The following is a 50,542-nucleotide window of genomic DNA, read 5'->3' on the forward strand; positions in this document are numbered from 1 at the left end:
CTCCGTGCGGTGCAGTCCTAGACAGCTCCACCACACCGGAGGTCTTCGCCATGATCAAGCACCGGCACATGTCAACAACGCTCGTGATCAATACATCTAGGTCGCTGTCATGGCGCGTCGTGGCGGGGGCCGACGCAGCAGGACCCGTCCGGTGGCGTGGCTCACCGGACGGGTCCTGTTTTTGTGGATCTTCGATTGTGGACGGTGCCGCGCGGTCAGGCAGCTGCTGGTGCCCAGGGTCGTTTGTGTTCTGCCCGCCGACGGAGGTGGGTGCGCCTGCGGGGCCGTTCTCCGTTGAGGGCGAGTGTCTCGACCCAGTTCGTGATCTTCCGGCGATTGGCGTGGGCGATCTGGAAGACCAGAAGGACTGTCTGGGCGGCGATGCCGCGGATGCGGCGGGTGCCGGAGGCCTCGATGGCTTCGGCGAGGGGGCTCTTGGCGAAGCCGTTGTAGCCCTCGACGCTGTTACGGAGTCGGAAGTAGATCTTCTGCCATTTCTCTGTGCCGTAGTCCTCTGCCTGCCATTGCTTGGCGCCTGCTTCCGGGCTGACGGTGATGCTGCCCTGGCGGCAGACCAGGACCGGGCCCGTGGGGTTGGGTTTGGGGTCGAGGAGGGGTAGGTGGATGCCGCGGCCGAGGGTGTGCGGCTTGATGCGGCACTGGACCTTGCGTGCCTCGGCGGGGCACATCATGCGCCGGGTGCCGTCGGGGGCTTCGTTCTCTTTGGCCATGAGACGGAAGGGGCGACGGGCGGCGATGCGCTGCCTCCACGTGTCGCGGTCGATGCGTCCGGCGTAGAGGTCTGCGGTGGCGTCGATGAGGGGCTCCGGCATCGACGGGCAGTACCAGGTGCCTTCGACGAGGATCGCGCCTTGGGTGTGGGCTTGGATGCCGAGCTGGTCGCTGCGGTAGTCGTAGACGGGTTTGTAGCCAGGGCGAGGACGGGCAGTTGCCACTCAGCGGGGGTGGAGTTGTTGTAGGCGGTGTCGCCGGCGAGGTAGCCGGGCGGGTAGCCGCGGTCGCGTAGGCGTTTGATGGCTTTGAGCCCGTTGTAGCCGGGGCGGCAGCCGGGCTTGTCCAGACTCAGGCCGAGAACGAGGGCAGGCAGGACGTTCGGATCGGGGGTGTTGTCGCCCAGGAGGGTGTCGTCGTGGCGGGAGTCGCGGGTGACGGCGAGGGCCGCGTCATAGCCGAACAGGTACTTCGCGGCCTTCTTCTTGAGTGAGGTCTTCTTCCCCTTTGCTTGCTTCCCGCCCTTCTTTTGCTTCGCAGAGGATGTAGCTCTCCTGGACGGCCGGGCTTCTTCGGCAGGACGCATAGCGTCGGCCACGGGGGCGGCGGCGGGGTCGCGGTGGTCTCCCTCGCGGACGTACCAGCCGGCGTCGGGGTCGGTGGCGAGTTCGGGTCCTCCGGTGCGGCGGCCGCGGGAGTAGGTGCGGATGGGGGTGGCGTCCACAGCGATGGAGCAGTCGGACAGTTCGGGGAGGAGGTCCTTGACCTGGCGCACGGAGGCGTCCAGGACGAACTCGGTGAAGAAGGCAAGCCGTTCTTCGCGCACGGCGAGCTCGCTGGGGTCTGCCGCGGCGACCAGTTGTTCGGCTTCGGCGCGAGTCAGGTGTTTGTTCGGCGGGAGCGGTGAGGGATTCATAGCTTCCACCATGGCTTTGAACAGGCGGCGTACGACCGCGTAGCCGGCCTCGAAGCCCTGGTCGTGGTCGGGATAGTCCGGGATGCTGAGACGCTGCCGCAGGGTCTCGCCGATGCGGAAGTACAGGATGTCGGTGAGCTGCTCCAGCACAATCCGGCCGTTGTGCATCTGGCTGCACAGGTGGGCGCCGACGAGGAAGGCGCGCAGGTGCAGTGTGCGGCGGCGGCCGCGGTTGAGGTGCACGAACTCCTCAAGGAGAGCGACGAGTCCGCTGCTGTCCACCTCCTCGATCGCGGCTTCGACGTCGGCGTCTCCTAGAGTTCGGCGCTCGGCGCGCATGGCCAGCAGGCGCTGATGCCGCTCGTTGGGCAGCGAGAGGGCGCTGTTCATCCCTCACCTCGCAGATATGCGGCAGCCTGGTCGGCCGACACCCCCTTGAGGAAGGGCAGGACACGGGACAGGCCGTGCAGGGTGGTCACTCCGGCGGCGGCAACGATCACCGTGATCGGGACGCCTGAGTCGAACAGGTCGACCAGCCAGGTGGAGCGCAGGCGTGCCATGGCCAGGCGTCCACGATGTACCCGGCCACTTCCGCTGGTGCGTACCTTCGGCGGAGAATCCGGTCCGCGACGTGGGCTGCGGCCGCCACCCGCAGAGGATCGGCCCACAACCCGCGCTCTTGGCGCAGCCCTGAACCGCGACCTGTACGCAAGCCGCACGTAAGGGCTGGGTCCCCTCCCTTGCCACGCAGTATCGTCGGCGTTACGAGCATCACCAAAGGGGCTGTGACCGCTACGAGTTGCCTATCCGCTGGCGTAGGGTATCCGTCGAGCCAGGTGTTGATCCGCTCCTGTAGGGCGAGCAGCGATTCATCGCTGACTGGGATCGGCTGGTCCATGACGGTGGGGTAGTCGCAGGAATCGCGGTGTCCGTAGGGGGCGGCTCGCTCTGCTGCGGTCTGCGCTCCGCATGCACGGGGCATGTTGTAGTCGTGGTCGAAGTACACGGGTGAGAGGCAGCGGATGCATTTCGTGGACAGGAAAACACCATGTAGCAGGCACGCGAACGTCCACGGCAGCATCCAGCGCAACGGCCAGCGCCGCTGACTGCCTCGCAGGCCCTGCGCGCACCATCTGGCCTGGTGACGTGACAACCAGGCCGACGCTAGCCACTCATCCACAGCTTGTCCGTCGGTCCATGGTGCGAGTGGAAGGTGGTGGCAGGGCATTGCCCGCGTACCGAGCGAGCGTCATCCGATGGAGGACGGCTGTGTCGACCCCCTGTCTTCCTCTGCAGGATGCGGGCCACAGAGTCCGATATCCGGGTTTGGGCAATGCCGACCGCGCCGTCCGGGCCAACGCGGAGGCCACGCAGGAGCGCCGCGGTATCTGTTCCTCGGGAGCGGGCCACCGCTGCAAGCCAACTGGCGAGCGACTCGCCCTCGAGCGGCTGGGGTACGGCCTCGGGTGCACGCGGTTGGGGTGCATCGGTTCTCAGCGTCCGGGAGTTCGTGGCGGCCATGAGTGAATCCTGCGCCGGTGCGGCGTTGTCCACGCGCCGCTCGAGGGGAGACCACCGATGTGAGTGATCTGGAGGCGGGAGTTAACTGATCAGCCCCGGATTCATCCAGAACCCCATGGCCGCCGGCTGACGGCCGAACCCTCTCGCCAGGCAGCGGTCCAGCGGTGCCGATCGCGGCGTGGATGAGGGCTACCAAAAGCGGGGTTAACGCTTTTTCAGAGCCCCAATGCTCAAGCGCTGAAGAGAATATCGACTCATTAATTCCTTCAGTGGCATCTCTTCGCTGAGAGCTTCCGGATGAGTCTCGATCATCAACCTGATCTCATTCCGAAGCTGCACAAGCGCACGGTCTCCCATCGCACTTCTCAGCTCGAGGGGTTCGGCGTCACCTTCGATCCGGGCATTGCGCAGCACCCGCAATTGCTCGTCGCTGAACTGCCGGGCCTTCAGGGCCGCGACCAGACGCTCTCGTGCCTCGGCGCTACTCATATCGACTCGAGGTTCTTCGGCCGAGGACTCGACCGCGGCGTCTGCCGCAACGACTGTGGAGAGGCTGCCGTCCCTGCGGACCCTGGCGACCCTGCCCCATGTCGACTTCATGACCGGGAGCGCCTGCTGGTTCCACCACACCCTGGCATGGGGCGCGACCCGCTCCACCCACTTGGCGATGGTGTAGACGAGCTCCAGGAGCTCGATGATCTCCTCAAGCTCCAGCCGCTCATCGTCTCGAGAATCCGACGCGCGCTCATCGGTGACGTAGACGAAGACCGGCGGCGGATCTTGGATCGAGCCAGCTTCATCCTCGTCGTCGATGGGAAACAGCGTGGCATGCGTTTCGAGGTCATTCGTTTCGACATCGCGCGCAAGCGAGCTGTATCCACCGGCGGTTCGCGACTTCGAGAGGCGAGTTCGGGTTGGATACTCGACCCACATCTTGACTCGGGTCTTCTCCGGAGAGGACGCGAGTGGTTCTTCCAAAGTCATGTCTCAACGGTACTTGCGAACACTGACGTTTTCACCCGAATCCATCGGACGTAGTCGTGGGCACAACGCTCGGCCCTGCCCGGCACTATCGGGCCACCGGCTGACCGGTCAAGGGCCCGGGTTTGCGACATCCGCTCCAGTTTCCACGCCGTGACCGGCGGCTCGCTCAACACTCACTGATCTGGCTGTGGCCGAGACCCACTTCGCGAAGGAGGGATGCTTCTCCAACCACCGTAGACAGGCCGGGTCGGCCGCGTGGGGCGCGCCTTCCACGTGGTTGCCGTCGGAGCGGGCGGTGCCAACTAGGGTCTGTCGTTTGGATCTCCGTGGGGAAGGAGCGGTGTCCGGCACGCACATCTGCCGCGTTCTCGTCGGTCGAAGACGCTCCGCGTCGTCTCCCTCCTCCGCCTTGCAGCTGCACGCACCGGACACCGCTCCTTCCCCACGGAGATCCAAACGACAGACCCTAGTCCATGTTCATGAGCACCGTTCTGGCTGCGTGCCCACCAGTCATGAACCAAGACCTGAGGCCCCGGCGGGGCGCGTTCCCTGAGCAGACGCTGAAGGTGATCCAGCCGGATCCGGTACCGCGCCCGTTGGTAGCCCTGATTGGGATAAGTGCAAAGCTGAGATCCCCGGAGCGCACCTTTGCAGTACGTCCCGAACGCGAAGGTTCCCTCGCCTCGATCTCTTTTTTCCCCTCAGCCCGATCAGAGTCTCCGGACACGGACCAGGTCCGGATCGTTCAGACCGTAGATGCCTTCGGCGGCAGCGAGGTTCTCGTGCAGGAGTTGGCGGGCCTCTTCGTGCTGGTCAGCTGCCGCGAGGCGTTCAGCGAGGAGAATGCGGGCTTTCGTCGTGAGGGGGTGCTCGGGACCCAGGAGGCGTTCGCGGCCTGCTACGGCTTCGCGCATCATGGCGACAGCTTCGTCATGCTGCCCGCCCAGCATCAGGGCCCAGCTCAGGACCAGTTTGGCAGAGTAAACCAGGGGGTGGTCCACGCCGTGGAGGCGGATGCGGGCCTCCACGGCACGTCGCGCTGCGGTTTCGGCCTCTTCGGGAGCGGCGGTGTGGAGCAGGCCGAGAGCGTAATTGCTGTAGGCGATGACGGTTACGGGGTGTTCGGGGCCAAGGGCGCGCTCGCAGGTGGCGACGGTGTCCGGGCCCTCGCGTACGAACGCGTCGGTGTGGCCGATCTCGGCGAGGAACTCCAGGCTCAGGGCACGACTCTTGAGGGTGTCGACGTGGTCCTCGCCCAGGACTCGGCGCTGGCCGGCAATGGCGCCACCGAGGCAGGTCAAGCTTTCGTCATGCCGACCGAGGAGGTAGAGCGGCAGGCTCAACAATGCCGCGGTGCGCAGCGTGTCAGGGTGCTCATCGCCGAGGACTTCCGTGCGCTTTTCGTGGACGCGCCGCAGAAGCTGCTCGGCTTCGGCAAGCCTGCCCACCCGGCGTAGCGAATCGCCTTGCTGGTGCCGTGCGGTGAGAGTGTCGGGGTGCGTCGCTCCCTGGAGGCGCTGTGAGGTGTCGCCGGAGAGAGCGGTGAGGGCGATTGCAGCGGCGTAGTCGCCCGTTTCGTGGATGCCTTGGGCCACTTGCACGGCCAGTTCAACGGCCGGAGAGACAGTGGACTCATCGACGTGGTGGAGTAGCGCGGTGACGTGCGGCGTGATGAGCCTGAGCTGCTCGGCATCGACTGACGTGGTGTCCTGAGCTGGGGCAGCTGCTCGCAGCAGGTTCGTGGCGACGCTTACGTAGCCGGGGCGGTGTTCCACCGGGATGCCCCTGTGTACGCCCTCCAGAAGGAGACCGTGCACTTGGACGCAGCGGGTTCCGTCCGAGCGTTGGTGCATGGTGGCCAGCGAGTGGTCCAGCAAGCCCCGGAGCGCTGGCTCTAACTGTCTTGCATGGAGTGGTGGTTCGAGTGATTCAAGGTCGACCGTGTTGATTGCGTTGGATGCGAAGACCGTCAAGGGAAGGGGATCCGAGGCCCAGCAGGACAGAAGTCGCAGCAGCGTGGCGGCTTCGGGCAGGCCTTGAGTCGACAGGTTCTCCAGGCTGATCTGCCAGGTTCGGGAAATCAGGTGGCGGGAGTCCTGTACCTGTGCGCCCTGGTCGATCAGGTCAGCGGCGTCTTCTTCTTGTAGTCGATCGTGGTAGTCGCTCATCGTCCACGACTCCAGGAGTTGGTGGGCCAGATACGTTCCGGCGAGGTTCAGCGCCAACGGAAGGCAGCCCAGCCGGCGGGCGACGGTCTTCGCATCCTGGAGGCTTCCCGCATCTGGGGCGAGATCACACAGGACTTGCGCGGCATCATCCAAAGGCAGGACATCGAGTTGGTGCAGGCTGGCGCCCCGCCACAGCGTGGCGCTGGAGCGGCGGGAGGTGACCAGGACGGTTCCGGCCGCACTCGCGCGTAGCCAACCACCTTCATCCAAGACCGCTGGCTCGTCCGCGTTGTCGATGACCAGCAGCCAGGGCTGGAGCGAGCGGTCTAGGTAGTGCCACACCAAGTCAGCGGCTGCGCGCTGGCCGAGCTGGGCGGCAGCCACCTCTCCGGGATCAGCGCCGCGGTCGGCGGCAACAGCAAGCATCCCTGCCCGCAGCGTCACCCGATCCGATGCACTTACCCACAGTGCTATACGGCCCTGTTCCAAGGCCTCGTGAAAGGCCCAGAACGCGAGCGAGGTCTTCCCACAACCGCCCATGCCATGGACGACGTGGATGCCGTGGCCCTCGCCGATCGCCGCAGTGAGCGCGGCTCGCAGGCTTGATCGATTGCGGAGGATCTTCGGGGCTCGTTCGGCCAGTGCGACACGTACGGAGTCTGGTCCTGGCCATGGGTTGTCGGAGGAGGGCTGCGAATAGTGGTGGTGATGCTCGGTAATCAGCTGATCGCGGGCGGCTTGGTAGACGCGGCCCTGCCCGGAGGCTTGGCCTTCGATCGAAGCGCTGGAAGCCGGGTAGTCACCCGAGCCTGCCGGGTTCACGCCTCGGTGATGTGCTGGTCGCGGCCCGCCTGATACACCCGGCCGTGTCCGGTCGCGGTTGCCCTCATCCGAACCTCCGAGGCAGCGACCGGATCCTGCGGGGTGACTTCTTCCAGCAAGCGCAGTAGCTGATCGGCAACGGCGGGGTCGGCGGCTAGCAGTCTGCGGAGCCGTCCCTGCCATTCAACGCGCAGCTCATCTTCGGATTGGTCGTCATGGGCGGCGCGGGCCGCGAGCAGGTCCGCACGCGTTGCCTCCAACTCGGCGTCGACGACATCCGCGCGGTCGGGATGGACCCGCCGCCACATGGCGACGAGTCCCTCGCGAGTACGCTGCCAGGCATCGGTAGCCATAAGTGTGACTACCGTGGTTCCCGCCGTACCCGCCAGCGCAGCAATCTCCGGATCCATCCAACCCTCCACTGCGACGTGACTCCGCTGCACTCAGTCCATCAGTTCGCGATGCCTTGGGCTGGGCTCCTCGCGATGTTGGCTCACAATCGCCCTATCGATCACCTTGCGCGTGGCACCGCCGGTCGGGTTGTGTGGCAACGCTCACCATCATCCCAAGGCGGAGGTACTTGTGGCTGACGTGAACTTCGATACTGCGCTCTGGCGCAAGAGCAACAACAGTGGCGACACAGGGTGCGTGGAAGTCGCGCTGAACACCCCTTCAATCGGGGTCCGAGACACCAAACAACACGGCACTGGACCCGTACTCGCCTTCAGTCGCCATGCATGGACGTCCTTCATAGGTGGCGTGCGAGCGGGCGATTTCGAATACGAGGAGAGCGCGACCTGAGTGCGAGCCAGGAGAACCACGCGGCACAGACAGCGGACCCACCCGTAAGCACGGTCGGCCCGGTCGGTCCGCTCCTGACCTCCACCGGGATCTCCGTCACCGGCGACGGCGCATTCATGGCCGCAGCCCCTCTGCTGGCGGCGTCCCTCACACGCAACCCGCTGGCCATTTCTACGGTCACCGCGGCCTTCTACCTCCCCTGGCTGCTTGTCGGTCTGCCCGCCGGGGCGCTCGCCGACCGCTGGCCGCGCAGGACCGTCATGATCACAGCCGACCTTCTGCGCGCCGTGGTCCTGGGCGCCCTCGCTGCGGTCGTAGTGAGCGGCCATGCCACGCTGCCGCTGCTCGCTGCGACGATCCTGATCGTTGGTGTCGCTCAGTGCTTCTTCGACGCCTCCTCACAAGCTGTTATCCCGCTCCTGGTGGGCCGGGGCAAAGAAGCACTCACGAAGGTGAACGGGCGGTATTGGGCCATCGACACCATCGGACGTTCACTGGCCGGACCGCCACTCGGCTCGGGCGCCTTCGCGCTCAGCCCCACGCTGCCCTTCGCCGCCGACGCCGCTTCCTTTATTTGTTCCGCCGCTTTCATCAGCCGCCTGCCAGAGATGGTCCCGAGCACGCCGCACACCGGGTCGCTCGCTACGGCGATACGCGCCGGACTCCGACACTTGCGCACGACCCCTGACTTGCGCATGCTCGCGGCGAGCATGGCCGCGTACAACTTCGCCTACAACCTCTCCATGGCGACCTTCGTGCTGTACGCGACCAGCAAGTTGCATGTCGCGACGGCTGGTTACGGCGTCCTGCTCGCAGTCGCTGCCCTTGGCGGAGTCGCTGCGGGCTGGCGCGCGGCCCCATTGACCCGCCCGCTCAGTTACCGACAGATGATGGCCATCGCCAGCGTGTTGCAAGCCCTCGCCTGGAGCGGCATCGCCGCAGTCCCCAACGCCTTCGCCGCGGGAGCCTTCCTCGCGATACTGGGTGCCGCTTCCACCCTCACCAGCGTCGCGGCGGGCTCCGCTCGGCAGGCGCTCACACCCGATGACCTCCTCGGACGTGTGGTCTCCGCCTTCCGCCTCTTCGGCGTCGGAGCCGCAGGGCTGGGTGCCCTGACAGGCGGCCTCGTCGCCGGCGAACAAGGCCTGCGTGCACCGATGTGGGGCGCGGCCGTGCTGCTGCTGGCATCTGCGGTTGGGCTGCGGCCATGGCGACGGCCCAGCTGACGGTACGTGAACGCATCGGCTGGTGATGGGCGGGCGGGAAGGGCAGCAGTGAGCGATTGGAAGCAGGACGGTCGGTACGCTGCTGGCTCCGGAGGAGTCAGCTCGGCGACGAGTTGATCCAGGTCATCGGCTCGCGCAGCGCCGCAAGCGCCCCGTCCGCGTCGGCAATGCGCTCCGCCGGCGTCGCCGCGACCAAGTCGGGCGGTAGCACCTCGTTGAACTTCAATCCATCGAGGGCCTTGATGTCGATCACGGGCGGCCGTAGGAGGACGCGCGGCCCGTCAGGGTCCAGCGATTCGCTGACGAGTCGATCGCGGGTGGTGGAAGGAAGGTCTTGGCGCAGCCGGAGCCAGTAGTCGCCGACCTGCTGCTCCGGATCTGCGTACTGGGGCAGCGAGGCTGCGAGGACGACGTAGCCCGGCGGCCGGCCCAGGTCCACCAGCGTGCAGTGCCGTCGGCGCCGCGGACTGCGACGGTGCTGCCAGCCCGGGCGGCGAGTTCCTGATCCTCGCGGATGGTAGTCAGGTACTTCTTTCCCTCGGGCGGTCAGCCGCACTGGTGGGTCGGCACCGAGGATCACATCACGTCGAGCTCGGCACATAGCGAAGCTGGGCACCGCGCCACGTCCTGTCCACCGGGCGCGGCCGCCCGAACCGTCATACGCTTCCGCGAAGCAGCGTTGTCGCCGCCAGTCAATATGGGTGACCCGACAGGTGCGTCCTGTCAGCAGGATCAACCGGGGCCCGGGAACCTCCTCGACCAACATTCCCACCTCGACGAGCCCGATGTCGGCGCGCCCGGAGATGACGCGGAACTGGGGCGGAGCGCAGAAGACCGCAGTTATGCCCATGAAATGATGCCGCCCGAACTGCTTCTCCGCTTCCGGGCCGATGAACAGCATTTCGCTGTCCCACTCCAGAAAGCCTTCGTCGAGCAGGTGCTGGACGAAGCGGGATGTCGACTCGTCGAAGAGCGGCAGATCCCCCACCACTCGCGCCACGTGCGTTCGCCGACCTGGTGCTCCTGCAGACATAGAGCCAGCAACTGATGGGCGACGATGTGCCGGGGGGCGGACGGCGGCACGATCGGTTCGACATACCCGCGTGACCAGAGCAGGAACAGACCCGCAGCGTCGAGCAGCCCGGGCTCGGAGAGCGCGAGGAAGAGGCAGTTGCGGGTTGATCCCGTGCGCCGTCCCGTGCGGCCGAGGCGTCACATGAAGGCTGCGACGGTGGCGGGTGCGTCCAGCTGGAAGACTCGGTCCAGATCTCCGACGTCGATGCCGAGTTCAAGCGTTGAGGTTGCGACGATCACGCAGTCGCGGTCGTCGGCGAATGCTTGCTCCGCGCGACGGCGCTCGTCCTTGGAGAGCGAGGCATGCGACAGGTAGGTGCTGACACCGAGGGCCCGCAGCGCCTCGCCGAGCTCCTCCACGCGCCGCTTGGAATCGCAGAACACCAGGCGCTTCTCGCCCCGGTGGAGAGCGGCGATGACGGTCGCCGTGTTGGCGATCGAGCCAACAAAATCCAGTTCCACGTCGACGCCATCCGTGGGCCCGACCGCTGTTCCAGCCGGTACAGCCGAGGGTTGCGGGGCGACCACCTCGCCCGGCCGCGTCCCCACGCCAGATCCCTGGAGCCAAGTCAGCATCTGGTCGGGGTTGCCAACAGTCGCCGAGAGCCCTACCCGCTGGATTAGCCGACCTGCCACCTTTGTCAGCCGTTCCAGCACGGCAAGCAAGTGCCAGCCGCGGTCGTCCCCGGCGAAGGCGTGCACCTCGTCCACGACGATGGTCCGCACGTATCGGAAGAGTTCGTGATGGTCGACCAGGGCGGAGACCAGCACCGACTCCAGTGACTCCGGTGTGGTGAGCAGGACATCGGGAGGCTCGGCGAGCATCCGCCGCCGCCCCGAGTCGCCGATGTCCCCGTGCCAGACGCTGACCGTGCGGCCCAGCCACGCCGCGTAGGCGGTCAGGCGCAGCTCCAAATTGTTGGAGGGGTGCAGTGCGTCGAGCGGACTGTCCGTCACAGGTCCAACCCCACGTCGTCCGCGCTGGAGGCTGTCGACGCACGGGCCAGGCGCCCGCGGCGGCGCTGCGCTTTACATGGGTCAACTCGGTGGCCGAAAGAGTGAGCCGATAGTCGCGGCGGGGGTCGAAGTCCTCGAACTCGTCCACGCGGTCGAGCACGTCGGCGATGAGCTTGCGCAGAAAGACGCGGGGCGCGACGCCGACCTTCCCGCCGAGGTCCCCGGTGACGGGGCGCGCCAGCTCGCCGAGGTAGCGGTCGTCCACACGCACCGCGATCCGCTCCTGGTGGCGGGCATCCACTGCATACAGGTTGCGGACTGGGCGTCCCAGCTCCTCCAGGCCGGCCAGGTCGAAACCGGCTAGCCGGATCTGCACCGCCCGGGGATTGTCGAACCGCGCGTCAGTGATGAAGTCCGTGCTGAGGCGCTGTGCCAGCGGGGCCAGGCGCTGCACGCCCTGAGTGCCGTCGTAGAAGGCGGGCGTACCTGTGATGACCAGGTACAGGCCGGGGAAGCGTCCGGAGTCCACGTCGTCAATGAGCTGGCGCAGCGAGTTGAGTCCCTTCTCCCGCACGTCGGAGCGGACACGCTGAAGGGTTTCCGTCTCGTCGAGGACGACAAGCAGCCCCGGGTGCCCGCAGTCGCGCAGCACTGTGAGCAGGCCCTGCAAGAACCCGAGCGCTGCGAAATGGTCGAGATCTCAACGGACACCCGCGGCCCGCCGCGCCGAGGCGGCGACATTGGGCTGCCCTCCGAGCCAGGTCACGAGTGCCTCGGCGTGGGCATGATCGAGGCCGCGCGAACGCGCACGTCATACGAGCTCGGTGGCCGGACGGTGCCGTGTTCGCGGATGCGCTCCGCGCTGTGGACGCTCGGCCAGGACCACGCCAGTCGGGACGAGTGGGACCGGTACGCGTACTGCATCGACCTGGTCGGAGACTTCTTCGACGGAGGGGGGCCGTCAGCAGGTCTCCCCTCCTGGCTCACTGCCGAGCTGCATGAAATCCTGACTGGCATTGAGGCGCCGAGGAACACCGGGCGGAGTAGCAAGGCCCCAACAGGAAGGTTGCAACGCGCTGACCATCGGCTCCCGTCCCCGCGCCACAGCAAGGGAACATCCGCCAGAGTCGCCGCTCGAACCGACCGCCTGGGGAGTGGTCGTCCACCATCTGAGTCGATCCGGCCGTACAGCCGCGTCGTACGGCCACGCGATGTGCGCGACGTGACGTATGCGCCACTGTGCGAACTACCCGCCGATGTGGTGGGCGCCTCCGGGGACGCCGTTCCTACAGCCCTAATGGAAACCGTTTCGGATTGGAGTACTGGACTGGAGGTGACGGCCTGGCGCGGGCTGGCTGCAGAGCATCGCAGCCACCTCTACGAGAGCCACCAGAGTGACCGATTGACGCCAAATGTGCTCAGACTACTCGCTCGGCTCGGTGGGACGGCGATCGACGTGATCCTGCTGGACGCCTACGCGCGATGGGCCACTCCCCGGACGGCGGGTGTGCAGTCCACCGAGCATGCCCGCCGGCGCAGCGCTGCCGATCGCGCGTTGGGCCACTGGGCCGTCCAACACAGCTTGGCGCGCATGGGTGCCAGGGAGGCTCAACGACCCGCGGACTCCGTGTTCGAGACGGTCGCACGGCAGATCTTGGGAGCACTAAGACGTCATCTCGTTTGGAGGGTCTACGGTAGCAGGTCAGGGTGCAGGCGATGCTGGTGAAGGCGGGGATGTGCTCGGCTTTGCGTTCGTATCGGCGGTGCGGGCGGCGGCAGCCGGCGAGCCAGGCCATGGTGCGTTCGACGGTCCAGCGGTGCTGGCCGGGTCGTTGGGAGGACTCGATGCGTTTGCGGGCGATGCGATGCGTGATCCCGCGTAAGGCGCGCCATCGGCGCAGGTGGTTGTCGTCGTAGCGCTTGTCCGCCTGGAGGGTGGCGGGACGCCAGCGACGCGGACCGCAGCGGGAGCGGATCGGTGGGATGCCGCGCACGAGCGGGATCATGGCCTGGTTGTCGTGGAGGTTCGCTCCCGAGATCCCGACGGATGTGGGCAGGCCGGACCGCCCGGTGATCAAGTGGATCTTCGAGCCGTACTTGCCCCGATCCACAGGATTCGGACCTGTCAGGTCCCCCTTTTCATGGCCCTCATATTCACCGGGTCGATCGCGCAGCGGCTCCAGTCCAGCCCGCCGCGCGCGCCGAGTCCGTCCAGGACCAGGCGGTGGAGCTTCGCCCGCACCCGGCCGTTGCTCCCTTCAACGAACCGGCGGTGGGCCGTGGGTCCCGAAGGACCGAAGGAAGGCGGCAGCCGGCGCCGGGTACAGCCGGAGGTCGCGACGAACACGATGGCCGCCAGCACCTCACGGTCTCCGTACCGACGCCGGCCGCCACCCTGCGGCCGCGACGGCGCAGGCAAAACGACTTTCTGGAACAGCTCCCACCGTTCATCCGGCACCAAGGCGCTCCACGATCCCCACGGCCGCAGACTACCGAACTGCCAAATGAGACGACTTCTAAGCCTCTGCGATGAGCACGAGGTCGTCAGTCGGCTCGTTGCCGCCGTCTGGCCCTACTTGGGCCGGCCCTACGGAAGTCGGCGCCATCGCACGCACTCGAACTGGCCGCACGGCCGATGGCACCGGCCCATCGAAAAGAGCCGCACGAGCAACTGCGGCCCAAGCCCTCCTGGGGTCTGGTTGGCGCACGAACGTCGTACGACTGAGCCCCCGGGTCCGGGCGCGAGCGCGGGATCAATAGCTGAGTGCTGGGCCCACCTGGGCTGTGGGAAACGATCTTCAGCGGCTCTGCATGGCCCCTGACCGGGGCTTTTCGTCGGTGCCCCACAAAGAGGTACCGACGACACGGGCCTCCGGAAGTGACGAAAGTCGCGGCCGGGGGTCCGTTTCTCATTCCCCGGCGGGCCGCCTCCGGCCGGCAGGTCGCCTTCCCCCGCCGATCCCCGCGGAGCGGTCACGGTGGACGGCCCCGCGCGGCGCATCCCGGTGACGTACTGAAGGCCCGGGGGATCGAACGGCGGCGAACGGTGGCATCGGGGCGGGAACCGGTGCAGGGTGGTGTGCGTTGGAGTCATTGGGCAAAGGAATCGTCAAGTGGCGCGGCCCGCGCCGGATTGAGCAGGGAGATACACCATGGGTGTCAGCCTCTCCAAGGGCGGCAATGTCTCACTGACCAAGGAGGCCCCCGGACTCACGGCGGTCACTGTCGGCCTGGGCTGGGACGTGCGCACGACCACCGGTTCGGACTTCGACCTGGACGCGAGCGCGCTGCTGCTCGACGCCACGGGCAAGGTCCTGTCGGACAAGCACTTCATCTTCTTCAACAATCTCAAGAGCCCGGACGGCTCCGTCGAGCACACCGGTGACAACCTCACCGGTGAGGGCGAGGGCGACGACGAGGCGGTCAAGGTCAACCTGGCCACCGTGCCCGCCGAGGTCGACAAGATCGTCTTCCCGGTCTCGATCTACGAGGGCGAGAGCCGTCAGCAGAGCTTCGGCCAGGTGCGCAACGCGTTCATCCGCGTGGTCAACCAGGCCGGCGGCGCCGAGATCGCCCGCTACGACCTCACCGAGGACGCCTCCACGGAGACCGCGATGGTCTTCGGCGAGCTGTACCGCAACGGCGCCGAGTGGAAGTTCCGGGCCGTCGGCCAGGGCTACGCCTCCGGCCTGCGCGGTATCGCCCAGGACTTCGGCGTCAACCTCTGACGTGACGCCGTCGTTTTCGACGCGGCGCTTGACGTAGAGTCGGGCTCGTAGCGGCCCCGCCCGCGACCGTGCAGGTCGCGGGCGGGGCCGTTTTCGCTTGAAGGGCCCGTGCTTGACGAGGCTGCGCGTGACGGGCCCGTGCGTGACGGGCCCCTGTGCGACGGGCCCTTGACGGACGGGACCTTGTAGGACGGGGCCGCCCGCGGGTTACGGCAGCGGGTGCGCCGCCGCGTCCGCGTTGTAGCGGACCAGATACGCGGCGAAGCGCGCCAGATCCTCCGGGTCCCAGGCGGCCAGCCGCTCCTGGAAGATCTCCTTGCGGCTGACCCGCGCCGCGGCCAGCGTCTCGATCCCGTGCTGCGCGAGGTGCAGCACCTGCACGCGGTGGTCGGTGGCGTCCACCCGGCGCTCGATGTACCCGAGCCGTTCCAGCGCGGCCACCTGGCGGCTGACCGTGGACTTGTCGAGTAGATAGTGCGCGGCGAGGTCTGTCGCCCGGCAGCCCTGCTGCTCCTCCAGGTGCGCGAGGATGGTGAACGACACCAGCGACAGCTCGGGGTGCATGCGCGCGGCCGTGGCACGCGCCCGGCGCGCGAAGGCGGTCAACTCCCGCTGGATGCTCTCCACGGACGCCTCCCGTGCGGACATCGCGGCCACTCCATCCCGTCTCCACCTGCGCCGTTGTGGGACGCAACGGTATCAAGCGGGCAACGGAAGTTCGAACCAGACGACCTTCCCGACCGCCTTCCTGCTGGTGCCCCAGCGCCGCGACAGATTCGACACCAGCGCCAGCCCGCGCCCCTGCTCGTCGTCGGCGTCCGCGCGCTGCAACTGGGGCAGATTGTGGTTGTCGTCGCTGACCTCGACCAGCAGCTTCCCGACCCGCATCAGCCGTAGCTCGACCTCGTACGAGGCGGCCCGGATCGCGTTGGTGACCAGCTCGCTGACCAGCAACTCCGTGGTGTCGCTGAGGCGTTCGAGGCCCCACGCGGCGAGCTGGCGGCGGGTCAGGTCGCGGGCGGTGGCGACCTCGGCGTGGTCGAGCCGCAGCGTCCACTCGGCCACGTCCCGCGGTGCGATGCCCTCGAACCGGGCGACGAGCAGCGCCACATCGTCCCTGCGGTCCTCCGAGTGCAGGCGCGCGAGGATCTGCGCGCAGACGTCCTCGGGGGTCTGCTCCGGCTCGATGACGGTGGCGCACAGCGCGGCGAGCCCCGCGTCTATGCCCTGGCCGCGCACCTCGACGAGGCCGTCCGTGCACAGCACCAGCCAACTGCCGTCGGGCACCGGGATCTCCACCGTCTCGAACGGCACCCCGCCGACGCCGATCGGCGCGCCGCCGGGGATCTCCAGCAGCTCGGCCCGCCCGTCGTAACCGACCAGGACCGGCGGGATGTGACCGGCGTTGGCGAGCGTGAGGCTGCGGTGGATCGGGTCGTAGACGGCGTAGACGCAGGTGGCGAGGTGTTCGGTGCCGAGCCGGTGCGCGAGGTTGTCCAGGTGCCGCAGCAACTGGGCGGGCGGCAGGTCCAGGGCGGCCATGGTGATGACCGCCGTACGGAACTGACCCATCACGGCCGCGGCCTGAAGGCCGTGGCCCATCACGTCGCCGACGATCAACGCCACGCGCCCGCCGGGCAGTTGGATGGCGTCGAACCAGTCGCCGCCGACCTGCGCCTGCCGGTCGCCCGGCATGTAGTGGTGTGCGATCCGGACACCGGGAATCCGCGGCGGCCGGGTGGGCATCATCGAGCGTTGCAGCGTGGCGGCGGCGCGCGATTCCTGGCGGTGCAGGCGGGCGTTGTCGATGTGGACGGCGCCGCGCGCGACGACCTCGGTGGCCGTGGCGGCGTCCCGCGCGTCGAACGGGCGGCGGCCGGGGCCGCGCAGGAAGCAGACCCGGCCCAGTACGGTGCCGCGCGCGGTGAGCGGCGCCACGATCATCGAGTGTCCGGGCAGCAGCGGGCCGAGCGCGGGCACGCCGAGGTCGAGCGCTATGTCGGGTGCGACCGAGGAGTCCACGACGGGGACGAGGACGTGATCGCCGAGCCGCGGCACGATCCCGTCGACGGCGAGGGAGAGCAACTCGCCCTCCGGCAGGGCCGTTTCCCACGGTCCGGGCGGTCCGTCGTGGGCGATGGCGACGCGCCGGACGAGCACGGTGGCGGCCGGGCGGTCGTCCTTGGGCGGTTCGGAGTCGGAGAAGAGCTGGTCCACGATCAGGACGGCCGCGAAGTCCGCGAAGCGCGGCACGGTCACCGCGCACAGCTCGCGGGCGGTGGTCTGGAGGTCGAGCGTGGAGCCGACCACCGCGCCGGTCTCGCGCAGCAGCGCCAACTGCTCGTCCAGCGCGGTGCCCGGCAGGTGGGAGGCGTAGGGGCGGCCGAGTACGTGGCCGCCGAGCGGGTGGGCGCCGGACGCGGGGGCGCCGGGTTCGGGTCCGAACGGGGCCTGTCCGTAGGGGGGTTGGCCGAAGGGGGCCTGGCCCGGTGGCGTGCCGAGCGGCTGGACGGACGGCGGCCCGCTGAGGACCGGGGCGAGGCCGGGCGCGAAGCCGGGGGCGAGACCAGGTGTGAACTCGGTCGGGGACAGCGGCTGTTGGCCGGTCAGGGCGTCCGCCGAGCCGTTGGGGCCGAGGTCGGAGGTCAGGGAGGTGAGGGAGGCGAAGGGCACGGCGGTCAGTGCCGAGGCGCTGGAACGGTCGCCTGCGGGGGCGGCCTCCGCGCCGCCGTTCGCCCCGTGGACGTACTCGGGGTCGCGGCCGGGGCCGTACGCGGCGGCGTGTCCGGGGGTCTGATCGGAGGGCTGGTCGTGGCCGGGTCCGGGTGCGGGTCCGGGGCCGGGTCCGGGTGCGGGTCCGGGGCCGGGTGCGGGTGCGGGTCCGGGGCCGTGTTCCGCTCCGGGGCGCGGGCCGGGCAGCAACTCCCTGCGCAGGGACGGGTCCTGCTGGTCGGCGCGGGCGGCGGCGGCCATGCGGGCGTAGTCGTGCGGGGTGACCGGGAGCCGTGTGCCGCCGTCCACTTCGAGCGCCGGGGGACCGAGCGGCGCGATCTGCCGGACGAGCCGGTCGAGCCGTCCCGCGCTGACGCCGGGCAGTACGGTGCCCAGCCGGGCCGCGAGGGCCAGCGCCTGCGCCGGGTCGGCGACGCTGCCCAGGACGGCGGCCACCGAGATGTCCTGACGCTGCGGGCCTTCCGCGGTGTAGGGGAGTAAGCGACCGCCGAGCGCGATCCGCAGGCCGCCCGTGCGCAGCGGTTTGGCGTGCGCCGCGATGGCCAGCAGGCTGCGTCCGCCTGGCTCGGCGACGCGGTACGTCCACCACAGGACGTCCTTCAGCGCGCCGTCCCGGTCGGTGGCCGCGAGCGCGCCCGCCCACGCGGGCTGCGTGAGGTCGTCCAGCAGGTCGAGGGTGTCCTGGTGCGGCGAGGACGAGGTGCGCGCGACGCCCGCGGCGGACCGGGCGGGTGTCAGCAGCCCCGAGGCCCGGTGGCCGAAGACGTGATCCCAGCGGTGCCCGAACAGCTCCTCCGCGCCGCGGTTCCAGTACGAGATCCGGCCGTCGGGGTCGACGCAGAGGACGGCGAGGCGCAGCAGGGCGGCCACGCCGGTGAGGCCGTCGCCGAGCGGGCTCCGGCCGTTGGCGCTCCGGCCGTTGGCGCTCCGGCCGTTGGCGCTCCGGCCGCCGGGGACTTGGGTGGTGGGGCCTGGGGCGTTGGGGCCTTGGGCATGGGGACCCTGGCCGTCGGACTCTCGCGTGTGGGGACCCGCGCTGTCGTGACCTGCGCTGTCGTGACCTGCGCTGTGGGGCGCGTCGAGGCTCGTACGGACGCTGTCCGTACCGGCGTGCTCCGTACCGGCCCTGTCCGTATCGACGTCCTCCGTACGGCTGCTGGTGTCGCTGCCACCGGTCGGCGGGTGGTCGGAGGCATGGGGGTCGCGCCGTGGGTGCCGCTCGGTGCCCTGGCGCGGCCGGTCTGCCTGTGCCGACTCGTCGGCCCCGGGTTCCGGATGCTCCGGTTGGTCGTGGAGGTCCTGCTGTTCGCGCTGTTCGTAGCGGGCGGAGCGGTCCGTCCGGTGTTCTGCGTCGCTGGCTGCGGGCTGCCGGGTGATCTCGTCCAACGTCGTGCACCTGCGGTTCGGCGCTGAGTAGGGTCCTGACGTCAAGGCAAGCACGAAACCCTGTGCGGGGTCGACCTATTGGCCGGATTACCCCCGGCGGTGGGGATTTGGCGTCCGTCCATTGACGTGGGCGGTGGGGAGGGTGACCGGTGGATTCGAGAGTGCCGCATGTGGCGGGATTCGCGCGATGGCCGCACGGGGCGTCGCCGAAGCGGGCGGGGAAGGCGCTGCGGGAGAAGGTGCCGCGCGCCGCGCACGGCCGGCCGCCCTCCGGCATGTGGCGCGACACGGCGGACGTCGTCCCTGCGGTGGCCGGCGCGCTCGCGGCGACCGCGCCCCGGACCTCGACCGCGCCCCGGACCTCGGCTGCCCCCTGGACTTCGACCGCGCCCTGGACCTCGGCCGCGCTCCGGGCCGTCCACGACTCCAACGCGGGCCGGATACCCGAGCTGATACCGCTGCGCGTCGGCCGTATGGCCGCGAGCCCCTTCGCCTTCCTGCGCGGGTCCGCCGGGCTGATGGCCGCCGACCTCGCCGACAGCCCGGTGACCGGTGTCGGCGCGCAGATCTGCGGTGACGCGCACGCCGCGAACTTCGGCCTCTACGGCGACGCCCGCGGCCGTCTTGTCATGGACATCAACGACTTCGACGAGACCGTCGTCGGCCCCTGGGAGTGGGACGTCAAACGGCTCGCGGCCTCGCTGGTGCTGGCCGGGCGGGAGGCGGGCGCCGCCGAGGACGTGTGCCGGGCGGCGGCGTACGGCGCGGTGGGCGCGTACCGGCGGACGATGCGGCTGCTGGCGAAGCTGCCCGTGCTCGACGCGTGGAACGCCATCGCCGACGAGGAACTGGTCACCCACGCCGACGCCCGCGACCTGCTCGGCACGATCGAGCGGGTCTCGGCGAAGGCCATGGCCAACACCAGCGCCAGATTCGCAGCGAAGGCCACGGCGGCCGTGGACGGCGGCGGGCGGCGCTTCACCGACGCGCCGCCCGTGCTGCGCCGGGTCGCGGACCGCGAGGCGACGGCGGTCGCGGGCGCCCTGGACGGCTATCTGCGGACGGTCGGCGAGGACCGGCTGCCGCTGCTCGCCCGTTACTCCGTCCACGACGTGGCCTTCCGCGTCGTCGGCACCGGAAGCGTCGGCACCCGCTCGTACGTGGTGCTGCTCCTCGACCACCTGGGAGAGCCGCTGGTGCTCCAGATCAAGGAGGCCAGGGCGTCGGCGCTGCTGCCGTACGTGGCCAAGGCCGGATTTCCGGCCGGTCCGGTGGGGCACGAGGGCCGCAGGGTGGTGCTGGGCCAGAAACGTATGCAGGTGGTGAGCGACTTCCTGCTGGGGTGGACGGACATGGACGCGGTGCCGTACCAGGTGCGGCAGTTCAGGAACCGCAAGGGCAGCGTCGATCCCGCCGGGCTGGAGCCGGGCCTGCTCGACGACTACGGGCGGATGACCGGCGCCCTGCTGGCCAGGGCGCACGCCCACAGCGCCGACCCCCGGCTGATCGCGGGCTACTGCGGCAAGGGCGAGGCGCTGGACGAGGCCGTCGCGGACTTCGCCGTCGGCTACGCGGACCGTACGGAGGCGGACCACGCGGAGCTGCTGGCGGCGGTCCGGTCGGGGCGGCTGCCGGCGGAGCTGGGGGTGTAGGGGGTTCCCCGGCCGGGGAACCCGGGGTGTCCGGGGCGTCCGGGTTGCCTGGGGCGTCCGGGTTGTCAGGGCGGTGTCAGGGCCGGGCGGTGCGAGCCCGTACGGGGGCGGGCGCGCGGGTCGGCGCAGGTGGGCGGGGCGCCGTGGCGTGATCCGTGCGGGCGGGCGCTGCCGCGCCCCGCGGCCCCGCGAAGATCGGCGGTGCAGGGCCTAGGCTGTCCGAGTGACGAACAGCTCAGGAACCGAGTCCTCCGCCTCTTCCGCCACCTTCGCCGGACCCTCCGAGCCCGGCTCGCAGGATCGGCTGGCGAAGGCGGTACGCGCGGCTGAGCAGGCGTTGATCGAATTCGAGATCGCGGTCGAGACCTTCCGGGTCGAGGTGGAGAACTTCTCCCGGCTGCACCACCAGCGGCTCGGCCCGATGTACGCGCGGCTGGACGAGCTGGACGCGCTGGTCGCGGAGGCCGTCGCCGCCCACAGCGGTGAGCGGGAGGACATCGAGCGCGCCTGGGAGGCCAGGGCGCTGGTGATGCCGATGCCGGGCGTCGAGGAGCTGTTCGGCGGGCTGCTCGGCACGGACGGGGTACGGCCGGTCGACGACCCGAACCCGCCGCGCCGCGTCCGCCCTGGCAAGGAGGCGCAGCGCCTCTACCGCGAGCTGGCCCGCAAGGCGCACCCCGACCTCGCCCAGGACGAGAAGGAGAAGGAGCGCCGCAGCGCCTTCATCGCCCGCGTCAACGAGGCGTACGCCTACGCCGACGAGGACACGCTGCGCGCCCTGTCCGCGGAGTGGGACGCGGGTCCCGTCGCGGACGAGGAGCTGCCGAGCGAGGCCGAGGTCCTCTACGCCCGGCTGGAGTGGCTGGCCGAGCGCAAGGAGAAGCTGGCCGCCATCGCCGTCGAGCTGGACGAGAGCGCCATCGGCCAGATGATGAAGCTCTCCCCGGACGACCCCGACGCCCTCCTCAACGAGATCGCCGAACAGCTCCTGACCCAGGTCGCCCAACGCGAGGCCCGCCTGGCGGAACTGGTCCGCGACCCCGAATAGCGCCCTCTCCGGCCCGCTCGCACGACCCGAGCTTCTGCCCGAACGCCCCCTGCGGGCCCGGGCCCGGTGCGGGCGCCGGGGGACCCCGGGGAATCGGGCGGGGCGGGGGGTGGTTGGGGGCTGAGGTAGGTTTTTTCGGGTCAGCCAGGGATCTGGTGAGCCAAGGTGAGCGGGCCGCGGTTTCGCGGGCCGCGATTTCGTGCCCAGGAGGCCGCGTCCGATGTTCCGCTCTGAGCTGCCCGCGGTGGATGCCGCCGCCGTACCGGCCGACGCGATCCTGCTGGACGTGCGGGAGGACGAGGAATGGGCGGCCGGTCACGCCGAGGGCGCCGTGCACATCCCGATGGGCGAGGTCGTCTCGCGGATCGGTGAGGTGCCGGAGGGCGGCCGGGTGCACGTGGTGTGCCGCGTCGGCGGTCGCTCCGCCCAGGTCGCGCAGTACCTGATCGCCCAGGGCGTGGACGCGGTGAACGTCAGCGGCGGCATGCTCGACTGGGAGGCCGCCGGCCGCCCGGTGGTGGACGGCAGCGGCAGCGACGGCTTCGTCCTGTAAGCAGCCCCGCAGGGGTCACGTGGTCAGCGGATGGGCGGCGATCAGGTCGCCCAACGCCTCCTCGTGGGCCGCGGCCGGGCCCAGCGCCAGCTCCCACTGCTTGGCCCACGCGTGGTACCGGTGCAGCGGATAGTCGGTGTCCGCGCCGAATCCGCCGTGCAGGTGCTGCGCGGTCTGTACGACCCTGCGGACGCCCTCGGCCGCCCAGATCTTCGCCACCGCCACATCACCCGCGACCGGCAGGGGTCCGGGCGCCGAGGTGCTGAGCCGCCAGGCCGCCTGCCACAAGGTGGCCTCCATCGCCCGCAGGTCGATGTAACGGTCGGCGGACTGCACCGCGACCGCCTGGAACGTGGCGATCGGATACCCGAACTGCTGCCGCTTCGAGGCGTACGCGCTGGTCATCCCCAGCACCGCCTCCCCCAGCCCGAGCGCCAGCGCGCAGGTGCCGACGGTCAGCGCCTGCCGCAGCCACTCCCAGGCGCCGTCCGCGTCCAGCACATCCGTCGCGGGCACCCCCACACCGTCCAGCGTGACCTCGGCGAACCGCTCGCCGTTGGTGGAGACCTGCTCCGCCAGCGCCACCCCTTCCGCGTCCAGGGGAACGACGGCCACCACCGCCGCGCCGTCCGCCGTGTGCGCGGGCACCAGCACCAGGTCGCAGCTCCGCGCCCACGGCACCCCGGTCTGCACCCCGTCGAGCACGAAGCCGCCGCCGTCGGTGCCGCCGACGTCCACCCGCTGTGCCCGGACGGCGAGTTCGGCCCCGTCGTGCCCGCTGCGGCCGTTGGCGGCGACGGTGAGGACGGTCTCGCCGCGACCGGCCGCCGCCAGCAGCCGTTCGCGCAGGGGCGCGGAGCCGTAGCGCTGGACGGCGAGCGCCCCGGCGCAGCTCTCCAGCAGCGGGACCCGCGCCAGCACCCGCCCCGCCTCGCGCAGTACGAGGCAGAGCGCGATGAGGTCGAGCCCCGCCCCGCCGTACGCCTCGTCCAGCGTCAGGCTCAGCAGGTCGCCGTCGGCGAGCTTGCGCCACAGCGCGCGGTCGAAGTCCTCGGCGACCGCGCCGGGGGTCAGCGCGGGGCTGGGCACCCCGTCCACCGCCACCCCGGAGAAGACGGACTTCGCCGCCTCGACCGCCGCCAATTGCTCCTCGGTGAAGCCGAAGTCCACGATCCGCTCCTCCCGCCACCAATTCTGACGATGCGTCAGATTAGGGCGGTCAGGCGTCGAAGTCCACCTCGACGACGGAAGTCACCGGGTGCGACTGACAGGCCAGCACATATCCGGCCTCCGTCTCCTCGGGCTCCAGCGCGTAGTTCCGGTCCATCCGCACCTCGCCGCTGACCAGCCGCGTCCGGCAGGTCCCGCAGACCCCGCCCTTGCAGGCGTACGGGGCGTCCGACCGGTTGCGCAGCACCGTCTCCAGCACCGACTCCCCTGCCAGGGACGGCCATTGACCGCCGCGGCCGTCGAGCGTCGCCCGTACAGTGCCGCCGCCGGGTATCGGCTCGGCCGCGGTGACGGCCGCCGGTACCTCGTCCACATGGAAGATCTCCTGGTGGACGCGGGACCGGGGGACACCCAGCGTGCGCAGCGCCCGCTCGGCCGCGCCGACCAGTCCCAGCGGGCCGCACAGATACCAGCCGTCCACCGCCGCCACCGGCATCAGCGCCGGGAGCAGCGCCGTCAGCCGCTCCGCGTCCAGCCGCCCCGACGGCAGCCCCGCCTGCTGCTCCTCGCGGGACAGCGCGGACACCAGGTGGAAGCGGTCGGGCCAGCGGTCCTTGAGGTCCGCGACCTCCTCCAGGAACATCGTGGACGCCGCCGTACGGTCGCTGCGCACCAGGCAGAAACTCGCCCCCGGCTCACACGCCAGCGCGGTGCCGATCTGCGACAGCACCGGTGTGATGCCGCTGCCACCGACCACCGCGGCGAACCGCCCCGGCCTCGGCTCCAGCACGAACCGCCCCGCGGGCGTCATCACCTCCAGCACATCGCCCGCGGCCAGCTCCTTGAGCGCGTAGGTGGAGAACTCCCCCTGCTCGACCAGCCGCACCCCCACCCGCAGGGTCCGCGGCCCGGTCTCCACGCCGTCGTTCCCGAAACCGTCCTCGGGCAGCACCGGGTCGCACAGCGAATACGTGCGGCGGATCTCCACCCCGTCGGCGAACCGGCGGATCGCTATGTGCTGCCCCGGCGCGTACCGGTACTCCGCGCGCAGCTCCTCGGGGACCTCGAAGGCGATGGTCACCGAGTCGTCCGTGAGCGGGCTGACCTCCGTCACCCGGAGCGGATGGAACATTCACAGCTCCTTGAAGTGGTCGAAGGGCTCGCGGCAGGACTCGCAGCGGCGCAGCGCCTTGCAGGCGGTGGACGAGAACGGGCTGAGCAGCCGGGTGTCGGTGGAGCCGCAGTGCGGGCAGCGCACGGTCAGCTCCACGGCGACGGGCCCGCCGCCCGCCGGTCGCGCGCCGGCCAGCGGGCGCGGCGGCGCCACACCGTGCTCGGCGAGCTTGCGGCGGCCCGCCGCGCTGATCGCGTCGGTCGACCAGGCGGGGGAGAGCACGGTGCGCACCTCGACGTCCGACATGCCGTGCTCGGTCAGCACCTCGGTGATGTCGGTGGCCATCGTGTCCAGCGCCGGGCAGCCCGTCCACGTCGGCGTCAGCTCGACCTCGACCCGGCCGGGCCCGGTCACCCGCAGGTCGCGCAGCACCCCCAGCTCGGCCAGCGAGATCACCGGCAGCTCGGGATCCGGCACGGCTCCGGCCAGCCGCAGCAGCTCCTTCTCCAGCGCGCTCGTCGCCTCGGCGGCGGGCGCGCTCCCGGTCACCATGACGCACCCGGGTGAGCGCGGTGCAGGTGCTGCATCTCGGCGAGCATCCGGCCGAACGCCTCGGTGTGCACACCCTGCCGTCCGGCCCCCGCCGACCACGGCGTCCGGTCGACACCCTGGGGTATCTCCAGCGTGGCCCGGTGCAGGACATCGGTGACGCGCTCCAGCCACGGCTCGCGCAGCGCCGGAAGGTCGGTGCCGAGCCCGTCGAGCGGTTCGAACAGCTCCCCGGTGTAGCGCCACAGGCCGTCCACCGCGCGATGCGTGCGCCGGTGACTCTCCTCGGTGCCGTCGCCCAGCCGCAGCGTCCAGTGCTCGGCGTGGTCGCGGTGGTAGGCGACCTCCTTCACCGCTTTCGCGGCCAGCGGCGCCAGCTCGCCGTCCCCGGACGCCAGGGCGGTGAACAGCAGCTCCTGGTGGACGGAGAAGAAGAGCTGCCGCACGATCGTCTCGGCGAAGTCCCCGTTGGGCCGCTCCACGAGCTGCACATTGCGGAATTCGTGCTCCTCGCGGCCGAACGCCAGCTCGTCCTCGTCGCCGACCAGCGAGAGCAGGGTGCGGGCCTGCCCCAGTAGGTCGAGCGCGATATTGGTGAGGGCGACGTCCTCCTCAAGGACCGGCGCGTTCCCCGCCCACTCCCCCAGCCGCTGGGCGAGCACGAGCGCGTCGTCGCCCAGCGCGAGCGCGGCGGGGGCGGAGGCCCGTGCGGGGCGCGCCGCGGTGGCCGATGCCGTGGTCGTAGAAGAGGCCGTAGCCGTAGCCGTAGCCGTAGCCGTAGCCGTAGCCGTAGCCGCAGCCGCAGCCGCAGCCGTGGCCGAGGCCGGGCCCGGTGCGGGGTTCGGTGCCGTGTTCACAGGTGCTTCACCCCTTCCGGGATCTCGTAGAACGTCGGGTGCCGGTACGGCTTGTCGGAGGCCGATTCGAAGAACGGGTCCTTCTCGTCGGGGGAGGAGGCGGTGACCGCGGACGACGGCACCACCCAGATCGAGACGCCCTCGGCCCGCCGGGTGTAGAGATCCCGCGCGTTGCGCAGCGCCATCTCCGCGTCGGGCGCGTGCAGGCTGCCCGCGTGGCTGTGGCTCAGGCCGCGGCGGCTGCGGACGAAGACCTCCCACAGCGGCCAGTCGCCGCCCGTCTGCTCGGTCATGCCCGTGCCTCCCCGTGCTTGGCCGCGTATGCGGTGGCCGCCTCCCGGACCCAGGCGCCGTTGTCGTGTGCGGCGCGGCGCCGGTCGATCCGCTCCTCATTGCACGGCCCGTTGCCGCGCAGCACCTCCTGGAACTCCGTCCAGTCGATCGCCCCGTAGTCGTAGCCGCCCCGCGACTCGTTCCACCGCAGGTCGGGGTCGGGGAGGGTGAGCCCCAGCACCTCGGCCTGCGGGACGCAGATGTCCACGAAGCGCTGCCGCAGCTCGTCGTTGGAGTGCCGCTTGATCTTCCAGGCCATGGACTGGGCGGAGTGCGCGGACTCGTCGTCGGGCGGGCCGAACATCATCAGCGAGGGCCACCACCAGCGGTCCACCGCGTCCTGCGCCATCGCGTGCTGCGCCGGGGTGCCGCGGCTGAGCGTCAGCAGCAGCTCGTAGCCCTGCCGCTGGTGGAAGGACTCCTCCTTGCAGATCCGCACCATCGCGCGGGCGTAGGGACCGTAGGAGCAGCGGCACAGCGGCACCTGGTTGGTGATCGCGGCGCCGTCCACCAGCCAGCCGATGGCGCCGACGTCCGCCCAGCTCAGGGTGGGGTAGTTGAAGATCGAGGAGTAGCGCTGGCGGCCCGCGTGCAGCTTGTCGAGCAGCTCCTCGCGGCTGACCCCGAGGGTTTCCGCGGCGCTGTACAGATAGAGCCCGTGCCCGGCCTCGTCCTGCACCTTGGCCATCAGGATCGCCTTGCGGCGCAGCGAGGGCGCGCGGCTGATCCAGTTGGCCTCCGGCTGCATCCCGATGATTTCGGAGTGCGCGTGCTGGGCCATCTGGCGGACGAGGGTGGCGCGGTAGGCGTCCGGCATCCAGTCCCGCGGCTCGATCCTGGCGTCCTCGGCCACCGCGGCGTCGAACGCGGCCAGGAAGGCGTCCTGCCCTGCCGCCACCGCCTCCCCTGCGGTCGCCGCCGGCTCTGCCGTCGTCGTCATGCGGACCCCTCCTTCGTCATCACCGTCATCGGTGCCATCAGGCGTGCCACTCGGGCTTCGGCGCGGGCTCGACCACCCGTCCCGTCACCGTCACCGGCTCCATCGGACGACCGGCCGGCCGACTCCTCAACCGACCGACCGATCGTTCGGTTCATTCCATGGTCGGTGGCGGGCCGAAGGGTGTCAAGGCCACCTCCCACGCCTGTGGATAACTCGGTATGGTCCCCGCCGGGACCTGCGGTGGGTAGCGTGCTGCCCGGCAGGCGTGCGTGCCCGGCACGGGTGAGAGCGGAGAGACGATGGAGTCATTCGAGGGGCCGCCGCCCCGGACCGCGGCGCTGTCCACGCCCGCGCGCATAGCCGTCGCCCTGGCGATCGGCGCGGTCGTCGTGGGCGCGCTGTACCACCTCGGCATGGTGTTCCTGCACGTCGCGCCCTCGAACACGCTCAGCAGGGAGCACGGCGCGGCGGTCGACGACTACGTCTATCCGGAGTTCGAGCAGAACTGGAAGCTGTTCGCGCCCGACCCGCTGCAACAGAACATCCATGTGCAGGCCCGCGCCGAGGTCCGCAAGCCCGACGGCGGCCTCTCCACCACGGGCTGGGTCGACCTCACCGCGATGGACGTCGCCGCGATGCGGCACAACCCCGCCCCCAGTCACACCCAGCAGAACGAGCTGCGCCGCGCCTGGAGCTTCTACACCGACACCCACGACGACAAGGAGCAGCCCACCGGCGGCGACCGCAGCGACATGAGCCGTACGTATCTCCAGCGGATTTTGCAGGAGCGTTTCGGCCCGCGGCTCAACGGCGGTGATGTCGTCCGCGTGCAGGCACGTTCCGCCACCACCGCGGTCCCGCCGCCGTCGGGCAACGGGCAGCAGACCGGCACCCAGCCCTACTACCGGGAACTGCCCTGGTGGCCGGTCACCACCGCGCCCGCCGGTCAGGAGAACGCATCGTGAGCGCGCGCGACTCCTTCGTCCCCTCGCCGTTCGCCGGCCTCGGCAAAGGACTCGACCGCGCCGTCGCGCGGGGGATCAACGCCATCACTGGCCGGGCCATCGGCCCGTACCAGAGCGCGATCATCCGGATCGGCTTCTCGCTGACCTGGCTGTTGTTCCTGCTGCGCGAATTCCCGCACCGCGCCGAGCTGTACGGCCCCGACGCGCCCTGGAGCTGGGACCTCGCCAAGCGGCTGGTCGCCGGGAACCACGCCTTCACCGTGCTGCTGTGGAACGACGGCCGCGCCTGGTTCGAGTGCGTCTACGCCTTCGCGATCGTCGCCAGCGCGATGCTGCTCCTGGGCTGGCGGACCCGTACCGCCTCGGTGTTCTTCATGATCGGCGTGCTGTCGCTCCAGAACCGCAGCGTCTTCGAGGGCGACGGCGGCGACAACGTCATCCACCTGATGGCGATCTACCTCGTCTTCACCCGCTGCGGCCAGGTCTGGTCGCTCGACCGGCGCCGCGCGGCCCGCGGGGAGGCGGCCGAGGCGGCTGCCGGACCGTCGGCCGTTTCCGCGTCCGACGCGGAGCCGGGCGCCGATCCGGTCGGCGTCGCCCTGTGGGCGGTGTTCGGCTTCGCGCTCGTGGCGGCGACGCTGTTCGGCAAGCTCAGCACCGGATGGGCGGTGCTGTTCTGGCTCTTCTGGCTGGTCCAGGCTCTGTGGTGGGCGGTGCGGCGGGTCGCGCCCGGCGAGCCGCGCACCGTGCTCGACATCGTCGCCAACGTCATCCACAACGGCGCGATGCTCGTGATCGTCGCCGAGGTCTGCCTGATCTACTCCACCGCGGGCTGGTACAAGATCCAGGGCAGCCGCTGGCAGGACGGCACCGCGCTCTACTACCCGCTCCATCTGGACGACTTCACCCCCTGGCCCGCCCTGTCGCACGCCCTGGCGGGCAATGAGCTGATGGTCATGCTCATCACCTACGGCACGGTCATCGTCCAGGTCGCCTTCCCCTTCACCCTGTTCAACCGCCGGGTGAAGAACGTGCTGCTGGTCGCGATGATGCTGGAGCACGCCTCGATCGCCGTCGTGCTCGGCCTGCCCTTCTTCTCCCTCGCGATGATCGCCGCCGACGCGGTGTTCCTGCCGACGGCCTTCCTGGTCTGGGCCGGGGACCGGCTCGTACGGCGGCTGCGGCCGGGTGCCGCGCGCCCGCGGCCGGTGGTCCACGGGCAGCGCACCGCCCCCGACGACGCGTCCGCCGAGCCGGGGGAACCGGCCGTGGGACCACCGCCGCCCAGCGCCGTGACATGACGTGATCGGGCAGGCGGGCCGCACCGTACGCTGAGGCCATGACCGAGGACGAGGCCGCCCACCGACCCGGCGCCGCAGCCGAACCCGACCCGGCGACCGGAACCGACCCGGCGACCGGAGCCGCTCAGGCCCCCGGGGCCGACGCGGCCACCGCAAGCGCCACGGCCGCCGTCCTCGCCTGGCAGGCCGCCGCGCCGGACGCGGTGCTGCTCGACGGCTTCCACGCCCTCAAGCACGCGCTGCGCTTCGGCGCCCGCGTGCGCACCGCGGTCAGCAGCGACAAGGCGGCCGTGCTGCGCCTCGCGGCGGAGCTGGCCCCCGACCTGGCGGAGGAGCTGGCGGCGCGCGTCACCGAGATCCCCGCCGCGGCGCTGCGCGGGCTGGTGACGCGGGTGCACCCCACCTCGGTGGCCGCGCTCGCCGACCGGCGCGACCGGGCGGCCAATCTGGCACTGCTGGCCGAACGGCCCCGGCAGGCACCGGTCGTCGTCCTGGACAGCCCGCGCAATCTCGGCAACGTCGGGGCGGTGATCCGGCTGGCGGCCGGATTCGGCGTCACCGGCGTGGTCAGCACCGGAGCTCTCGACCCCTGGCACCCCAACGCCCTGCGCGCGGGCGCCGGACTGCACTACGCGACCGCGGTGGAACGTACGGCCGCCGACGCGCTGCCGCCGGGACCGCTGTACGTCCTCGACCCGGAGGGCAAGGACATCCGCTCCGTCGAACTCCCCGACGACGCGCTCATCGTCTTCGGCTCGGAGCGGCACGGCGTCTCCGACGAACTGCGCGGACGCGCCGCCGAGTTGGTCGCGCTGCCGATGCGTCCGCAGGTCTCCAGCTACAACCTGGCCACCAGCGTCGGCATGGCGCTCTTCCACTGGGCGGCCACGTCCCGCTCGCCGCGGGTACCCGGCCGCCCCTGAACCCCGCGATCAGGCGGGCCGCCGCACCTCCACCATCCGGAAGCGGCTCGCGACGAACGCGCCGTCGCACAGCGCCGCGTTGGCCGCCGGATTGCCGCCGGAGCCGTGGAAGTCGGAGAAGGCGGCCGTCTGGTTGACGTACACACCGCCGGTCAGATTGAGCGAGAGCTGCGCGCACTCCTCCCAGCAGACCTCCTCCAGGCCGCGCTCCACCTCGGCGGAGGTGGTGTAGCCGCCGACCGTCATCGCGCCCTTGTCGCGGACGGTACGGCGCAGCAGCTCCAGCGCGTCGGCGGTCGAGTCCACGGCCACGGCGAAGGCGACCGGGCCGAAGCACTCCGACAGATACGCCGCCTCGGCGTCCGGCTTTGCGCCGTCGAGCTTGACCAGCACCGGGGTGCGGACGACCGCGTCGGGGAAGTCCGGGTGGGTCACCGAGCGGGAGGCGAGGGCGACTTCGCCCAGCCCGGGGGCCGCTTCGAGCCGTGTCTTGACGTCCGGATTCACCAGAGCGCCGAGCAGCGCGTTGGCCCGCGCGTCGTCGCCGAGCAGCCCGTCGACCGCGCCCGCGATGTCGGCGACCACCTCGTCGTAGCTCCGCCGTCCCGCGTCGGTGTCGATGCCGTCGCGCGGGATCAGCAGATTCTGCGGGGTGGTGCACATCTGGCCGCTGTAGAGGGACAGCGAGAAGGCGAGGTTGGAGAGCATGCCGCGGTAGTCGTCGGTGGAGTCGATCACCACGGTGTTGACGCCGGCCTTCTCGGTGAAGACCTGCGCCTGGCGGGCGTTGGCCTCCAGCCAGTCGCCGAAGGCGGTGGAGCCGGTGTAGTCGATGACCCGGACCTCGGGGCGCAGCGCCAGGGTCTTGGCCAGGCCCTCGCCGGGCCGCTCGACGGCCAGGCAGACCAGGTCGGGCGAGAAGCCCGCCTCGGCCAGCACCTCGCGCGCCACCCGTACGGTCAGGGCCAGCGGCAGCACTGCGCGTGGGTGCGGCTTGACCAGCACCGCGTTGCCGGTGGCCAGGGAGGCGAAGAGCCCCGGATAGCCGTTCCACGTCGGGAAGGTGTTGCAGCCGATCACCAGGCCGATGCCGCGCGGCACCGCGGTGAAGGACTTCCGCAGATTGAGCGGGTCGCGCTTGCCCTGCGGCTTGATCCACTCCGCGGTCTCCGGGGTGCGGACCTGCTCCACGTACGCGTACGCCACCGCTTCGAGGCCGCGGTCCTGCGCGTGCGGGCCGCCGGCCTGGAAGGACATCGTGAACGCCTGCCCGGAGGTGTGCATCACGGCGTGCGCGAACTCGTGCGTCCGCGCGTTGATCCGCGCCAGGATCTCCAGGCACACCATGGCGCGCGCCTCGGGTCCCGCGTCCCGCCAGGCGGGCATCGCGGCGCGCATCGCGGGCAGCAGCACGTCCGGATCGGGGTGCGGGTACTCCACGCCGAGGTCCGGGCCGTACGGGGAGCGCTCGGTGCCCGTCCAGCCGTCCGTGCCCGGCTGGTCCAGCTCGAAGCGGTGGCCGAGCAGCGCGTCGAAGGCGGCCTTGCCCTCGTCGGCGTCGGCGTACGCCTTGGGGTGCTCGGGGTAGGGCGACCAGTACGCCCGGGTCCTGACGGCATCGAGCGCCTTGTCAAGCGTGTCACGATGGCGTTCGATCAAGGTCACGGCGGAGACAGTGGCGGACATGGCGGACCAACTCCTCGTCGAGCTGGGCTGAGTAGCAGAGACAACGCTAGATTAACCGAATGTTCGGTCGGGACAAGAGGGACGTCCCGGCCTGTGGATAACTCGGAAAGACCCGGCAGGATCTCCGCAGTACCTCGGGAAGGAGCTGTGCCACCGTGACCGCACTTGACCGCGGCGGTGTCGTCGCCGTCGTCGGCGCAGGCACCATGGGCCAGGGAATCGCGCAGGTCGCGCTGCTCGCGGGGCACCGCGTGCTGCTGTACGACGCCGCGCCGGGACTGGCCGCGAAGGCCGCGGCGGGCGTCGGGGCGCGGCTGGCCCGGCTGGCCGAGAAGGGCCGCCTCGACACGGCCGAACACCGGGCCGCGCTGGACCGGCTCGTCCCCGCCGACGGCATCGCGGACCTGGCACCGGCCGCGCTCGTCGTCGAGGCCGTCGTGGAGGATCTGGCCGTCAAGCGGCGGCTCTTCGCCGAACTGGAGGAAACCGTCGGCGACGGCTGCCTGCTGGCGACCAACACCTCCTCCCTGTCGGTGACCGCCGTCGCGGGCGCCCTGCGGCTGCCCGGCCGCCTCGTCGGCCTGCACTTCTTCAACCCGGCCCCGCTGCTCCCGCTGGTCGAGGTCGTCGCGGGCGCCGCCTCGGACCCCGCAGCCGTCGACACCGCCTACGACACGGCCGCCGCCTGGGGAAAGACCCCGGTGCGCTGCGCCGACACCCCCGGCTTCATCGTCAACCGGATCGCCCGTCCCTTCTACGCCGAGGCCCTGCGCGTCCACGAGGAGCGGGCCGCGGACCCCGCCACCATCGACGCGGTGCTGCGCGAATGCGGCGGCTTCGCCATGGGCCCCTTCGCGCTCACCGACCTGATCGGCCAGGACGTGAACGAGGCGGTCACCAGATCGGTGTGGGAGTCGTTCTTCCACGACCCCAAATTCACGCCGTCGCTCGCCCAGCGCCGCCTGGTGGAGTCCGGCCGCCTCGGCCGCAAGACAGGCCGCGGCTGGTTCGTGTACGAACCGGCGCCGGAGCCCGGCGCCGCGCCAGGACCGCACACCGCGGAGCCCGCGGACGCGCCGCGGCGCGTGGTGCACGGCGAGCTGGGTCCCGCGCAGGCCCTCGTCGGCCTGGTGCGCGCGGCCGGGATCGAGGTCACCGAGGACGACGGCGTCCAGGGCTTCGAGCTGAGTGACGGAACGTATCTCTACCCGGCGGACGGCACCCTGGAGCCGGGTATCCAGTTCGACCTGGCGGCCGACTACACGACGGCCACCAGGATGGCGCTCGCGCGGACCCCGGAGGTGCCGGACGCGACGCTCGCGGAGGCCGTCGGGCTCTTTCAGGCGCTCGGCAAGAAGGTCAGCGTCATCCGGCTGGTCCCCGGACTGATCGTGGCGCGGACGGTCGCGATGCTGGTGGACCTCGCGGCCGACGCCGTCGCAAAGGAAGTGGCGTCCGCCGCCGACGTCGACACCGCCATGCGCCTCGGTGTGAACTACCCGCTGGGCCCGCTGCAATGGGGCGAGCGGCTCTCCCTGTCCTGGGTGCGCGAAACGCTGGAGTCGCTGCACTCGTACTACCCCAACGGCCGTTACGCGCCTTCGGTCGAAGTGCTGTGGCGCGCGAGGGCGGAGGAAGAATGATCTCCTCATGACCATGCCCAAGCGCGACACCTATACGCCGGACTCGCTGCTCGCCGTCGCCGTCGAGGTCTTCAACGAGCGCGGTTACGACGGCACGTCCATGGAGCATCTCTCGCGCGCCGCGGGCATCTCGAAGTCGTCGATCTACCACCATGTGCGCGGCAAGGAAGAACTGCTGAACAGGGCGGTTGGCCGCGCCCTTGAGGGGCTTTTCGGCATCCTGGAGGAGCCCGGAGCGGTCGACGGCCGCGCGGTGCGGCGCCTGGAGTACGTCACCCGGCGTACGACAGAGGTGCTGATGGCGGAACTTCCCTACGTCACCCTTCTGTTGCGGGTGCGCGGGAACACCGACACCGAGCGCTGGGCGATGGAGCGGCGCAGGGAGTTCGACCAGCGGGTGGCGGATCTGTTGAAGGCGGCGGTCGCGGACGGCGATCTGCGCGGCGACGTGGACGTCAGGCTGGCGACCAGGCTGCTTTTCGGGATGATCAACTCGATCGTGGAGTGGTACCGGCCGGAGGCCAAGGGCGCGCTCGACCGGCAGCAGGTGGCGGACGCGGTGGTGCGGCTGGCGTTCGACGGGCTGCGTACGTAGCGACGGCGAGCCGGGCGACCGTGCGGTCGGATGGTCCAGACCATTGACCCGCCGGGGGTGGCCCCGGCACGATCCAGCCATGTTCTCCGCTGAGCGATCTGTCGCGCGATTCGGGCCGTCGGTGCGGGCGGCGGCCGCCTCCGCGCTGGCCGTCTCCCTCCTGCTGCTGGCCGGGTGCGGAGGCGGCGGGGGCGCCAAGGACAAGGACAGGGCCGCGCCCGCCCCCACGCCCACCGCCACGGCGAACGGCTTCGGCTGCCTGTCACCCGAACAGGCCAAGGCGGGCTCGGTGAGTTTCCCGGGCGGGGACGGCCAGGACGTCGAGGGCTATCTGACCGGCACCGGCGGCACCGGGCTGGTGCTGGCCCACCAGGCGGACGGGGACGTCTGCCAGTGGGTGCCGCACGCGCAGGACCTGGCCGCGGACGGCTACCGCGTGCTGGCCGTGAACTCCGCGGGCAGCGAGGTGCGTGAACTCACCGCGGCGGCGGCCTACCTGCGGTCCAAGGGCGTGACGAAGCTGCTGCTGGTCGGCGCGTCCAAGGGCGGTACGGCGGTGCTGTCCGCCGCGGGCGCCATCACGCCGCCGGTGGACGCGGTCGTCTCGCTGTCCGCGCCCTCGACGTACTCCGGCATGGACGCCTCGATGGTCGTACCGAATCTGACGATGCCCGTCTTCTACATGGCCGCCGAATTGGACAGCCCCTTCCAGGACTCCACGAAGGAGCTGAGCAAGCTGACGAAGAAGGCGAAGGAGAACGACCTGACGATCGTCGGCGGCTTCAACCACGGCGTGAGCATGCTGTCCGACGAGGCGAACTACGCCAAGGTCAAGGCGTTCCTCAAGAAGTACGGCGGCTGACCGGAGGCACTGGTCGCGGTCGCGGCCGGCGCCGGTCCTCAGTCGCCGACGACCTGGTCGGTCTCCTCGAAGACCAGCAGGGTGCGGCTGCTGAGGACTTCCTCGATGGCCTGGAGCCGGGTCAGGACCAGCTCGCGCAGGGTCCGGTTGTCGGCGGTGTGGACCAGCAGCAAAACATCGAAATCACCACTTACCAGGGCAATGTGGGCAACACCCGGAAGAGTGATGAGTTGTTCACGGACGGTCCGCCAGGAATTCTGGACGATCTTGAGCGTGATGTACGCGGACGCGCCCTGTCCCGCACGTTCGTGGTCGACGCGAGCGGTGAAACCTCGGATGACCCCGTCCTCGATGAGCCGGTTGATCCGGGCGTACGCGTTCGCCCGTGAGACGTGCACGCGCTCGGCGACGGAGCGTATCGAGGCCCTTCCGTCCTCCTGGAGCAGCCGCAGGATCGTGCGGTCGATCGGGTCCAGCGGTCGGACCTCCGGGTCCTGTGCGGCCATCTGTTCTCTCGCCATCCCCCCGTGCCTCCTTACCATGGACGTACTGGCTCCATCTCAGGCTGTGCAGAACCGTTTGTCCACAGGCGAAACCACCCTGTAGCCAAAATGCCTCCGGCGACCGAACAATCGGTAGGGAGCGACACCCGCTCACGCCCGATCGCTTTTTCGGTCACCGACCACAAGGAGGTGCTCGCGATGACCGTGCTGGACACCCCTGCCTGGCGCCCCCGCACCGAAGCCGCGCCGCTGCTGCCCGACCCGGAGCCGTACCGGCTGCTCGGCACCCCCGCCGCCGCGGAGCTCGACCCCGCCCTGCTCCGCACTCTGTACGGGCAGCTCGTCCGCGGCCGGCGCTACAACCGGCAGGCCACCGCCCTCACCAAGCAGGGCAGGCTCGCCGTCTACCCGTCGAGCACCGGTCAGGAGGCCTGCGAGATCGCCGCCGCTCTCGCGCTGCGGCCCCGTGACTGGCTGTTCCCCAGCTACCGCGACACCCTCGCGGTGGTCGCCAGAGGCGTGGACCCGGTCGAGGCGCTGACGCTGCTGCGCGGCGACTGGCACACTGGTTACGACCCGCACGAACACCGGGTGGCGCCGCTCAGCACCCCGCTGGCCACGCAGCTCCCGCACGCGGTCGGGCTGGCCCGCGCCGCCCGGCTGACCGGCGACGACGTCGTGGCGCTCGCCATGGTCGGCGACGGCGGCACCAGCGAGGGCGACTTCCACGAGGCGCTGAACTTCGCGGCCGTCTGGCAGGCCCCGGTGGTCTTCCTCGTGCAGAACAACGGCTTCGCGATCTCCGTACCGCTCGCCAAGCAGACCGCGGCCCCTTCCTTCGCCCACAAGGCGGTCGGCTACGGGATGCCGGGACGGCTGGTCGACGGCAACGACGCGGCCGCCGTGCACGAGGTGCTGACCGAGGCCGTCGGGCGGGCCAGGGACGGCGGCGGCCCCACGCTCGTGGAGGCCGTCACCTACCGGATGGACGCGCACACCAACGCCGACGACGCCACCCGCTACCGCGACGACGACGAGGTCGCCGCCTGGCGCGCGCACGACCCGATCGCCCTGCTGGAACGGGAGCTGACCGGCCGCGGACTGCTCGACGACGACGTCAGGCGGAGCGCGGCCGACGAGGCCGAGACCATGGCGGCGGACCTGCGGGAGCGGATGAACGCCGATCCGCGGCTCGACCCGATGGAGCTGTTCGCCCACGTCTACGCCGAGCCCACGCAGCAACTGCGGCAGCAGGAGGCTCAGTTGCGGGCCGAGCTGGAAGCGGAGCGGCAGTCATGACCACCGTCGCACCGACCGCGGGCCGCGCCGCCGCGCCCACCCGCAGACCCGCCACCATGGCGCAGGCCCTCAACCAGGCGCTGCGTGACGCGCTCACGGCCGACGACTCCGTCCACGTCCTCGGCGAGGACATCGGCACCCTGGGCGGCGTCTTCCGGATCACCGACGGGCTCGCCGCCGAATTCGGCGACAGCCGCTGCACCGACACCCCGCTCGCCGAGGCGGGCATCCTCGGCGCGGCGGTCGGCATGGCGATGTACGGGCTCCGCCCGGTGGTCGAGATGCAGTTCGACGCCTTCGCCTACCCGTCGTTCGAGCAACTCGTCAGCCATGTGGCGAAGATGCGCAACCGCACGCGTGGCGCGCTGCCGCTGCCGATCACCATCCGCATCCCGTACGGCGGCGGAATCGGCGGCGTCGAGCACCACAGCGACTCCTCCGAGGCGTACTACGCGCACACCCCCGGCCTCCACGTGGTCACCCCGGCCACCGTCGAGGACGCCTACGGGCTGCTGCGGGCGGCCATCGCCTCCGACGACCCGGTGGTCTTCCTGGAGCCGAAGCGGCTCTACTGGTCCAAGTCCGACTGGTCGCCGGCCGCGCCGGCCGAGGTTCCGCCGATCGGCCGCGCCGTGGTGCGGCGCACCGGGCGCACCGCGACGCTGGTCACCTACGGCCCCTCGCTCCCGGTCTGCCTGGAGGCCGCGGAGGCCGCCAAGGAGGAGGGCTGGGACCTGGGCGTGGTCGATCTGCGCAGCCTCGTGCCCTTCGACGAGGAGACGGTCGCGGCGGCCGTACGCGGCACCGGGCGGGCGGTCGTCGTGCACGAGTCGTCCGGTTTCGGCGGCATGGGCGCCGAGATAGCGGCCCGGATCACCGAGCGCTGCTTCCACCACCTGGAGGCGCCGGTCCTGCGCGTCGCCGGATTCGACATCCCCTACCCGCCGCCGATGCTGGAACGGCACCATCTGCCCGGCGTCGACCGGATTCTCGACGCCGTCGGCCGCTTGCAGTGGGAGGGCTGATGGCCGTCGTCAAGGAATTCACGCTCCCCGACCTGGGCGAAGGGCTCACAGAGGCGGAGATCGTGCGCTGGCTGGTGGAGGTCGGCGAGGTCGTCGCCATCGACCAGCCGGTGGTCGAGGTCGAGACCGCGAAGGCCGTCGTCGAGGTCCCCTGCCCCTACGGCGGTGTCGTGACCGCCCGCTTCGGCGCCGAGGGCGACACCCTCGACGTGGGCCGCCCCCTGGTCACGGTCGCGGTGGGTTCGCACTCCGACGCGGCCGGGAACCCGGCGGGCCCGGACGCCTCGGGCGACTCGGACGCCTCGGGCGGCGGGGCCGATGAGGGCTCGGGCAATGTGCTGGTCGGTTACGGCACCGGTACGGCGGTGGCGCGGCGCCGCGGACGGGTGCGGGCGGTGGACGGTTCGGTGCAGGCGGCGGTTTCGGTCACCGAGGTGCCTGTCGCCGGGGCGCCTGTCGCCGACGGCCCGGTGGCCGTCATATCGCCGCTGGTCCGGCGGCTGGCCAGGGAACACGGGCTGGACCTGCGGGCCCTGGCCGGTACGGGGCCCGACGGGCTGATCCTGCGGGCGGACGTCGAGCGCGCGGTGGCGGCTCCGGCGGCACCTGCCGTGGCTCCGGCCCCGGCTCCCGTGCCGGCGGGGGAGGAGCGGGTGCCGCTGCGCGGGGTACGCGGCATGGTCGCGGACAAGCTGGCCCGCAGTCGGCGGGAGATACCGGACGCCACGTGCTGGGTGGACGCCGACGCCACCGAACTGCTGGCCGCGCGGGCGGCGATGAACGCCTCGGGCGGCGAGCGGATCTCGGTGCTGGCCCTCTTCGCCAGGATCGTGACGGCCGGGCTGGCCCGTTACCCGGAGCTGAACGCCACGGTCGACACCGAGCGGCGCGAGATCGTACGGCTGCCGGCCGTCCACCTCGGCTTCGCGGCGCAGACCGAACGCGGCCTGGTCGTGCCTGTCGTGCGCGACGCCCACACCAGGTCCACGGCCGGGCTCTCCGCGGAGATCGGCCGCCTGACCGAGGCCGCTCGGACGGGGGCGCTGACGCCGCGGGACCTGACCGGCGGCACCGTCACGCTCAACAACTACGGGGTCTTCGGGGTGGACGGTTCCACCCCGATCCTCAACCATCCCGAGGCCGCCATGCTCGGTGTCGGCCGTATCGCCCCCAAGCCGTGGGTTCACCAGGGCGAGTTGGCCGTGCGTCACGTCGTGCAGCTCTCCTTCACCTTCGATCACCGAGTCTGCGACGGCGGGACCGCAGGGGGGTTCCTTCGCTTTGTCGCTGACTGCGTCGAGAGCCCGGCCGTTCTCCTCGCCGCGGTCTGACCCCCCGGGCGCTGGGAGGTCCCCCCGCGCCCCTTAGAGGATCGGCGCACCGTCCAGCGCGGGGGCGCGCCCAAAAAGATCGGGGTGCGCCGGGGCCGGGGATACTCGGGGGGTGGCGACTGGGTTTGATGCGGTGGTGTTGGCCGGGGGTGGGGCGAGGCGGCTAGGGGGGGTGGACAAGGCGGCGGTGGAGGTCGGGGGGCGGATGCTGCTCGACCGGGTGCTGGCGGCGTGCGCGGGGGCGGAGCGGACGGTGGTCGTGGGGCCGCGCCGGGGGACCGTACGGCCGGTGAGCTGGGCGCGGGAGGAGCCGCCGGGAGGCGGGCCGCTGCCCGCGCTCGACGCCGGGCTGACCGCGTTGGCCCACTTGGCCCCATCCGGGCCGCCGCTTCCCGCGCCGGAAATCGTGGTCGTGCTGGCGGCCGATCTGCCGTTCTTGACGGTCGGCGCCGTGACCGGCCTGGTGGAGGCGCTGGGCGCGCTCGGCACCGGGACGGAAGGGGTGCTGCTCACCGACGCGGGAGGGCGGGATCAGCCGTTGGCGGGGGCGTATTGGGGGGAGGCGCTGCGCCGGGAGGTGGCGCTGCTCAAGGGGGAGCACGGCGGGCTGGCGGGGCTGCCGTTGCGGTTGCTGACACGGGAGCTGGTGGTGCGCAGGCGGGCCGATCCGACGGGGGACGCGTCGTTCGACTGCGATACGTGGGAGGACGTGGCGGTGGCGCGGGCACGGCTGGACGGGGTGTCCGAGGGGTGAGCCTGTCCCACAGCGAGCCAGGTTTCAGGGACCATGGCCCTGTGTTGGACGAATGGATCGCAGCAGCCAAGACCGAACTGGGTATCGAGCTGGACGTGGACACCGGCGTCCTGCTCGATCTGGCCCGCGACGCGGCGCACGGCGTCGCTCGTCCGGCCGCGCCGCTGACCACCTTCCTGGTGGGTTACGCGGCGGCGCGCGCGGGCGGCGGCCCCGAGGCCGTACGGGAGGCGGCCGACAAGGCCGCCGCCCTGGCCGTGCGCTGGGCGCAGGAGGCCGACGCGCAAGAGGCCGACGCGCGGAAACCAGGCACCCCCGGCACCCCAGGCACCCCCGGCACCCCCGGCACCGACCCGGAACCGGCGGAATGAGCGGCACCCGGCCCGGCGCGGGCGCGTTCGACCCGGGCGCCTTCGACCCGCGCGCCTTCGACCCGCGCGCCTTCGACCCGCGCGCCTCCGACGCGGCCGACCGCGCGCTCGACGACGCCCTCGCCCTGGCCAACGAGTCGCGCCGTACCGCCACCGGCGCGGCCCGTCCCGGAGGCCAGGACCGTAACGACGCGCTGTCCGTCGCCCTCCGCCACGGCCGGGACGACACCGCCCCCACCCCGGAGGGCCCGGCGCCCCGGCCCCCCGTCCAGGGCCCGGCCCCCGCGCAGGCACCCGCCCAACCCCAGCGCCAACCCCAACCCCAGCCCCAGCCCCAACCCCCGCTCCCCTCCCCCGCCGACGCCGTGCCGTGGCCCGAGGCACGGCGGATCGCGCGCCGCGTCGGCCGCCGACTCGGCTCCGAAACACGGGAGTTGGGAGAGGACCTGCTGGGCATGACGCTGGCCAGGGCGCTGACGGCGCTGACGGACCTGCCGTCGTTCGACTCCTCCGCGATGGACGGCTGGGCGGTGGCGGGCCCGGGCCCGTGGCGGCTGCGCGGCGCCTCGGTGCTCGCCGGACAGCAGCGCCCGGCGGAGCCGCTGCTCGTCGGCCACGCCGCCCCCATCGCGACCGGCGCCGCCGTGCCGACCGGCACCACCGCGGTGCTGCGCAGCGAACACGGCTGGACGCAGCGCCGCGCGGACGGCGAGTGGTTGCAGGTACGGTCGCCGCACCCCGCGCCCGCGCCGGGCCAGGAGGTCAGAATGCGCGGCCAGGAGTGCAGGGGCGGCGAGGAGTTGCTGCCCGCGGGCACCGTCGTGACGCCCGCCGTACTCGGTCTGGCCGCCGCCGCGGGCTACGACGAGCTGACCGTCACCGTACGGCCGCGCGTCGAAGTCCTGGTCCTCGGCGACGAGTTGCTGGACCACGGCCTGCCCAGGTCGGGGCGGGTACGGGACGCGCTCGGCCCGATGCTCCCGTCGTCGCTGCGCGCGCTCGGCGCCGAAGTGGTGGCGGTACGGCGGCTGGTGGACGACGCCGACCTCCTGCGCAGGGCGGTCCGCGAGAGCACCGCCGACCTCGTGGTCACCACCGGCGGCACCGCGGGCGGACCGGTCGACCACCTGCACCCGGTCCTCGCCGCGCTCGGTGCGAAACTGCTGGTCGACGGCGTCGCCGTCCGCCCGGGACACCCCATGGTGCTGGCCGAACTCCCCTCGGGCACCCACCTCATCGGGCTGCCCGGCAACCCGCTGGCCGCCGTGTCCGGCGTCCTGACCCTCGCCGCCCCCCTGCTGCGGACCCTCGCGGGCCGCCCCGTACCGGCCCCGTACGCGGCCCCGCTCACCGCCGACGTGCCGGGTCACCCGGTCGACACCCGGCTCGTCCCGGTGGTCTTCGACGACGACTCCGCCGCGCGCCCGCTCACCTACTCCGGCCCCGCCATGCTCCGCGGCCTCGCCGCCGCCGACGGCATGGCCGTGATCCCGCCCGGCGGCGCCCGCGCGGGCGACGACACGGCCGTACTCGACACCGGGGCGCTCGCGCTGGCGTGGGGGAGCGGCACGTGAGGGCACCCCGGTGCGTACGCGGTGGTGCTCGATACGTGAAGGTACGGGGTACGTGACCGCCGTCAGCCCATGTCACGTGGTACGTGATCCCGTACGCGAAGCGATACGTCGTCGGACCGGTGGACGACACCGGTATATGAAGGTGAGCGGCACATGATGGGGAGCGGGATATGAAACTGCCCCGGTACGACGCGGCGGCCGGTCGCGCCGATCCTCCCCCCGGCGGCGCGGACGGCGCCGACGGCACGGGCGACGGCAGCGCCTCGGCGGCGATCTCCGCCGGTACGGCGGGGTACCGCCGGGTGGCCTTCCCGCGTCCCGCCGCGGGCCCGCTGCTCCAGGTCTCGCGCCGCCTGCTGATGGCGCTGCTGGTCCTGCTCGCCACCGTCCTGATCGTCTACTTCGACCGCGGCGGCTACCACGACAACGCCAACGGCTCGGTGTCGTTCCTGGATTCGCTCTACTACGCGACGGTGACGCTGTCGACGACCGGCTACGGCGACATCGTCCCGTACAGTACGGGCGCCCGGCTCGCGAACACCTTCCTGGTGACGCCGTTGCGCGTGATCTTCCTGATCATCCTGGTCGGGACGACCCTGGAAGTGCTGACCGAGCGGACCCGCGAGCAGTTCCGCCTCAAGCGCTGGAGGAGAACCTTGCGCGATCATGTGGTCATCGTCGGATACGGGACCAAGGGCCGGTCGGCGGCCCAGACGTTGATCGGCCGCGGCATCCCGCAGAGCCGGATCGTGATCGTCGACCCGAGCCCCAAGGTCGTGCAGGCCGCGACGGACGAGGGGTACGTCGCCGTCGTCGGCGACGCCACCCGCAACGACGTGCTGCTGCGGGCCGAGGCCCAGGTCGCCAAGGAGATCGTCATCGCCGCGCAGCGCGACGACACCGCCGTGCTCGTCACGTTGACCGCGCGTCAGCTCAACAAGCGCGCCCATATCGTCGCGTCCGTCCGCGAGGAGGAGAACGCGCCGCTGCTGCGGCAGTCCGGGGCCAACGCCGTCATCACCAGCTCGAGTGCCGCCGGGCGGCTTCTCGGGCTGTCCATGCTCAGCCCCAGCGTCGGGGTCGTCATGGACGACCTCATCACTTACGGGAGCGGGCTCGATCTCATCGAACGGCCGGTGACCAAGGCCGAGGCGGGGCAGGCGCCGCGTGACCTTCACGACCTCGTCGTGTCGGTCAAGCGGGGGCATCGGCTTCTCGACCACGACGATCCGGAGGCTGCGCCTCTGCTTCTCACCGACCGCGTGATCGCCATCCACCGTGCCGGGCCCGCCGGCCCGCCCCTCGCCTAGGCCCCCCACCCGCACGTGCGCAGGGCGTGTTTTTTAGGGGCGCGGGGAACTGCGCGCTCAGCCCCCGCCGGACTGTCAGCCCGGGAACGACGGCATCTGCCCCGCTGGGGCCGGTTTTTTGTCCGCGCCACGGTGGGGGCTGGTCGCGCAGTTCCCCGCGCCCCTTAAAAGATCGGCGGGCCGTCCGGCGCAATGGAACCGGCGGGGCCCCGCCCCTTAAAAGATCGGCGGGCCGTCCCGGGCGGGGGAACCGTCTGGGCGGGCCGTCCGGCGCAAAGGAACCGGCGGGTTGGGGGCTGAGGGCAGCGGTAGCCTCGGGGGATGTATGCGATGACGATTCCGGAGCCGGGCGGGCCCGAGGTGTTGACGTGGGCGGAGGTGGGGGATCCGGTCGCGGGGGAGGGCGAGGTCGTCGTCGAGGTGGCGGCGACGGCGGTGAACCGGGCGGATCTGTTGCAGCGGCAGGGGTTCTACGAGCCGCCGCCGGGGGCGTCGCCGTATCCGGGTCTCGAGTGTTCGGGGCGGATCGTCGAGGTGGGCTCCGGGGTCGCGGGGTGGCGGGTCGGGGACGAGGTGTGCGCGCTGCTCGCGGGCGGCGGATACGCGCAGAAGGTGGCGGTGCCGGCGGGCCAACTGCTGCCGGTGCCCAAGGGGATCGACCTGGTGACGGCGGCGGCGCTGCCCGAGGTGACGGCCACGGTGTGGTCGAACGTGTTCCTCACCGCGCACCTGCGCCCCGGTGAGACGCTGCTGGTGCACGGCGGCTCCAGCGGGATCGGCACGATGGCGGTCCAGCTCGGCAAGGCGGTGGGGGCGACGGTCGCCGTCACGGCGGGGAGCGCCGAGAAGCTGGCGGCCTGCCGGGAGTTGGGCGCGGACATCCTGATCAACTACCGCGAGCAGGAGTTCGAGAAGGCCGTCACGGCCGACGTGATCCTCGACATCATGGGCGCGAAGTACCTCGGGCGGAACGTGGACGCGCTCGCGGTCAACGGCCGCCTGGTCGTCATCGGCCTCCAGGGCGGCCTCGTGGGCGAGCTGAATCTGGCCACGCTGCTGAGCAAGCGCGCCGCCGTCGCCGCGACCTCGCTCCGGCCCCGGCCGCTGGACGAGAAGGCCACGATCGTGGCGGCGGTACGCGAGCACGTGTGGCCGCTGATCGAGGCCGGAACCGTACGGCCGGTCGTGGACCGTACGCTCCCGCTGCGGGACGCGGCCGAGGCGCACCGCGTGGTGGACGGCAGCACCCACATCGGAAAAGTGCTCCTGACCACGGCATGAACACGCCCTCTCGCGGATAACGGTCCGATACGGAGCCGGCCGTCCGGGATGCCGGAAATGTTGCCGCGTGTGACGCTGAATCCACACAGGGTTCGGTGGAGAGGCGGGACGTGTGCGGCGGGCACCCGACAGGCGATGCGCGATACGGAGGGCGGCGCCCGTGCTGCTCGCGGGGGCGCTGCTCGTTCCGGCGACGGCGACGGCGACGGTGATGGCGACGGGCTCCGCGTGGGCGGTCGCGCCCGGGCCCGACGAGCCCACGGCCCCGGCGGTCCGTCCGCTCCCGGCGCCGGGCGCGGACATCGTCACCGAGGTGCTCACCGGGCTGGTCCCCGGCCTCGTCGGCCGGCACGAGACGGTCGGCGCCCCCGGACACGGGGGACGCCAGGACGCCGCGCCGACCACCGGGCCCAGCGGGCCGCCGGTGACGGAGGAGCCCACCACCGAGCCGACCGCTCCGGCCACCCCCACCCCCACCCCCACTCCCACCGCTCCGGCCGCCAAGCCGGCCCCCGACCCCACGGTCGGCGTCCGGCCCCCGGCCTCCCCCGCCGTTCCCGCCACCCCGGCGGGCCCGCTGCGGCCACCGGTCCCGACACCGACACCGACGTCCGTACCGGGCGACGGGGCCGCCAGGCCGCCGCTCACCCCGCCCGTACGGTCCACCTACGGCGCCGCGCGCTCCGCGCCCTTCCTGGTCCCCGACGGCGGGCCCGCCCAGGCCCCGCCGCGCCCTTCGGCACCCGCAGGACCCGACGCCGCCCGCACCCAGGCCCGCGCGCAGACTCCCGCCGTCTACGAGCCCGGCCGCCGCGTCCTGCGCATCCTCCCCTTCGGCGCCGGCCTCGCCCTGGTCGGCCTGGGTCTCGGCTTCCTGGGCCTGCGCCTGCGCCGCGACTGACCCCGAGGCGGTCGCACGCGCCCCTCATGTCCCGTTGTGCCCGGTCGGACGGGTCGCCGCGGCCTTGAAAGGCGGGTCCATACTCGGTATACATACTCAGTATGTCGATCCGCCACGGCCTGCTGGCCCTCCTGGAGCGGGGGCCGCGATACGGCTTCCAGCTCAGAACAGAGTTCGAGTCCCGCACCGGTTCCACCTGGCCGCTGAACGTGGGGCAGGTGTACACGACGCTGGCGCGGCTGGAGCGCGACGGGCTGGTGGTGCCGGCGGGCGAGGACGACGCCGGACACGCGCTGTATGCCATCACGGAGGGCGGGCGGGGTGAGCTGCGGGAGTGGTTCGCCCGGCCCGTGGACCGGGCGAATCCGCCGCGGAACGAGCTGGCGATCAAGCTGGCCATGGCGGTCGGATCGCCGGAGGTGGACGTGCGGGCCGTCATCCAGGCGCAGCGCGCGCACACCATCCGGGCGATGCAGGACTACACCCGGCTGAAGGGCCAGGCGCTGGAGGCGGCGCCCGCGCAGAGCGGGGCGCCGGACCGCGACGACGTGGCCTGGCAGCTCGTTCTCGACCAGCTCATCTTCCAAGCGGAGGCCGAGGCGCGGTGGCTCGACCACTGCGAGACCCGGCTCGTACGGCTGACGGCGCTGGCCCCGGCGGCCGAGCCCGCCGCACCGGCCCCGACTCCCGATCCCGCCGACCCCGCCGACGGCGGCGGCCTGGACGACGGGAAGAACGACGAGAAGGACGCCGCGCCGGACGGGGTGCTGCGCGGCGCGCTGAGGCGGACCCGGGCCCGCCGCTGAGCCGCGCGCCGACCGGCACCCGGCCCCGTACGCCTGACCGCGTACGCCCGGCCCGTACGTCCGGCACCTAAGCCCGACCCCGTACGCCCCACCCCGTACGCCCCACCCCTGCGCCCGGCCGCGTCGCGCGGCCACCTCCCGGCCAGGACCGGCCCGCCCGACCAGCGGCCGGACCACCGCCACCCGAGCACCCCGAAACCCGAGCACACAGCACCCGAGCACGCCAGCACCCGAGCACTTCGCCGCACGAGCACTCCACGACCCTGGGGGACGCACCGCCCATGTCCGTAAAGCCGCACACCGAAGCCGCGCCGCCGGAAGCGCCCGTCCTCCGCCTGGAAGCCCTCACCCGCGTGCACGGCACCGGAGCGACCGAGGTGCACGCGCTGCGCGGGATAGACCTGGACGTGCGTCCGGGGGAACTGGTCGCCGTGATGGGCCCCTCGGGCTCGGGCAAGTCCACGCTGCTGACCATCGCGGGCGGCCTCGACCTGCCGACGTCCGGCCGGGTGATCGTGGAAGGCACGGACCTGACCACGGCCAGCCGCAACGAGATCGCGGCCCTGCGCCGCCGCAGCATCGGCTACGTCTTCCAGGACTACAACCTGATACCGGCGCTGACGGCCGCCGAGAACGTGGCACTCCCCCGCGAGCTGGACGGCACCGGCGCCCGCAAGGCGCGCCGCGAGGCGGTCGCCGCGCTGGAGGAGATGGGCCTGGGCGAGCTGGCCGACCGCTTCCCCGACGAGATGTCCGGCGGCCAGCAGCAGCGGGTGGCCATCGCCCGCGCGCTGGTCGGCGACCGCCGCCTCGTCCTGGCGGACGAGCCCACCGGCGCGCTGGACTCGGAGACCGGCGACACCGTACTGGCGCTGCTGCGCTCGCGCTGTGACGCGGGCGCCGCGGGCATCCTGGTGACGCACGAGCCGCGGTTCGCCGCGTGGGCGGACCGGGTGGTCTTCCTGCGGGACGGCTCCGTCGTGGACATGACGCTGCGCTCCTCCGCCGAGTCGCTGCTGACCGGCGGTGCGGCCCAGTGAGCGGCGCCCCCTCGCAGGACCCCGCCGCCTCCCAGGACCGCGGCCCCTCGCAGGACCGCGGCCCGAGCGCCCGCGCGGGGAACCTCAACTCGTGGCGCGCCGCCATCCGCATCGCCCGCCGTGACGCCTGGCGCTCCAAGGGCCGCAGCGCGATGGTGCTGGCGATGATCGCGCTGCCGATCATCGGCGTGAGCGCCGCCGACATCACCATCCGCAGCTCCCAGTTGAGCCCGGAGCAGAAGCTGAGCCGAGACATCGGCGCCGCCGACGCGCGCCTTGCGGACGCCGACGCCAACGGGCGGCCGATCTACCAGGACCCGCCCGCGGACATCTGGACCTCGGTGAAGGACGCCACCGCGGACCCGGACGCCACGCCGTCGGCGGCGGACCTGGCGGAACAGCAGGAGACCCCGAAGCCGACCGACCCGCTGACCGCGCTGCCCCGGGGCGCGCGCTGGATCTCCGACTCCCAGACCTACGCCCGCTTCAAGACGAAGTACGGTCTGCTCGCCGCCCCCGTGCGGGAGTTGGAGGCGGGCGACCCGCTGGCGCGCGGCATCACCCACCTGGACCGCGGGCGCTACCCGGCGGCCGACCACGAGGTCATCGCCACCACCGCGTTCCTCAAGTCCGCCGGCCTGAAGGTCGGTTCGAAGCTCGTCGTCCGCGACGTGGACCGTACGTACAAGATCGTCGGCGCGTACGACCTGCCGGACACGCTCGGCACCGAGCAGGTCATCGCGCGGCCGGGCGCTTTCATCGCGCCCTACACCGCGGCGCGCAAGGCGCTGAACGGCGAGGACGACTCGGCCTACACCACCTACCTGGTGGGGTTGCCGAGCGGCGACTACTCCTGGCAGATGGTGCAGCAAGCCAATACCCGGGGCATCTACGTCAAGTCCCGCGCGGTGGTGCTGCACCCGCCCGCCGACTCCGAAGTGCCGCTCTACACGAAGTCGCGCAACGGCAGCGCCCCCTACCGCACCGGCGACACGGGGAAGGCCACGGCCGTCGCCGTGGCGGCGACCATCGTCGGCCTGTCGATGCTGGAGATCTGCCTGCTGGCCGGTCCCGCCTTCGCCGTCGGCGCGCGGCGCTCGCGCCGCCAGCTCGGCCTGGTCGGCGCCAACGGCGGCGACCGCCGCCACATCCGGGCGATCGTGCTCTCCGGCGGCCTGGTGATCGGCGTCGCCGCGGCCGTCGTCGGCACCCTGCTGGGCCTGCTGCTCACGGTCCTGCTCCGCTCCCCGCTGGAGGACTTCGTCGGCCGCCGCTTCGGCGGTCTGACGCTGCGGCCGCTCGAACTGCTCGGCATCGCGGGCCTGGCCGTACTCACCGGTCTGCTGGCCGCCGTCGTGCCCGCGGTCACCGCGTCCCGGCAGAGCGTGCTGGCGTCGCTGACCGGGCGGCGCGGGGTGCGGCACGCCAACCGCGTGCTGCCGGTCCTCGGCATCGGCGCGATCTGCCTCGGCGGCGGCATCGCGGTCTTCGGCTCGCTGCGCACCGACAGCACCCTCGCGGTCGGCGGCGGCTCCGGCATCGCGGAGCTGGGCATCGTCGCGCTCACCCCCACTCTGGTCGGCATGTTCGGCAGGACCGGCAAGTGGCTGCCGCTGTCCCCGCGGCTCGCGCTGCGCGACGCGGTGCGCAACCGGGGCCGTACGGCGCCCGCGGTCGCGGCCGTGCTGGCCGCCGTCGCCGGTACGGTCGCGGTCGCCACGTACTCCGCGAGCGCCGACCGGCAGGACAGGGACGCGTACGAGGCCCAACTGCCGCGCGGCGTCGTGGCGGTGGCGGCCTACAGCGACCGCGGGCGTGACCTGACCGCGGTGCGCGCGGCGGTCGAGAAGCGCTACCCGGTCTCCGGCCGCGCCGACGTGTCCGCGATGGTCGTCGGCGGCAAGAACTGCCAGGCGGGCGGCGGTGGCGGCGACGGCTGCGGCGACGTCCAGCCGGTGAAGCCGGCCGCCAACGTGTGCCCGACCGACCGGCCGGAGGGCGCGACCGCGCTCACCCTGGCCGAGCGCCGTGCCCTGGCCCACGACTGGCGCTGCGCGTACGTGGCGGGCCTGACCGCCATGCCCACCAGCAGCGCCGTCCTGATCGGCGGCCCGGCCGTCCTGCACGCCCTCGGCATCCGGGACGGGGACGCGGAACAGGCGCTGGCGCGCGGCGAGACCGTGCTGTTCGACAAGGGGTACCTCGACCGCGGCACGCTCAAGCTGAAGATCACCCTGGACACGAACAAGGCGGTGCCCGACGGACAGGAGCCGGTCGGCCCGGTCAAGTCGGTGCCGGTGCACCTGGCGGCCGAGGGCCGTGACCGGACGTACGGGCTGCTGGCCGTGATGCCGCAGCAGGCCGCCGACGGCGTCGGGATCGACACGATGCCGCTGGGCTCCTTCTACACCAACGCCCGGATGCCCAACGGCCCCGAGCGGCAGGCGCTGGACAGCGACCTCGCCAAGATCGGCACCGACACGGAGGTCTATCTGGAGCGCGGCTACACCAGGGACAACAGCCTGGTGCTGCTCGCCCTGACGCTCTTCGCGGGCCTGGTCACCATCGGCGCCGCGGGCATCGCCACCGGCCTCGCGCAGGCCGACGCCGAGCCCGATCTGAAGACGCTCGCCGCGATCGGCGCGCCGCCGCGGGTGCGGCGCACGCTCTCCGGCCTCCAGTGCGGGGTGATCGCCACGATGGGCGTGGTGCTCGGCTCGGCGGCGGGCGTGCTGCCCGCGGTGGGGCTGCGGCACACCGAGCGGCGCGAGCAGTGGAAGTACTACCACCAGGCGCTGGACGGGGGCTGGGGCGGCACGAGCAGGCTGCCGCACGTGCCGATCGTCGTCCCGTGGAGCACGCTGGCCCTGCTGATCGTCGCCGTGCCGCTCGGCGCCGCTCTGCTCGCGGCCCTGGTCACCCGCTCGCGCACCCAGCTCGCCCGCCGCGCGGAGCCGTAAACCGGGGCGCGCGCGGAGGAAGGCGGCGGGGGGGGGGGGGGCCCCCCCCCGGGGGGCCCGCGCGGCCCCCCCCCCCCCCCCCCCCGAAGACCAAGAACGCGTTCGTCTATGGCGGCAAACCCTCTAAAAAACACACACCCGCCACAGC

General features: G+C 71.6%; 40 protein-coding genes and 3 pseudogenes. 23 read left to right on the forward strand and 20 right to left on the reverse strand.

Going from position 1 to position 50,542, the window contains the following annotated elements:
* Positions 1-215: 215 nt before the first annotated feature.
* The 6 genes from ACIQCJ_RS35470 to ACIQCJ_RS35495 form a co-directional block, all read right to left on the reverse strand.
* On the reverse strand, positions 216-731 hold the full coding sequence (locus ACIQCJ_RS35470; RefSeq protein ID WP_402713961.1) for a hypothetical protein: 516 nt from the start codon (positions 729-731) through the stop codon (positions 216-218).
* Positions 689-2,038 (reverse strand): hypothetical protein, encoded by a 1,350-nt coding sequence (locus ACIQCJ_RS35475; RefSeq protein ID WP_402713962.1) that lies wholly within the window; start codon positions 2,036-2,038, stop codon positions 689-691. The genes ACIQCJ_RS35470 and ACIQCJ_RS35475 overlap by 43 nt, the downstream gene beginning before the upstream one ends.
* A complete protein-coding gene (locus tag ACIQCJ_RS35480; RefSeq protein ID WP_402713964.1) occupies positions 2,035-2,208 on the reverse strand; it encodes a hypothetical protein in 174 nt (57 codons plus the stop codon). The genes ACIQCJ_RS35475 and ACIQCJ_RS35480 overlap by 4 nt, the downstream gene beginning before the upstream one ends.
* 1,165 nt (positions 2,209-3,373) lie before the next feature.
* Positions 3,374-4,153: a hypothetical protein gene (locus tag ACIQCJ_RS35485; RefSeq protein ID WP_402713966.1), complete on the reverse strand. Its 780-nt coding sequence runs from the start codon at positions 4,151-4,153 to the stop codon at positions 3,374-3,376.
* A gap of 710 nt (positions 4,154-4,863) precedes the next feature.
* Entirely contained in the window at positions 4,864-7,143 is a 2,280-nt protein-coding gene (locus ACIQCJ_RS35490; protein ID WP_402713968.1) for a tetratricopeptide repeat protein, read from the reverse strand.
* Positions 7,140-7,553, reverse strand: a complete 414-nt coding sequence (locus ACIQCJ_RS35495) for a hypothetical protein (protein ID WP_391041961.1) — start codon at positions 7,551-7,553, stop codon at positions 7,140-7,142. The genes ACIQCJ_RS35490 and ACIQCJ_RS35495 overlap by 4 nt, the downstream gene beginning before the upstream one ends.
* Positions 7,554-7,734: 181 nt before the next feature.
* On the opposite strand from ACIQCJ_RS35495, the gene ACIQCJ_RS35500 reads away from it, so the two are divergent.
* Entirely contained in the window at positions 7,735-7,944 is a 210-nt protein-coding gene (locus ACIQCJ_RS35500; protein WP_402714009.1) for a DUF397 domain-containing protein, read from the forward strand.
* A complete protein-coding gene (locus ACIQCJ_RS35505; protein WP_391041958.1) occupies positions 7,881-9,170 on the forward strand; it encodes an MFS transporter in 1,290 nt (429 codons plus the stop codon). Before ACIQCJ_RS35500 ends, ACIQCJ_RS35505 begins: the two co-directional genes overlap by 64 nt.
* 97 nt (positions 9,171-9,267) lie before the next feature.
* On the opposite strand, the gene ACIQCJ_RS35510 is transcribed toward ACIQCJ_RS35505, so the two are convergent.
* From ACIQCJ_RS35510 to ACIQCJ_RS35525, 4 genes and pseudogenes are all read right to left on the reverse strand, one after another.
* Positions 9,268-10,170, reverse strand: a complete 903-nt coding sequence (locus tag ACIQCJ_RS35510; RefSeq protein WP_402713971.1) for a hypothetical protein — start codon at positions 10,168-10,170, stop codon at positions 9,268-9,270.
* A 212-nt stretch (positions 10,171-10,382) separates the two neighbouring features.
* Complete coding sequence (locus tag ACIQCJ_RS35515) at positions 10,383-11,201, reverse strand: helicase-related protein (protein ID WP_402713973.1); 819 nt, start codon at positions 11,199-11,201, stop codon at positions 10,383-10,385.
* A pseudogene (brxD, locus tag ACIQCJ_RS35520) lies at positions 11,198-11,991 on the reverse strand (BREX system ATP-binding protein BrxD); the annotation flags it as partial. The pseudogene brxD and the gene ACIQCJ_RS35515, both read right to left, overlap by 4 nt.
* Before the next feature lie 898 nt (positions 11,992-12,889).
* Positions 12,890-13,662, reverse strand: a pseudogene (locus tag ACIQCJ_RS35525) (IS5 family transposase); the annotation flags it as partial.
* 691 nt (positions 13,663-14,353) lie between these two features.
* On the opposite strand from ACIQCJ_RS35525, the gene ACIQCJ_RS35530 reads away from it, so the two are divergent.
* Positions 14,354-14,929, forward strand: a complete 576-nt coding sequence (locus ACIQCJ_RS35530; protein WP_355336705.1) for a TerD family protein — start codon at positions 14,354-14,356, stop codon at positions 14,927-14,929.
* Positions 14,930-15,136: 207 nt separating this feature from the next.
* Here the strand turns inward: ACIQCJ_RS35530 and ACIQCJ_RS35535 are convergent, their stop codons facing one another.
* Complete coding sequence (locus tag ACIQCJ_RS35535) at positions 15,137-15,577, reverse strand: MarR family winged helix-turn-helix transcriptional regulator (RefSeq protein WP_355336706.1); 441 nt, start codon at positions 15,575-15,577, stop codon at positions 15,137-15,139.
* A gap of 51 nt (positions 15,578-15,628) precedes the next feature.
* The gene (locus ACIQCJ_RS35540) at positions 15,629-19,048 is read right to left on the reverse strand and encodes a SpoIIE family protein phosphatase (protein ID WP_402713976.1); all 3,420 of its coding nucleotides are present in this window, start codon (positions 19,046-19,048) and stop codon (positions 15,629-15,631) included.
* Positions 19,049-19,197: 149 nt separating this feature from the next.
* Here ACIQCJ_RS35540 and ACIQCJ_RS35545 point away from each other — a divergent pair, with 149 nt between their 5' ends.
* The 3 genes from ACIQCJ_RS35545 (at position 19,198) to ACIQCJ_RS35555 (ending at position 22,301) form a co-directional block, all read left to right on the forward strand.
* Complete coding sequence (locus tag ACIQCJ_RS35545; RefSeq protein WP_402713978.1) at positions 19,198-20,700, forward strand: DUF2252 domain-containing protein; 1,503 nt, start codon at positions 19,198-19,200, stop codon at positions 20,698-20,700.
* A gap of 223 nt (positions 20,701-20,923) precedes the next feature.
* Positions 20,924-21,748: a hypothetical protein gene (locus tag ACIQCJ_RS35550; protein ID WP_355336709.1), complete on the forward strand. Its 825-nt coding sequence runs from the start codon at positions 20,924-20,926 to the stop codon at positions 21,746-21,748.
* 220 nt (positions 21,749-21,968) lie between these two features.
* Entirely contained in the window at positions 21,969-22,301 is a 333-nt protein-coding gene (locus ACIQCJ_RS35555) for a rhodanese-like domain-containing protein (RefSeq protein ID WP_401851388.1), read from the forward strand.
* Positions 22,302-22,316: 15 nt separating this feature from the next.
* Here the strand turns inward: ACIQCJ_RS35555 and ACIQCJ_RS35560 are convergent, their stop codons facing one another.
* From ACIQCJ_RS35560 to paaA, 6 genes are all read right to left on the reverse strand, one after another.
* Complete coding sequence (locus tag ACIQCJ_RS35560; RefSeq protein ID WP_402713981.1) at positions 22,317-23,471, reverse strand: acyl-CoA dehydrogenase family protein; 1,155 nt, start codon at positions 23,469-23,471, stop codon at positions 22,317-22,319.
* A gap of 49 nt (positions 23,472-23,520) precedes the next feature.
* Positions 23,521-24,603 carry a 2Fe-2S iron-sulfur cluster-binding protein gene (locus ACIQCJ_RS35565; protein WP_402713983.1) on the reverse strand — a complete coding sequence of 361 codons (1,083 nt, stop codon included), beginning with the start codon at positions 24,601-24,603 and terminating at the stop codon, positions 23,521-23,523.
* A complete protein-coding gene (paaD, locus tag ACIQCJ_RS35570; protein ID WP_402713985.1) occupies positions 24,604-25,137 on the reverse strand; it encodes a 1,2-phenylacetyl-CoA epoxidase subunit PaaD in 534 nt (177 codons plus the stop codon).
* Complete coding sequence (gene paaC / locus ACIQCJ_RS35575) at positions 25,131-25,796, reverse strand: 1,2-phenylacetyl-CoA epoxidase subunit PaaC (protein WP_402713987.1); 666 nt, start codon at positions 25,794-25,796, stop codon at positions 25,131-25,133. The genes paaD and paaC overlap by 7 nt, the downstream gene beginning before the upstream one ends.
* A 191-nt stretch (positions 25,797-25,987) precedes the next feature.
* Positions 25,988-26,284 (reverse strand): 1,2-phenylacetyl-CoA epoxidase subunit PaaB, encoded by a 297-nt coding sequence (gene paaB / locus ACIQCJ_RS35580; protein WP_188279883.1) that lies wholly within the window; start codon positions 26,282-26,284, stop codon positions 25,988-25,990.
* Positions 26,281-27,264, reverse strand: a complete 984-nt coding sequence (gene paaA / locus ACIQCJ_RS35585; protein WP_391041937.1) for a 1,2-phenylacetyl-CoA epoxidase subunit PaaA — start codon at positions 27,262-27,264, stop codon at positions 26,281-26,283. Before paaA ends, paaB begins: the two co-directional genes overlap by 4 nt.
* 299 nt (positions 27,265-27,563) lie before the next feature.
* Here paaA and ACIQCJ_RS35590 point away from each other — a divergent pair, with 299 nt between their 5' ends.
* Genes ACIQCJ_RS35590 through ACIQCJ_RS35600 form a run of 3 tightly spaced genes read left to right on the forward strand, consistent with a single transcriptional unit; the run spans position 27,564 to position 30,453 of the window.
* Positions 27,564-28,229 carry a DUF5819 family protein gene (locus ACIQCJ_RS35590; RefSeq protein ID WP_391041936.1) on the forward strand — a complete coding sequence of 222 codons (666 nt, stop codon included), beginning with the start codon at positions 27,564-27,566 and terminating at the stop codon, positions 28,227-28,229.
* Positions 28,226-29,530, forward strand: coding sequence for an HTTM domain-containing protein (locus ACIQCJ_RS35595; RefSeq protein ID WP_402713990.1), 1,305 nt, complete (start codon positions 28,226-28,228; stop codon positions 29,528-29,530). Before ACIQCJ_RS35590 ends, ACIQCJ_RS35595 begins: the two co-directional genes overlap by 4 nt.
* A gap of 38 nt (positions 29,531-29,568) precedes the next feature.
* Positions 29,569-30,453 (forward strand): TrmH family RNA methyltransferase, encoded by an 885-nt coding sequence (locus ACIQCJ_RS35600; RefSeq protein WP_402713992.1) that lies wholly within the window; start codon positions 29,569-29,571, stop codon positions 30,451-30,453.
* A 9-nt stretch (positions 30,454-30,462) separates the two neighbouring features.
* Here the strand turns inward: ACIQCJ_RS35600 and paaN are convergent, their stop codons facing one another.
* The gene (gene paaN / locus ACIQCJ_RS35605; RefSeq protein ID WP_401717774.1) at positions 30,463-32,139 is read right to left on the reverse strand and encodes a phenylacetic acid degradation protein PaaN; all 1,677 of its coding nucleotides are present in this window, start codon (positions 32,137-32,139) and stop codon (positions 30,463-30,465) included.
* A gap of 155 nt (positions 32,140-32,294) precedes the next feature.
* Here paaN and ACIQCJ_RS35610 point away from each other — a divergent pair, with 155 nt between their 5' ends.
* The 3 genes from ACIQCJ_RS35610 (at position 32,295) to ACIQCJ_RS35620 (ending at position 35,239) form a co-directional block, all read left to right on the forward strand.
* Positions 32,295-33,782 carry a 3-hydroxyacyl-CoA dehydrogenase gene (locus ACIQCJ_RS35610; RefSeq protein ID WP_402713994.1) on the forward strand — a complete coding sequence of 496 codons (1,488 nt, stop codon included), beginning with the start codon at positions 32,295-32,297 and terminating at the stop codon, positions 33,780-33,782.
* 7 nt (positions 33,783-33,789) lie between these two features.
* Positions 33,790-34,377 (forward strand): TetR/AcrR family transcriptional regulator, encoded by a 588-nt coding sequence (locus tag ACIQCJ_RS35615; protein ID WP_355336720.1) that lies wholly within the window; start codon positions 33,790-33,792, stop codon positions 34,375-34,377.
* Between the two features lie 79 nt (positions 34,378-34,456).
* Complete coding sequence (locus ACIQCJ_RS35620; RefSeq protein ID WP_402713997.1) at positions 34,457-35,239, forward strand: alpha/beta hydrolase family protein; 783 nt, start codon at positions 34,457-34,459, stop codon at positions 35,237-35,239.
* Positions 35,240-35,277: 38 nt separating this feature from the next.
* On the opposite strand, the gene ACIQCJ_RS35625 is transcribed toward ACIQCJ_RS35620, so the two are convergent.
* Positions 35,278-35,760, reverse strand: a complete 483-nt coding sequence (locus ACIQCJ_RS35625; protein ID WP_188279875.1) for an Lrp/AsnC family transcriptional regulator — start codon at positions 35,758-35,760, stop codon at positions 35,278-35,280.
* A gap of 180 nt (positions 35,761-35,940) precedes the next feature.
* On the opposite strand from ACIQCJ_RS35625, the gene pdhA reads away from it, so the two are divergent.
* The 11 genes and pseudogenes from pdhA (at position 35,941) to ACIQCJ_RS35680 (ending at position 50,394) form a co-directional block, all read left to right on the forward strand.
* On the forward strand, positions 35,941-37,041 hold the full coding sequence (gene pdhA / locus ACIQCJ_RS35630) for a pyruvate dehydrogenase (acetyl-transferring) E1 component subunit alpha (RefSeq protein ID WP_401305528.1): 1,101 nt from the start codon (positions 35,941-35,943) through the stop codon (positions 37,039-37,041).
* A complete protein-coding gene (locus ACIQCJ_RS35635) occupies positions 37,038-38,066 on the forward strand; it encodes a transketolase C-terminal domain-containing protein (RefSeq protein ID WP_391041923.1) in 1,029 nt (342 codons plus the stop codon). Before pdhA ends, ACIQCJ_RS35635 begins: the two co-directional genes overlap by 4 nt.
* Entirely contained in the window at positions 38,066-39,397 is a 1,332-nt protein-coding gene (locus ACIQCJ_RS35640) for a dihydrolipoamide acetyltransferase family protein (protein ID WP_402714000.1), read from the forward strand. Before ACIQCJ_RS35635 ends, ACIQCJ_RS35640 begins: the two co-directional genes overlap by 1 nt.
* A 136-nt stretch (positions 39,398-39,533) precedes the next feature.
* Positions 39,534-40,522: pseudogene (locus ACIQCJ_RS35645) on the forward strand (DUF6457 domain-containing protein).
* Entirely contained in the window at positions 40,519-42,096 is a 1,578-nt protein-coding gene (locus tag ACIQCJ_RS35650; RefSeq protein WP_402714002.1) for a molybdopterin molybdotransferase MoeA, read from the forward strand. Before ACIQCJ_RS35645 ends, ACIQCJ_RS35650 begins: the two are co-directional and overlap by 4 nt.
* Before the next feature lie 170 nt (positions 42,097-42,266).
* A complete protein-coding gene (locus ACIQCJ_RS35655; protein ID WP_188279870.1) occupies positions 42,267-43,406 on the forward strand; it encodes a TrkA family potassium uptake protein in 1,140 nt (379 codons plus the stop codon).
* Positions 43,407-43,727: 321 nt separating this feature from the next.
* On the forward strand, positions 43,728-44,687 hold the full coding sequence (locus ACIQCJ_RS35660) for an NAD(P)H-quinone oxidoreductase (protein ID WP_355336726.1): 960 nt from the start codon (positions 43,728-43,730) through the stop codon (positions 44,685-44,687).
* Between the two features lie 160 nt (positions 44,688-44,847).
* Positions 44,848-45,588 carry a hypothetical protein gene (locus ACIQCJ_RS35665; protein WP_402714004.1) on the forward strand — a complete coding sequence of 247 codons (741 nt, stop codon included), beginning with the start codon at positions 44,848-44,850 and terminating at the stop codon, positions 45,586-45,588.
* Positions 45,589-45,689: 101 nt separating this feature from the next.
* Positions 45,690-46,394 (forward strand): PadR family transcriptional regulator, encoded by a 705-nt coding sequence (locus ACIQCJ_RS35670; protein WP_401851414.1) that lies wholly within the window; start codon positions 45,690-45,692, stop codon positions 46,392-46,394.
* A 281-nt stretch (positions 46,395-46,675) separates the two neighbouring features.
* Positions 46,676-47,434 carry an ABC transporter ATP-binding protein gene (locus tag ACIQCJ_RS35675; RefSeq protein WP_402714007.1) on the forward strand — a complete coding sequence of 253 codons (759 nt, stop codon included), beginning with the start codon at positions 46,676-46,678 and terminating at the stop codon, positions 47,432-47,434.
* 164 nt (positions 47,435-47,598) lie between these two features.
* Complete coding sequence (locus ACIQCJ_RS35680; RefSeq protein ID WP_402714011.1) at positions 47,599-50,394, forward strand: FtsX-like permease family protein; 2,796 nt, start codon at positions 47,599-47,601, stop codon at positions 50,392-50,394.
* Positions 50,395-50,542 lie beyond the last annotated feature (148 nt).

Origin of the sequence: Streptomyces sp. NPDC093221 (genome assembly GCF_044753885.1) — a bacterium.
GTDB lineage: Bacteria > Actinomycetota > Actinomycetes > Streptomycetales > Streptomycetaceae > Actinacidiphila.

Bases quoted from the DNA above. Each gene is read 5' to 3' on its own strand.
- ACIQCJ_RS35650 (WP_402714002.1), top strand. From the start codon at position 40,519: ATGAGCGGCACCCGGCCCGGCGCGGGCGCGTTCGACCCGGGCGCCTTC.
- ACIQCJ_RS35660 (WP_355336726.1), top strand. From the start codon at position 43,728: ATGTATGCGATGACGATTCCGGAGCCGGGCGGGCCCGAGGTGTTGACG.
- ACIQCJ_RS35615 (WP_355336720.1), top strand. From the start codon at position 33,790: ATGACCATGCCCAAGCGCGACACCTATACGCCGGACTCGCTGCTCGCC.
- ACIQCJ_RS35640 (WP_402714000.1), top strand. From the start codon at position 38,066: ATGGCCGTCGTCAAGGAATTCACGCTCCCCGACCTGGGCGAAGGGCTC.
- ACIQCJ_RS35475 (WP_402713962.1), bottom strand. From the start codon at position 2,038: ATGAACAGCGCCCTCTCGCTGCCCAACGAGCGGCATCAGCGCCTGCTG.
- paaD (WP_402713985.1), bottom strand. From the start codon at position 25,137: ATGGTGACCGGGAGCGCGCCCGCCGCCGAGGCGACGAGCGCGCTGGAG.
- ACIQCJ_RS35655 (WP_188279870.1), top strand. From the start codon at position 42,267: ATGAAACTGCCCCGGTACGACGCGGCGGCCGGTCGCGCCGATCCTCCC.
- paaB (WP_188279883.1), bottom strand. From the start codon at position 26,284: ATGACCGAGCAGACGGGCGGCGACTGGCCGCTGTGGGAGGTCTTCGTC.
- ACIQCJ_RS35565 (WP_402713983.1), bottom strand. From the start codon at position 24,603: ATGTTCCATCCGCTCCGGGTGACGGAGGTCAGCCCGCTCACGGACGAC.
- ACIQCJ_RS35590 (WP_391041936.1), top strand. From the start codon at position 27,564: ATGGAGTCATTCGAGGGGCCGCCGCCCCGGACCGCGGCGCTGTCCACG.
- ACIQCJ_RS35635 (WP_391041923.1), top strand. From the start codon at position 37,038: ATGACCACCGTCGCACCGACCGCGGGCCGCGCCGCCGCGCCCACCCGC.
- paaA (WP_391041937.1), bottom strand. From the start codon at position 27,264: ATGACGACGACGGCAGAGCCGGCGGCGACCGCAGGGGAGGCGGTGGCG.
- ACIQCJ_RS35505 (WP_391041958.1), top strand. From the start codon at position 7,881: ATGGACGTCCTTCATAGGTGGCGTGCGAGCGGGCGATTTCGAATACGA.
- ACIQCJ_RS35680 (WP_402714011.1), top strand. From the start codon at position 47,599: ATGATCGCGCTGCCGATCATCGGCGTGAGCGCCGCCGACATCACCATC.
- ACIQCJ_RS35495 (WP_391041961.1), bottom strand. From the start codon at position 7,553: ATGGATCCGGAGATTGCTGCGCTGGCGGGTACGGCGGGAACCACGGTA.
- ACIQCJ_RS35470 (WP_402713961.1), bottom strand. From the start codon at position 731: ATGGCCAAAGAGAACGAAGCCCCCGACGGCACCCGGCGCATGATGTGC.
- ACIQCJ_RS35485 (WP_402713966.1), bottom strand. From the start codon at position 4,153: ATGACTTTGGAAGAACCACTCGCGTCCTCTCCGGAGAAGACCCGAGTC.
- ACIQCJ_RS35555 (WP_401851388.1), top strand. From the start codon at position 21,969: ATGTTCCGCTCTGAGCTGCCCGCGGTGGATGCCGCCGCCGTACCGGCC.
- ACIQCJ_RS35620 (WP_402713997.1), top strand. From the start codon at position 34,457: ATGTTCTCCGCTGAGCGATCTGTCGCGCGATTCGGGCCGTCGGTGCGG.
- ACIQCJ_RS35480 (WP_402713964.1), bottom strand. From the start codon at position 2,208: ATGGCACGCCTGCGCTCCACCTGGCTGGTCGACCTGTTCGACTCAGGC.
- paaN (WP_401717774.1), bottom strand. From the start codon at position 32,139: ATGTCCGCCACTGTCTCCGCCGTGACCTTGATCGAACGCCATCGTGAC.
- ACIQCJ_RS35675 (WP_402714007.1), top strand. From the start codon at position 46,676: ATGTCCGTAAAGCCGCACACCGAAGCCGCGCCGCCGGAAGCGCCCGTC.
- ACIQCJ_RS35670 (WP_401851414.1), top strand. From the start codon at position 45,690: ATGTCGATCCGCCACGGCCTGCTGGCCCTCCTGGAGCGGGGGCCGCGA.
- ACIQCJ_RS35535 (WP_355336706.1), bottom strand. From the start codon at position 15,577: ATGTCCGCACGGGAGGCGTCCGTGGAGAGCATCCAGCGGGAGTTGACC.
- ACIQCJ_RS35600 (WP_402713992.1), top strand. From the start codon at position 29,569: ATGACCGAGGACGAGGCCGCCCACCGACCCGGCGCCGCAGCCGAACCC.
- ACIQCJ_RS35625 (WP_188279875.1), bottom strand. From the start codon at position 35,760: ATGGCGAGAGAACAGATGGCCGCACAGGACCCGGAGGTCCGACCGCTG.
- ACIQCJ_RS35530 (WP_355336705.1), top strand. From the start codon at position 14,354: ATGGGTGTCAGCCTCTCCAAGGGCGGCAATGTCTCACTGACCAAGGAG.
- pdhA (WP_401305528.1), top strand. From the start codon at position 35,941: ATGACCGTGCTGGACACCCCTGCCTGGCGCCCCCGCACCGAAGCCGCG.